Origin of the sequence: Arenibacter catalasegens (genome assembly GCF_002909235.1) — a bacterium.
GTDB classification, from domain to species: Bacteria; Bacteroidota; Bacteroidia; order Flavobacteriales; family Flavobacteriaceae; genus Arenibacter; species Arenibacter catalasegens.
The window spans coordinates 1-57671 of sequence record NZ_PHQQ01000011.1; the positions used below are offsets into that span (position 1 = coordinate 1).

At 36.5% G+C, this 57671-nt stretch carries 58 protein-coding genes (1 of these 58 running past the window's edge); 23 read left to right on the forward strand and 35 right to left on the reverse strand.

The window, feature by feature from the left end; all coding sequences use genetic code 11:
* Positions 1–224 precede the first annotated feature (224 nt).
* The 6 genes from CWD90_RS10245 to CWD90_RS10270 all read right to left on the reverse strand — a co-directional run bounded on the left by CWD90_RS10245 (position 225) and on the right by CWD90_RS10270 (position 4070).
* Positions 225–428, reverse strand: a complete 204-nt coding sequence (locus CWD90_RS10245; protein ID WP_157941191.1) for a hypothetical protein — start codon at positions 426–428, stop codon at positions 225–227.
* Positions 429–430: 2 nt separating this feature from the next.
* Complete coding sequence (locus CWD90_RS10250) at positions 431–823, reverse strand: hypothetical protein (protein ID WP_103475870.1); 393 nt, start codon at positions 821–823, stop codon at positions 431–433.
* Between the two features lie 422 nt (positions 824–1245).
* A complete protein-coding gene (locus CWD90_RS10255) occupies positions 1246–1881 on the reverse strand; it encodes an AbiV family abortive infection protein (protein WP_103475871.1) in 636 nt (211 codons plus the stop codon).
* A complete protein-coding gene (locus tag CWD90_RS10260; protein WP_103475872.1) occupies positions 1878–2135 on the reverse strand; it encodes an LPXTG cell wall anchor domain-containing protein in 258 nt (85 codons plus the stop codon). The genes CWD90_RS10255 and CWD90_RS10260 overlap by 4 nt, the downstream gene beginning before the upstream one ends.
* Positions 2136–2316: 181 nt before the next feature.
* Positions 2317–3252, reverse strand: a complete 936-nt coding sequence (locus CWD90_RS10265) for a DUF5677 domain-containing protein (RefSeq protein WP_157941192.1) — start codon at positions 3250–3252, stop codon at positions 2317–2319.
* A 134-nt stretch (positions 3253–3386) separates the two neighbouring features.
* Positions 3387–4070, reverse strand: a complete 684-nt coding sequence (locus CWD90_RS10270; RefSeq protein WP_103475876.1) for a DUF4145 domain-containing protein — start codon at positions 4068–4070, stop codon at positions 3387–3389.
* 605 nt (positions 4071–4675) lie between these two features.
* On the opposite strand from CWD90_RS10270, the gene CWD90_RS10275 reads away from it, so the two are divergent.
* Both CWD90_RS10275 and CWD90_RS23015 read left to right on the forward strand, forming a co-directional pair.
* Entirely contained in the window at positions 4676–5305 is a 630-nt protein-coding gene (locus CWD90_RS10275; protein ID WP_103475879.1) for a recombinase family protein, read from the forward strand.
* Complete coding sequence (locus tag CWD90_RS23015; RefSeq protein WP_157941193.1) at positions 5299–5442, forward strand: hypothetical protein; 144 nt, start codon at positions 5299–5301, stop codon at positions 5440–5442. The genes CWD90_RS10275 and CWD90_RS23015 overlap by 7 nt, the downstream gene beginning before the upstream one ends.
* 82 nt (positions 5443–5524) lie before the next feature.
* On the opposite strand, the gene CWD90_RS10280 is transcribed toward CWD90_RS23015, so the two are convergent.
* The 21 genes from CWD90_RS10280 to CWD90_RS10380 form a co-directional block, all read right to left on the reverse strand.
* A complete protein-coding gene (locus CWD90_RS10280; RefSeq protein WP_103475881.1) occupies positions 5525–7150 on the reverse strand; it encodes a recombinase family protein in 1626 nt (541 codons plus the stop codon).
* Positions 7151–7405: 255 nt separating this feature from the next.
* Positions 7406–8254 (reverse strand): metallophosphoesterase, encoded by an 849-nt coding sequence (locus CWD90_RS10285; RefSeq protein ID WP_157941194.1) that lies wholly within the window; start codon positions 8252–8254, stop codon positions 7406–7408.
* A gap of 123 nt (positions 8255–8377) precedes the next feature.
* Complete coding sequence (locus tag CWD90_RS10290) at positions 8378–8800, reverse strand: DoxX family protein (protein WP_103475886.1); 423 nt, start codon at positions 8798–8800, stop codon at positions 8378–8380.
* 442 nt (positions 8801–9242) lie between these two features.
* The gene (locus tag CWD90_RS10295) at positions 9243–11420 is read right to left on the reverse strand and encodes an amino acid permease (protein WP_103475889.1); all 2178 of its coding nucleotides are present in this window, start codon (positions 11418–11420) and stop codon (positions 9243–9245) included.
* A 468-nt stretch (positions 11421–11888) separates the two neighbouring features.
* A complete protein-coding gene (locus CWD90_RS10300; RefSeq protein ID WP_103475891.1) occupies positions 11889–12698 on the reverse strand; it encodes an amidohydrolase family protein in 810 nt (269 codons plus the stop codon).
* A gap of 87 nt (positions 12699–12785) precedes the next feature.
* The gene (locus CWD90_RS10305; protein WP_103475894.1) at positions 12786–13451 is read right to left on the reverse strand and encodes a VOC family protein; all 666 of its coding nucleotides are present in this window, start codon (positions 13449–13451) and stop codon (positions 12786–12788) included.
* A 130-nt stretch (positions 13452–13581) separates the two neighbouring features.
* Complete coding sequence (locus CWD90_RS10310) at positions 13582–14109, reverse strand: sigma-70 family RNA polymerase sigma factor (protein WP_317045719.1); 528 nt, start codon at positions 14107–14109, stop codon at positions 13582–13584.
* 342 nt (positions 14110–14451) lie between these two features.
* Entirely contained in the window at positions 14452–15567 is a 1116-nt protein-coding gene (locus CWD90_RS10315; RefSeq protein ID WP_103475895.1) for a DUF2914 domain-containing protein, read from the reverse strand.
* 275 nt (positions 15568–15842) lie between these two features.
* On the reverse strand, positions 15843–16955 hold the full coding sequence (locus tag CWD90_RS10320; RefSeq protein WP_103475897.1) for a glycoside hydrolase family 88/105 protein: 1113 nt from the start codon (positions 16953–16955) through the stop codon (positions 15843–15845).
* Between the two features lie 201 nt (positions 16956–17156).
* A complete protein-coding gene (locus CWD90_RS10325; protein WP_103475899.1) occupies positions 17157–17558 on the reverse strand; it encodes an ACT domain-containing protein in 402 nt (133 codons plus the stop codon).
* 208 nt (positions 17559–17766) lie between these two features.
* Positions 17767–17988, reverse strand: coding sequence for a GDCCVxC domain-containing (seleno)protein (locus CWD90_RS23455; RefSeq protein WP_103475900.1), 222 nt, complete (start codon positions 17986–17988; stop codon positions 17767–17769).
* 12 nt (positions 17989–18000) lie between these two features.
* Entirely contained in the window at positions 18001–19347 is a 1347-nt protein-coding gene (locus CWD90_RS10335) for a dihydrolipoyl dehydrogenase family protein (protein WP_103475903.1), read from the reverse strand.
* Between the two features lie 10 nt (positions 19348–19357).
* Positions 19358–19966 carry a mercuric transport protein MerTP gene (gene merTP, locus CWD90_RS10340; protein ID WP_103475906.1) on the reverse strand — a complete coding sequence of 203 codons (609 nt, stop codon included), beginning with the start codon at positions 19964–19966 and terminating at the stop codon, positions 19358–19360.
* The gene (locus tag CWD90_RS10345) at positions 19963–20337 is read right to left on the reverse strand and encodes an ArsR/SmtB family transcription factor (RefSeq protein ID WP_103475907.1); all 375 of its coding nucleotides are present in this window, start codon (positions 20335–20337) and stop codon (positions 19963–19965) included. The genes merTP and CWD90_RS10345 overlap by 4 nt, the downstream gene beginning before the upstream one ends.
* Before the next feature lie 291 nt (positions 20338–20628).
* Positions 20629–21804 (reverse strand): Gfo/Idh/MocA family protein, encoded by a 1176-nt coding sequence (locus tag CWD90_RS10350; protein ID WP_103475910.1) that lies wholly within the window; start codon positions 21802–21804, stop codon positions 20629–20631.
* A 300-nt stretch (positions 21805–22104) separates the two neighbouring features.
* Positions 22105–22860 (reverse strand): DJ-1/PfpI family protein, encoded by a 756-nt coding sequence (locus CWD90_RS10355; protein ID WP_103475912.1) that lies wholly within the window; start codon positions 22858–22860, stop codon positions 22105–22107.
* A 143-nt stretch (positions 22861–23003) separates the two neighbouring features.
* Entirely contained in the window at positions 23004–23555 is a 552-nt protein-coding gene (locus CWD90_RS10360; protein WP_103475915.1) for a DUF4256 domain-containing protein, read from the reverse strand.
* A gap of 128 nt (positions 23556–23683) precedes the next feature.
* A complete protein-coding gene (locus tag CWD90_RS10365; protein ID WP_157941195.1) occupies positions 23684–25144 on the reverse strand; it encodes an amidohydrolase family protein in 1461 nt (486 codons plus the stop codon).
* A gap of 183 nt (positions 25145–25327) precedes the next feature.
* Complete coding sequence (locus tag CWD90_RS10370) at positions 25328–25720, reverse strand: VOC family protein (protein WP_103475921.1); 393 nt, start codon at positions 25718–25720, stop codon at positions 25328–25330.
* Positions 25721–25972: 252 nt separating this feature from the next.
* On the reverse strand, positions 25973–26827 hold the full coding sequence (locus CWD90_RS10375; RefSeq protein ID WP_205161230.1) for an alpha/beta hydrolase family protein: 855 nt from the start codon (positions 26825–26827) through the stop codon (positions 25973–25975).
* A gap of 189 nt (positions 26828–27016) precedes the next feature.
* Complete coding sequence (locus CWD90_RS10380) at positions 27017–27541, reverse strand: GNAT family N-acetyltransferase (protein ID WP_103475924.1); 525 nt, start codon at positions 27539–27541, stop codon at positions 27017–27019.
* A 447-nt stretch (positions 27542–27988) separates the two neighbouring features.
* Here CWD90_RS10380 and CWD90_RS10385 point away from each other — a divergent pair, with 447 nt between their 5' ends.
* Entirely contained in the window at positions 27989–30580 is a 2592-nt protein-coding gene (locus CWD90_RS10385) for an alkaline phosphatase family protein (RefSeq protein WP_192878012.1), read from the forward strand.
* A 27-nt stretch (positions 30581–30607) separates the two neighbouring features.
* On the opposite strand, the gene CWD90_RS10390 is transcribed toward CWD90_RS10385, so the two are convergent.
* The gene (locus CWD90_RS10390) at positions 30608–31318 is read right to left on the reverse strand and encodes a hypothetical protein (RefSeq protein ID WP_103475930.1); all 711 of its coding nucleotides are present in this window, start codon (positions 31316–31318) and stop codon (positions 30608–30610) included.
* Positions 31319–31610: 292 nt separating this feature from the next.
* On the opposite strand from CWD90_RS10390, the gene CWD90_RS10395 reads away from it, so the two are divergent.
* Positions 31611–31988 carry a cupin domain-containing protein gene (locus CWD90_RS10395; protein ID WP_103475932.1) on the forward strand — a complete coding sequence of 126 codons (378 nt, stop codon included), beginning with the start codon at positions 31611–31613 and terminating at the stop codon, positions 31986–31988.
* 62 nt (positions 31989–32050) lie between these two features.
* On the opposite strand, the gene CWD90_RS10400 is transcribed toward CWD90_RS10395, so the two are convergent.
* Positions 32051–32620 (reverse strand): hypothetical protein, encoded by a 570-nt coding sequence (locus CWD90_RS10400; protein WP_103475934.1) that lies wholly within the window; start codon positions 32618–32620, stop codon positions 32051–32053.
* Between the two features lie 260 nt (positions 32621–32880).
* Between CWD90_RS10400 and CWD90_RS10405 the strand changes: the two genes are divergently transcribed.
* The 4 genes from CWD90_RS10405 (at position 32881) to CWD90_RS10420 (ending at position 37821) form a co-directional block, all read left to right on the forward strand.
* Entirely contained in the window at positions 32881–33720 is an 840-nt protein-coding gene (locus CWD90_RS10405; RefSeq protein WP_103475936.1) for a universal stress protein, read from the forward strand.
* Between the two features lie 280 nt (positions 33721–34000).
* Positions 34001–34825, forward strand: coding sequence for a universal stress protein (locus CWD90_RS10410; RefSeq protein WP_103475937.1), 825 nt, complete (start codon positions 34001–34003; stop codon positions 34823–34825).
* Positions 34826–35186: 361 nt separating this feature from the next.
* Positions 35187–36389 (forward strand): cation:proton antiporter, encoded by a 1203-nt coding sequence (locus CWD90_RS10415; protein ID WP_157941196.1) that lies wholly within the window; start codon positions 35187–35189, stop codon positions 36387–36389.
* Positions 36390–36591: 202 nt separating this feature from the next.
* A complete protein-coding gene (locus CWD90_RS10420) occupies positions 36592–37821 on the forward strand; it encodes an APC family permease (protein ID WP_103475942.1) in 1230 nt (409 codons plus the stop codon).
* A gap of 179 nt (positions 37822–38000) precedes the next feature.
* Here the strand turns inward: CWD90_RS10420 and CWD90_RS10425 are convergent, their stop codons facing one another.
* The 6 genes from CWD90_RS10425 to istA all read right to left on the reverse strand — a co-directional run bounded on the left by CWD90_RS10425 (position 38001) and on the right by istA (position 44114).
* Positions 38001–38441, reverse strand: coding sequence for a GNAT family N-acetyltransferase (locus tag CWD90_RS10425; protein WP_103475945.1), 441 nt, complete (start codon positions 38439–38441; stop codon positions 38001–38003).
* A gap of 101 nt (positions 38442–38542) precedes the next feature.
* Positions 38543–39124 carry a dihydrofolate reductase family protein gene (locus CWD90_RS10430; RefSeq protein WP_103475947.1) on the reverse strand — a complete coding sequence of 194 codons (582 nt, stop codon included), beginning with the start codon at positions 39122–39124 and terminating at the stop codon, positions 38543–38545.
* 381 nt (positions 39125–39505) lie between these two features.
* A complete protein-coding gene (locus CWD90_RS23265) occupies positions 39506–39706 on the reverse strand; it encodes an alpha/beta fold hydrolase (protein ID WP_205161231.1) in 201 nt (66 codons plus the stop codon).
* A gap of 156 nt (positions 39707–39862) precedes the next feature.
* Positions 39863–41515, reverse strand: coding sequence for a hypothetical protein (locus CWD90_RS10440; protein WP_103475950.1), 1653 nt, complete (start codon positions 41513–41515; stop codon positions 39863–39865).
* 283 nt (positions 41516–41798) lie between these two features.
* The gene (istB, locus tag CWD90_RS10445) at positions 41799–42539 is read right to left on the reverse strand and encodes an IS21-like element helper ATPase IstB (protein ID WP_103475952.1); all 741 of its coding nucleotides are present in this window, start codon (positions 42537–42539) and stop codon (positions 41799–41801) included.
* Between the two features lie 21 nt (positions 42540–42560).
* Entirely contained in the window at positions 42561–44114 is a 1554-nt protein-coding gene (gene istA, locus CWD90_RS10450; protein WP_103475953.1) for an IS21 family transposase, read from the reverse strand.
* A 247-nt stretch (positions 44115–44361) separates the two neighbouring features.
* Here istA and CWD90_RS10455 point away from each other — a divergent pair, with 247 nt between their 5' ends.
* The 15 genes from CWD90_RS10455 to CWD90_RS10525 form a co-directional block, all read left to right on the forward strand.
* Positions 44362–45699, forward strand: a complete 1338-nt coding sequence (locus tag CWD90_RS10455) for a TolC family protein (RefSeq protein ID WP_103475955.1) — start codon at positions 44362–44364, stop codon at positions 45697–45699.
* A 10-nt stretch (positions 45700–45709) separates the two neighbouring features.
* Entirely contained in the window at positions 45710–46807 is a 1098-nt protein-coding gene (locus CWD90_RS10460; RefSeq protein ID WP_103475957.1) for an efflux RND transporter periplasmic adaptor subunit, read from the forward strand.
* Positions 46808–46810: 3 nt separating this feature from the next.
* Complete coding sequence (locus CWD90_RS10465) at positions 46811–48049, forward strand: ABC transporter permease (RefSeq protein ID WP_103475958.1); 1239 nt, start codon at positions 46811–46813, stop codon at positions 48047–48049.
* Positions 48050–48072: 23 nt separating this feature from the next.
* Positions 48073–48747, forward strand: a complete 675-nt coding sequence (locus CWD90_RS10470; protein ID WP_103475960.1) for an ABC transporter ATP-binding protein — start codon at positions 48073–48075, stop codon at positions 48745–48747.
* A 10-nt stretch (positions 48748–48757) separates the two neighbouring features.
* Positions 48758–49303 carry a Pycsar system effector family protein gene (locus CWD90_RS10475; RefSeq protein ID WP_103475962.1) on the forward strand — a complete coding sequence of 182 codons (546 nt, stop codon included), beginning with the start codon at positions 48758–48760 and terminating at the stop codon, positions 49301–49303.
* Positions 49304–49471: 168 nt separating this feature from the next.
* Positions 49472–50479 (forward strand): zinc-dependent alcohol dehydrogenase, encoded by a 1008-nt coding sequence (locus CWD90_RS10480; protein ID WP_103475964.1) that lies wholly within the window; start codon positions 49472–49474, stop codon positions 50477–50479.
* A 108-nt stretch (positions 50480–50587) separates the two neighbouring features.
* On the forward strand, positions 50588–50947 hold the full coding sequence (locus tag CWD90_RS10485) for a DUF2147 domain-containing protein (RefSeq protein WP_103475966.1): 360 nt from the start codon (positions 50588–50590) through the stop codon (positions 50945–50947).
* Between the two features lie 2 nt (positions 50948–50949).
* Positions 50950–51861: a DUF6268 family outer membrane beta-barrel protein gene (locus CWD90_RS10490; RefSeq protein ID WP_157941197.1), complete on the forward strand. Its 912-nt coding sequence runs from the start codon at positions 50950–50952 to the stop codon at positions 51859–51861.
* A 60-nt stretch (positions 51862–51921) separates the two neighbouring features.
* A complete protein-coding gene (locus tag CWD90_RS10495) occupies positions 51922–52953 on the forward strand; it encodes a sensor histidine kinase (protein WP_103475969.1) in 1032 nt (343 codons plus the stop codon).
* Position 52954: 1 nt separating this feature from the next.
* Positions 52955–53731 (forward strand): LytR/AlgR family response regulator transcription factor, encoded by a 777-nt coding sequence (locus CWD90_RS10500; RefSeq protein WP_192878013.1) that lies wholly within the window; start codon positions 52955–52957, stop codon positions 53729–53731.
* A gap of 1207 nt (positions 53732–54938) precedes the next feature.
* Positions 54939–55610, forward strand: a complete 672-nt coding sequence (locus tag CWD90_RS10505; protein ID WP_103475973.1) for a hypothetical protein — start codon at positions 54939–54941, stop codon at positions 55608–55610.
* 118 nt (positions 55611–55728) lie between these two features.
* Complete coding sequence (locus CWD90_RS10510; protein WP_103475975.1) at positions 55729–56019, forward strand: helix-turn-helix transcriptional regulator; 291 nt, start codon at positions 55729–55731, stop codon at positions 56017–56019.
* Between the two features lie 269 nt (positions 56020–56288).
* Complete coding sequence (mbpA, locus tag CWD90_RS10515) at positions 56289–56585, forward strand: mobilization protein MbpA (protein ID WP_103475977.1); 297 nt, start codon at positions 56289–56291, stop codon at positions 56583–56585.
* A 5-nt stretch (positions 56586–56590) separates the two neighbouring features.
* The gene (locus CWD90_RS10520; RefSeq protein ID WP_317045721.1) at positions 56591–57451 is read left to right on the forward strand and encodes a relaxase/mobilization nuclease domain-containing protein; all 861 of its coding nucleotides are present in this window, start codon (positions 56591–56593) and stop codon (positions 57449–57451) included.
* Positions 57452–57455: 4 nt separating this feature from the next.
* Positions 57456–57671: the beginning of a DUF6730 family protein gene (locus CWD90_RS10525; RefSeq protein WP_103475981.1), read on the forward strand. Its footprint extends 252 nt past the window's final position; 216 of the gene's 468 nt are visible here — the first part of the coding sequence; it begins with the start codon at positions 57456–57458; its stop codon lies off the right edge, out of view.

A 57671-nucleotide genomic window follows, 5' to 3' on the forward strand; every position in this document is an offset into this window, starting at 1 on the left:
TTGAACTCAAAGGAAATAGTCTTAGAAAAAAACTGTAATATTGTCATGTCTTATCTTTTGTAAACCAAAATAGCAAGAGGGGTCAACATCACTAGAATGGGGGGTCAGTATCTATAGAATATCCAGACAGTGTCTCAATTCTATCTTCATCCAGTTCTTTTGCATTAAAAAGTTGGATAATCTTTGTATCCAACAGATAAATAATCCTACTGATATTTTTAATATTATTCAACTTCATCATCTTCTGTTATTCTATTTTTCATCAATTTTCCTTCCCATGCACATAGATCATTTGCTTTAACATATTTGCTATGTGAGTTAATAATGATCATTGGCAATCCATGGTTCTTTACCCATGATTCGATTGTTGACCTGTCTACTGAATACAGCTTCTGCAATTGTTGTTTGGATATTCGATCTTCTATCATTTTCATATTAGTGTTTTAGTTAATTCTTTTTTGTTCATATACCTTCTATAATGCCATTCACCCCTTACCTCTTCTGTATAAATACAACCATATTTACCATTACATTCATCAAAGGTGTCTAATCCATTTTCTCTTATTTTCCATCCACTACCTCCTATAAATCTGGATAGTTCATCATATAGATTCTTTTTGTTGTTATATTGGATTAGAAGGTGGGAATGGTACTTGGATTTGTCACTGTCCTTTTCAATGGCGTATTCCGTGAATATGGGATCGTTCTTTTTGATGTTCTTGTGGAGTTTCAACATCTGTCTGTGCAGAACCTTCCGTGATGGGTTCTGATAGTTGCCGTGTTTGCAATCGAATTTTCTTATGGTTACCGCTATTTTGTTCATGTTTGTTTTTTTTAGTTGTTCTGGACATGCTTTTTTACATCTGGCGGTTTTAAACGTTTATTTGATTTAATAAAGTTGAGGTTTAATAAGATTGAATGGATTGTTAGGCTTTAATCTGGAATAGAACATTTAGAGTTCTAATTTTTTAGATTCTATTGTTTAAAGGATATAAGATGGTTCTTGATGTGTTGGTATTACACCCCTTGAAATACTCTCCCCCTAAATAATTCAATGCCCCCTTGTCACCTACGTTTGTAGTACTGGACTGGTAAGGGACATACCAATCTTCTAACAATAAATATGAGATTGTAAAAAAAGAAGAAAAATTGTAAATAAATGTGAAGATTTGTATCCAAAACATTCATTTAAGGGACTATTGCCCTTTAATTTTTATAGGTTGTTGTAAATAGTGCTTTCGCACACTACTTTTTCTTAATATCAATTCCGTATTTAAATTTAATCAATTCCAAAATTTCTTCTGGCGGACTGTCAATCATTTTTTGAAAGTCAATATCATTTGCAGATAACTGTAATTTATCAAAATGCTCCATAGCCATTTTTAAAAATGATTTGGCAACGTTAAGTCGTGTTTGAGCAACAGATTGTATTTCAGTTGTTATTTTTTCATCAATTATTTCTTGGGGTAAAATAAACTTGTTATTTCTCAAATCTGTGTAAAAGCTACTATTTTTTAAATCGTTAATTTTCTTAATTTTTTTTTCGTGCTCAGCCACTTGATACATAATTGCTGATTTGGTTTTTTTTTCTGGGACTGCGAATGCTAACATTATATCTAAACCAATGGCATTTTGAGTTTTCGTTTTGTGGTCTCGAAACTCTTTTTTAAATTCTTTTTGTTCGTGTTCGTTATTGTGGTTTTTACTTAAAACAAAATTATAAATTAAAAAAGCTTTGCCCACTTCTTCAATTGTATATTGATAAAGAGCATAAGCTCTCGGGTATCTTTTAAGTTTGAATAGAATTTCTGCATCATCAAATAAATCCGTTGCATTTGATAAAGATTTTAAAATTCCATCAAAATAATTTTCTCTTATCAATCTTCTCTTTTTTTTGAACTAAAATATCCTAAACCACCTATTAGTATAGCGCCAACAAGTGTTCCAAGTAAAATTTTAGGTCCATATTTTTTATCTTCATATCTTACACGAACGCTAACACTTGTGGAGAAAAGATCGCCGCTACGTGAGTGCCCTTCTTCAATTTTTTCTGATACAGGTTCTATAAGAAAATAACCACCAAAAAGAATTCCGATAGCCAACCAAATCACTAAAACCTTTTTATAGTTTAACATATTTAAAAATATTTCAATTATTATAGTATGTAGTTTTGAATCAATTACAACGTTTATGTATTTGGAATGCTGCGTGTATAACGCAACTAATTTGCCAAATATAAACTGAATAGAAAATTTGAGAGGATTTTCGTAAGTAGTCTTGTAATAACATATAATTTTATATGGTGGCCGCTGGCTTTTATATTTTTATATTAAATAAATCTTTTTCTTTTAATTCTTTATAAATTGCTTGAAATTGCAAATACCATTTCGCAACATCGTCTTTCCTTTCGGGTAGTTCTTTTTTGTAAAAATCTAAATAGGTCATAATCAAAAAATTTAAAGTATACATCGTAATATTTTGAGCGTCTTTTGGGAATCTAATCTGGATTATATCAGTTTGTCCATTTTTTCCGGGAACTAACTTGCTTTTCATTAAATCAGTGGCGTGAACGCTGTCAGAAAGCGTTCTGTAAACAATTTCATAAAGCGTATGGTGATTTAATCTTTTAGCAAGTTGTTCAATGTCAGCAGGCCCATCAAATAAGGCAAACCATTTAGGATTTTTCCTAATATCATTACTCCTTTGATATTCCTCCTCAATTTTTTGATAAATTGGCAATTTTAAAAGTTCTTTTGAATCTAGTTTACCTAACTTATTCAAGCTTTCATCGCTATCTACTTTCTGAACGTGTTTATCTTTTTTTATTTCACTAGAAAATTGTTTCCCAATTTGACTTTCAGCATTTAATTTTTCATAGAATTTCAAATCTTTATGAACAATCCAAACAATATATGATAATGCTCTATTCTTTTGGTCTTTTTCCAAAAGATATTCCAGTCCGAAAGAATTTTCAAGTAGTGAACGAACAAGTGGTTTTGCAGGGTCTACCGAAGAATTTTTTATAAGAATTGAAATTGCATCTGCTAATTCCAATATATTTCTAAAAAATAGAATGGGAACCAAATGGTTATCACCACTTTGTATTTTATCCATTTGCCATTTTAATAAATGTGTTCCAAAATCTACTGCATTATCAATAGAAGATGAAAGCTTTTCTAATTCAGCTTTCACCTCATTTTGGTCTCTGGGTAAAATATATTCAATGGATTTATACATCTTTTTTGTTGCCAAGGTTGTCGTATAAGAATAGGTGCGGGTTTACGTGCGAGGATTTTCCTTCGGAAAGTCTGACGTAGCAAACGTGCAGCGCTTATTGTTAAGGCACAACACTAGCAATTTTTTATATATGGTGTTGTAGTCCGTTTTTATTTTTTGCTTTTAATCATTTCAATATAATGAGCTTTTTTATATTGTCTATCAAGTTCAACCATTATTAAGTCGATTAGCTCCTTTAAAACATCAATATCAAATTCCGAAAAAAGCCTATTATAATGTGCTTGGTCATTTCCTAACCAAGTGGCTCTTTCCAAAATTTCTTTTAAATCTCCTTCGTAATAACCTTTTATGGCAACGCCTAACCAAGAATCAATTATTTTTTCCTTCTTATCTGGATTATTCTGAATCGCCCAATCTTTAACTAAATATTCAATTGCTTTTCTAAATCCCATTCCAGCTAATTCATCAAGACCGTAATTTTCAGCTTCTAAACTTTGCAAATAAGTCTTAATAAATTTTGAAGAAATCGGATTTTCAATATCAGTTGATTTTCCGTCTTTTAATTCCAATATAGGTTTAGGCCAATCTGGTCCTTTTGGCAAACCATTTAAAAAACGGTGGAATTTAAATCCTCCATTCCAATTGTGTTGACAAAGAAAAAGTCTTTGACATTCAGTATTAGAACACAGCCAAGCAGTTATTACCATTGGTGTATTGTCTGTGTCCCTCGATACTGAATGCCATTTGTTATGAGGTGTATTTGTAACGTGACAATGAGGACAAATATTAGGGTCTTTAACCGACCTTGCTGTATTTTGGTATGTTACATTCATATTTTGTTTTTGTTTTCGGTTATTAGTTTCTCAAATGCACCACAACAATTGATTATAGTAACAAGTTGTTATATTTCTATTAAGTGGGTAATTTAATAATATTTCTATGTATAAGTTGATAGAAATGTCAAATTCGTTTAATACGTGCGTATAGCATAAGAATGCAAGCGGTGAAATTATGAATACCTCCAACCTGTTATATTGGCCTATTTCTCAGAAGTGAATTTAAATAATTTTAGTGAGTAACCAATAATACAATTCTGTTGAGGTTTAATCAACCTTTAAGTATAGATGTAGGTTCCGCCATGAGGCTATATTTTCACTGTTGGATTTATGATTAACCTATGAAATCGAATTTTACCCACAATAAAAAAATTGGTGTCGATATGAAAACCGCATATACATGGGTAAAACCATTTTGAACTTTTCCTACTTACAAGAAACATCAACGAGATATCAGCTATCATTTTCGAATTTAATAACCTCTTGTTACTGGATTAGGGAATACCCTATGGGGTAATCATTTAAGCTATCTAAATAGTTGTAAATCTCAATAAAAATTACTATATTAGGGTATAATTGTTAGTATCTAAAACAGTAACGGTATGAAAGTTTTTTATTCAAGGGTGAGCACCGAAGAACAATCGGATTCACGACAGTTAAAGAATACTGAAAGGGGGTTTGATTATGTGATTTCGGATAAGTGTTCAGGAGCTATTCCATTGTGGGAGCGTCCAAGGGGAAAACAAATTAAAGAATTGATCGATAAGGGTGAGTTAAATGAGCTTCACGTGCATTCTATCGATCGGTTGGGCAGAAATACCATAGATGTATTATCTCGTTGGAAAGAATTAACCGAATTAGGTATCAGGGTGGTTTGTAGAAACCCCAACTTACAAAATATCAATGATGAAGGTAATGTAGATAGTTTCTCAGAAATGATGGTTTCAATCTTATCGATGATGGGTAAGTTCGAAAAGGATATGATCGATATGCGTAGAACCGAAGGAATCGAAAGAACAAAGCAACTGGAGCCATGGAAATATTCCGGCAGAAAGATTGGCACTAATGATTCTCCAATTAAATTTCTTAATAAACCTAAATCAAAAGATATTCTAAAGGATTTAGAGAGAGGGTATGGCGTTAGAGAAATATCCAATATGAGGGATTGTAGTTTCTCAACCATTTATAAAGTAATAAACCTCAACGAACAAATAAATCAAGCTCCATGTTAAGTAAAAAACGAAAGAAGGAACTCCGAGAAATTTATGAAAAGAAAAGGGGAGAGGAATTCGTGGAAGGACTAAGGAAAGAACCGTTTGTATCAATAACGGATTATATTGATTTAAAAACTGGCTATGGGGTTAAATAAAACTATGCTGGTGTATTAAAACATTAGGGAACATTGATAAAACAACTCTTTATGGGGGGGGGTGATATAATTGATAGATTATTCATTCTGTTATCGTTTTCTTTTCATCCTTTAACAATTTTATTTCTTCTTCTGTTAGTTTCTCAATCTTTGAAAGTTTCCAAACAACCTCTCCCGAAGTATCTATAAATCTTCGGTACTTGGTGTCACATTCATAAGTTTCAACGGGAGAGTCAGGTATATTGAATTCTATGGTGATATAATAATTAGGTCGTTCATAATCTATCTTGATATCCTTTATCCATTTCTTTATGAATTCCTTTTTCATATTGAAGGAGGTGTCAAAGAATATCTTGTGCATATCCTTTCTTACATCTGATAACTTGTGGCTACTATTGGAATAGGTGGATAGTGTTTCCATATGGTTCTGTAATATGATATTCAATTCTTCCAATTTATTATCTATCTTCTTTAACTGCACCTTGATATCATCTTTTGATAATGTACCATCTATTGTCAGTTCTATTGCCCTACTACGTTTGTTCCTATGTGAAGTAATTTCTTTTTCTATGCCGATGATGATTTTTTCCACTTCTTCTATCTTTTCTTTCGGGTCGTTGTTGAACCAATCCGATATGATTTTTTCCAAGTGGTTATCGACAAAGAACCTAGACCATATGAAGGCTTCGATTATCGGTTGCCTAAACCCACGGTTATTACAAGTGGGGTTCTTATATTGTTTGGTTACACATCTATATGAGTCATCATATGTTGAGGTCATCCTGCCAACATATCTCTTATCACATTTACCACAGGACATTACATCGTTCAATAGGTATTTGTGTTTGTTAGTCCTTCCACCTTTGTTCTTACATCTCTGGATTTTGTTCCATTGGGTGGTAGTGATTATTTCGGGGACTGGGTAGGTAATACCATTGAAAATTCGTTCCCCTTTATACGTCGGGTTCTTACATATCTGATATACTGTGGTGGAAATCCATTTGGTATTCTTCTTTTGTTTTACCGTAATCTCATTTGTAAAGTTGTTCTTAACCTCATATAACTTTTTACCGTTTATACCGATCTTATTATATCGGGTTGGAATTTTTTCATCGTTTAGAATATCAGCGATCTTTCTATATGGTGTTCTTTTCTCGGCGAGATCATATATCTTCCTCACGACCTTGGATTCTTCTTCATCGATCACCATCAGCTTATTGATATCCTTGGTATAACCATATGGTGATAGAGCGTGAACCCTTCCTTCCTCTACATTTGTTTTGATTATTGATTTTACTTTCTGTCTTGTAATTCTAACATCATACTCACCCATCACAGAAAATATATTATCAACCATCATTTTCCTTTCATCATATAGGTCAATTTCACCTGATAGTTCAAACAATCTGACTTTATTCTCTTTTAATAGTTTATGTAATAATAATCGGACATATAGGTTTCGTTCCAATCTTGTTTTATCATATCCGAATACATGGGTTATGAGACCTGATTGGATATCATCTAGGAGATTACCGAATTGTGGCCTATCCTTAATATCACCCAAACTACTGATGTGTTCATCTATATAAAGTTTATAAGGAAGTTTTAATATTTTGGATAATTTGATCCCTTGTTTTTTTTGTTCATGGATAGAACGATCTTTACCTTCTTCTTTATCACCTGAAATCCTGCAATAAATTCCTAACATAACTGATTGGATTTCAGTAAAGATAGAAATTTATTGATAATGATGGTATTATATTTACTTCACAGCAGGAAAAGACAGTCTGGATGATGAAAGCTTGGCTGGCCGAAGAAATATAACCAATATTGTTGGCGTATTTTACGTGTTATATGTAATAGGCACGTAGTACATAATGTTTAAAATTATCCCTAGTTAAGATATGCTTAGATAAATTCAAGGCATGGCAATCATAATTAGGGATAATTCTATTTATAGAAATCAATTTAAAAAATTCCTATCGAATAAAAAGGGGTAGTCTAGATTCGGGTCTACGGTAATTTTTACCGCTGTGTCTCGCCCATCTATTTGTAAACGGGTAATATTTTGTTCTTGCCACGGCTTATCCTTTATCCAAAAATGTCCATCGCCCTGAACCATAAGAACGGGTTTTCCAAAAGATAGGGAGGCGGCTCTAAACAAATCAGTAAATGGTTTAAATTTATCAGGACCAGCTTCCACAATATTGGCGTGGGCAAATACAACCATAGCATTTACATTATTCTTTTGTTTCTCCAGTAACGTTTTAATCCAGAGTCCGTTTTGTGTTAATCTTTCCGTCCACTCTATGGAATCATGAACCTGACTTCCAACAAGATTAATGCCCATAAATAAAACCTTGTTCTCTATCCAACTAAAATTTTCCGGACGTTCCGTTTGATATGTGACCTGAGGATCAAAGGACCAATTTTCATTAAAATGCAAGAAATGTTTGTTCCAATACTGTAATCCTTGTTCTGGGTTTTCACAGTCGTTATATTCATTGTCTCCCAAAACTATAAAGGTAGGCACTTTAAATGTTTTTAATATTTCTGCAACATCTATGTAGACTTCTTCATCACAGTTTACCGCACCCGGTTTAATGTCTCCGACATGGATAACAAATTCTGAAGTATTGGTGTTGTTGTGTTTAGAAATAATATTAATTAATCCTTGACGCTGTTCTTCATTGTAGGGAACGTCACCAATTGCTGTGAACGATGTGGCGGAGATTTCTTCCGTTGGTACATCATCTGTATTGGAGTCGGAACTTTTATTTTCTCCACAGGAAAAAAGGAAAATTATCGACAACGATAAAATCCAGTAATTTTTAATATACTTTTTAAAACTAAGGGTTGCAAACGAATAAGGCATGATAACAATAAACCGATTTAAATTAAACTTAAATATAATTTAAATACGGTATTAATGGCCTTATTTCTGCATTTTTAAATAATAATCCGCGGAATGTTTACCAGAACCATAGAATAAAAAGAAAATACAAACCAACAAAGTAATAGTAGCTAAAACTAAGTTCCTGGTGTTCATCTCCCCAAGAAAATTGGCCAGTACCGCACCCATTAAAATTGGTAGCTGTGCAAAAACCGCCCAACGGGTCAGCAGGCCTATTACCAATAAAAATCCCCCTACAAAATGGGCAGGAGCCACATAATGAATGATAAGCATACCTCCTGGAATGCCTTGGAAAGGTTTAATTATTTCCGCCATTTGTTGGTGATTGGACATAAAATCCACGCCTTTCATAAATAGAAAAACACCCAACGCAACTCTTAACAAATCCAAGGGATAATAAGTGTGTGCATTGGCCCATTTGTTTAAAGATTTAATTGTTGCCATAACTCTAAATTTATTTGTTACCTACCCTAAGATACTCATTTTTAATGATATGTAATAAATATTAGGGATACCATTTAACGGTCCTTTTACTCACTAAGGAGATTTGATTACTACTACTCTTGCCCGCCTGAACGGAACGGGTGGACCTGCCCGTTCCGTTCAGGCGGGCGTGGAAATATTATAAGTAGTTTCCTTTCGATTCCTCATGGGCTTGCCCTGAGGTAATCGACTATAAAGGTTCTATTAGGGCCAAGATTTCTATGACCCAAAAATGAAGAAATTAAATCTTGGACCAAGCTGAAATCCTTACAAAACAGGACTTAAATTAGAACTATTAAACATTGAGGATTTTCCAAAATCACTTTGTAATAAGTCAATCCATGGTCTCTTCCATCGCATTTGAGTATGTTGTAATTTGGATGGCGAATAGCCTTTTATTTTTCTAAACCAATACATTCTCAAAATCCGAGTCGGCGCAAAAAACGGCGGATATACGGGATTCATTTACAATTTTGACCATGTCATCAATGGTCATTCCCTGCTCAATATTAAAAATGTTGACGTCGGCGTTCTTCTGTTGAATCACATTCTCCAGCAAGTCGCCCTGTTGTATATTTATTGAAGTGTTCTTGGGAAATCTGACCATAGTGTTCAGGTCTTCGATGTCGGTTTCGGAGAAAACCAATTTAGGATTGTTATTCAGAATATGAACATCAATGTTTCCTTTCCAGTTACGGCAAATTAAAAGCGATATTAGGGCGGACAGGTTATTGTCCTTAACACTAAATGTTGCCTTCCAGTCTACCGGAATATTGGTCATCCACAGGTTGATGCTTTTTTCTATGGCCAGACTGGCGGTGGCGTAAGGAATGTAAATAATCATCCCAAAATTATTCTTTTTACTATCCAATATTAATCGGTTGTAATATCCCAGATTGGAAGTGGCGGAATCCAAACTTGCAAAGATGATGTTGGGCTTAAAGAAGGCCGCATTGAGCGACTGCATGCTAACATTTACGGTAGTGTTAAAGTCGGTGTTATCTATTACGGTATAGGAAACCGATACATCACTTTCCTTAAATTTTTTTACGGCATTTTTTAGAAAGTTCTCCATGTTTCTCTGTTCTACCTCATTCTCATTTCTTAGTGCCAATATCTTTACAGAGCCTTTAGGATATATTATGGAATGTATAAGTTTAAACGAACTTCTGAGCTCCTTGGGCATTGTTACGGGAATTAAAAGGTCTGGACGCCAGGACCGTACTTCCCTTTCTTGGCGCAAACTGTTTGTTTTTTTTGTAGCCCATTCCGCCAAGGCCGTGAATAGACCACTTCGGGAGTCCCCTGCGGCCGATTTAATATTCATTTTTACAAGGTACAGGTAGAATATTACTATAAATATCAATGAAAATAGGGCAATGATCACGTTCAGTACAAACATGATGGCAATGGAGCCAAAGGCCCCAATGGCCGGGACAATAATCGGAATTTTTAGGGTCGGTCTATAACTGGGCAAACCCAAGGTCTGCTCCACGAGGGCCACTACATTTACCATTGCATAGGTAATCATAAAAAACATGGTGAGCAATGGGGCAATGGTATTCAAATTTCTCAACGATATGCCAAAGAGAACAAGTACTGCGGTTATCAACATGGCATTCACAGGCTCTCCTTTTTTAGATTTTTTTGCCAATTTCTGACTTTTTGGGAGAATATTCTTTTCTCCCAAGGCCAATAATATTCTTGGAGCTCCCACAAACGAGCCCAGAGCGGAGGAAAGGGTAGCCCCTAACAGACCTGCCAGCACTATGGGACCATACAGTGATTTGTCAATGAATACATTGTAATTTTTTGCCAGTTCGTCCGGGGTGGCTATAACCGCGGCAACAAAAATTAGACTAACATAAATTATGGTCGTAATTATTACCGATGAAATGGTGCCGACAGGAATACTTTTACGTGGATTTGTGAGGTCTCCAGACATATTGGCTCCGGCCATTACCCCAGTAACGGCCGGGAAAAAGACAGCAAATACAATCCAAAAGGAGGAACCGTTAAAATCGTTTTCGATAGATCCAGGGTAAGTGCCCGTCCATTCAATATTATAATTTAGTTCGTTGACAAATAGTGACCCGTAAATGGACACCAAGGAAAGAACAATAATTCCCAAAATCACAAATTGGATTTTAAAGGCGAAACTGGTACTTATAAAAGCAATTCCCATGACAACTGCGAAAATCAATAGGTCAAGGATTAACGGATTAACATCTGGAGTTAGGGTTTGTAGACCCTCACGGAAACCGAAAATATACATAGCAACAGCAATGGACTGGGCAAAATAAAATGGAATGCCTATGGCACCCCCAATTTCCAGTCCAAGGGATTGCGAAATTAAACTAAAGGCACCTCCACTTCCAATCCTTATGTTGGTGGTTATAGACGATAAGCTAAGAGCCGTTGTAAGCGTAATGGCAACCGATAAAAGAACTATGCCTACAGCCCCTAAGACCCCGGCATTACCTACTACCCATGGCTGGCGGATGTACATGATCACGCCCAGTATGGTTAAAGTGGTAGGTGTAAACACCCCAGCAAATGTACCGAAGGTCTTCTTGATCATATTCTAGTTTTTTTAAAAGCCCTTGGAGGGAGTAAATCGGACTTTGTATAGTTTTTTGGAGCGTTCCAATTGTACCTATTGGCCATGAATATACAGATTATCAAGTACTAAATGCGCTACCTTAGTCAGCAATTGCTCACCTTTAAGATATTCATTTATTTTTGATTAAGCACCAAGTGTACCCATACATTTTAACATTTTCCTCGACTACGAATTTTGATGGCCCGTGGTACAAATTATTATCTACCCCTAATCTATTGCGCTGGCTTGTAAATTACTTCCCTTCTATTCCCGGTAGGGATTTGCTTAAGACTGAAGTTGTGAAAAGAGGGGAATATTTTAGATTTAAGTGAAATTTGTCTCAACGAAATGAGATGCATATACCAACATAAACGGATTTAAGCACTATGTTGAACCAACAAAGTAAAAGGTTCAGGTATAAAGACTACGATAAATTAATAGTGCGTTTTAGAACTTGGAAACATCAATCTTAAAAAGTTCCGCTGCGTTTTTCCAAAGAATAAGTTCTTTTTTCTCTTCGGGCAGATCCAATTGTTTCATAAAATTGAGATAAGAATGCATATTGGAGATAGGCCAATCTGTACCGTATAAAAGGTATTCTGGGTCCCCGGCGTAGGTAATCATTTCTTCCAGCTCCTTTTTCATGTATCTTTCAAACTTATCAGAAAAATTGCCCAATACCAAACCAGAGAAATCGCTATGTACATTTTTATTCTTATAAACCACTTCCATGCAGTCTTTGATCCAGGGATTGCCGACATGGCAGATGACTATTTTTAGGTCCGGGTTATCCACCGCTACATCGTCAATATGTATGGGATGGGAATATTTGATCCTTCCTGTTGGCGAATAGGTATCACCGGAATGAAACATAACAGGTACATCATATTCTAAGGCCATATCATAAACCACCTTAAGTCTATTGTCATTGGGGTAGAAGGGTTCGTAACCAGGATAAAGTTTTAATCCTTTTATAAGCCCTTGCTCTAAAAATTCGCTTATTTCCCTTAGGTCCCTATGGTTGTAATTTAAATAACTGATACCGGCAACCACCCCTAGGTTATCCCTTCCACTTATGGCTTCGACTACTTTTTTGGTGCTCGGCCTGTGTTCGTTGACCTTGTAAGAGGTAAGCACCAAAGAATAATCTACCTTATTCTCTTTCATTGTATCGGTCAGTAGATTCAGGCATTCTTCCAAAGAAACTACCCTATCTTCATGGTAGTTATTAATATGAGTATGTACGTCGATAATCATGGACAAGGAGTTAAGTTTACATGTAAAAGTAAGGAAGCTATATTACAATTGGTATTAAAGTACACTAGTTGCTTAAAATAATTAAGGTTATTCCACTTTAATTTTTCCGTTTTTAAATTCAATTCCGTAGATTTTTCCTTTCTGGGACAATTTTATCTCAAACTCTGAAGGGTAGGCTTTGTCTTGCGTAGGGTACCAATTTTTTCTATTCCTATTTATGCAGATGAACAATCCGTTTTCATCACCAATAGCACAAAAGTTTCCAAATCCGCCATCATAAATGGTTATATCCAAAACCTTGGTTAAGGAGTTATATTCCCTTTCAATATCTGTTGTAGGCACTCCTATTTCCGATATCTCCAAGAATTGTTCTTGCCCAAAATTGTGGTCAGAGGCGTTTTTAAGATTTTTACGGGCTATGAGTTCAACAATGTTTTGGGCTTCATCATAAAAATAGATGGCTTTCGCGTTCCAGGCTGTAAAGTTAATAAGTTCATCTTGACCGTCCTTTAGGATTGGACATCTTGACTTTAACCATTTTAAGGCCTCTTCTTCCTTGTTGGATGGGATGTTTATCGCAAAATGATAGGGGGTCGCAGTCTGGCGGTATTCAAAATGTAGAATTGAATTCCCAATTTGAATAGAAACATGCGAATTGGACCTATCAATAATAGGTAATCCCAAAACTTGGGAATAGAACCGTTCCTGGACCCTTATTTTAGGGGAATACAATCTTAGTTCCTGGATTTTCATGGTGGCAGACTAAGCTAAATCACAATAGGAAAAGGTTATTAATATATAATCTATTGCTTCCCTAAGATAAGAAATCTTGGGCATTTCCAGGGACGGTTGGGCGTAAACATGGAGTAGGGGAGGATAGGGTCTAAGTACAGCGGCTACAGTTCGAATCCCCAACAAGTTTTCCTTCTGCGTTTAATCTGAACTTACAGCAGGTATTAAAATTATTGATAAGGATTAATTTCGCCCGCCTAATTCTAGCTTTTACATTGGACAAACTGATACCGATTAACGCAGCTGTTTCAACTTGGGACTTACCTTTAAGGTAAACCAATTCAACTACTTCTTTGTACTGCCCTGGTAAGTTATTTATAAAACGATCTAAACAACATAGGTCGCTATAACTATTGGAAGTGGTGAATAATTCCACTTTAGGAGTGAAAGTGGTTTTAGAGCGTTGATTGAAGTGATTTGTAATTTCATTTCTCACAATTTGAAACACCCAAGCCTTTAATTTTTCAGGCTCTTTTAGAGTGCCTATACTCTGATGAATTTTTAAGAATGAATTTTGAATCACTTCATTGGTGATATCTGTATCCTTTACTTTTTTTAGAGTGAAAAAATAAATTTCACTGTTGAAACTTTCCCATATAGCTGCCGTTTCCATCTTCATAGTTCACTAATATACAAGGTTGGTCCAGAGGGACCAACCTTTTTTAGCAACATTCACATTTTGTACAATCGCATTTGGTGCAGGAGCAGTTGTTCTCCAGACAGTTTACACAATTACATTTGGTGCATTCACAATTAGTGCATTTACAATTATTCATATTTATAAAATTTAAAATTCACTAAGGAGACTGACTTTGATCACAAAGGATACACAAAATATTAGTTTTTTATTCGTATTTACAATTGGCAGGTGTAATGTATTGATTGCCAATGGTTTTTGTAATTGGTATATCTTTAAGGTTTTTAATTAATTATACTGGCCGATTTCCGCATGCAGTATGGGTCAGAATACTTTATTGATTACTCTTTTGGGCTGTAGGTCTTCACTGGTTATAATTTCAAAGTCTATTATACCCAGTACCAACTCTTCTTGGGTAAGTACTTCAACCTTCCATAGGCCTTGTCTTAAATTGTGTTTATAGGTATAGCCGCGAAACCCCCCATCCCGGCCCCCAGTGATGTCATAACCAATGTCTTCAATAATTTCCCATTTACGATTGTCCTCATTGTACCATTTCCAGCGGTGCAAAACAGTTTTTTCTAAATCGGTTGGAGCAAATATTGATGAAAAAACGTAAACATCGTCTTCTGGTTTTTGAATAAACTTAAGTCTGTGTTTCCTCCAGAATACATACCATTCATCAGTTTCATATGTTACCACATATTTGTTGTTTTCCACCTTAATGTTATGTGCTACAATACCATTGCTTAAGGCCATTGGAACAGGTGGGATAAGCCTAAAAAAGTAGAATACATTAATCATTACATAGATGGAAAGAACAAGGCCAATGAGTTTGGCCAAATGTACTTCGGTTCTAGTACTTGGACTTAGGTTATAGATAATAGTTATGAGCGCCAACGTACAGCATAAACTTATTAGACCCGATAGAATAAAAATTTGTGTGCTCATTTCTTTGATGAAGACAGGAACCATAAAAGTGAAGAAGGTGAAGCTTATAAAGAAATACACACTAAACTGTAAGTATTTGTTGGAGATCCTTTTTTTGAGCAATTCATTGGCAAAAAGTAGGACCAGCAGTATAATCAGAAAGAATACCGTTTTTGACATGGACACACTTCGTGAAAAATAAATGACATATGCACTGGAAAGGCCCCCAAAGAAAAATTGGATAGCCAAAGGAAAATATTCTACGAACCGTTCCAGAAAAGTGTTGTTCCATTTACCATCATCTGCCAAATTATAAAGATAAAGGGTAATGGTCAAGGAGCTCATATGTAAACTAAGTACAATAAGGTCATATAACCGATCTACACGTCCTAGGGTGAGGGTATCAAAAACAAATCCACCTATAAAAAATAGGATTGGAGCATATTTTTCATGTTTTCTGATAAAACTCCGAAATTGGCTATTTCTAAACTTAACTAAGGCTCTTTTCATTCCATATTTGGCAACGCATAAATTTAAAGGAATAATAGGTGCGGGGCTGACCCAATTGCATAAGTTTTTACTTCAACAACATTATAGATGGGTATTCATAAAACTCATTCTAAATAATCTTTAAAATTCTGATTCCTATAGGTGTTGTCCACCCGAAAGATGAATAAATCTAAAATTTTTTTAGCTGGACCAATAAGTGAAGTAGCTATATATTATACCTCCTAAAACATTAGTTTTCGTTAAAATACTTATGTTTTAGGAGATAATAAATAGTTCTATTTTCCGCCGTACAATTTATAAACTTCGGAACCAGCGCTTAAAAAGGCACCAGTACCATAAACTTCGCTTTTGTCGGCCCAAGCCTTTCCTGGTGCCGCACCAATGGGTTGAACATAACCCAACATACCTTCTGGCGTAACATGGCCAACCAAGGCATTCCATCCCCTTTGTACTGCTGGGGCAAATGTTGCCTTATCCAATATTCCCTGATTTATTCCCCAAGCCAAGCCATACACATTAAAGGAAGTACCACTTGTTTCTGGTGTAGGGTAAAAGCTTTGTCCCAAAAGACTCATAGCCCAATGTCCTTCCGGGGTTTGGATTTTGAGTAGTTTGTTTGCCATTTTTTTATAAATTTTAAGGAAGTATTTATACTCCTTACTTTGCGGACTTAGCTCGTTCATTATATTAACGAGCCCAGCAAATACCCAACCGTTACCTCTAGACCAAAATATTTTGGTGCCATTGTCTAGTTTTCCCATATAACTTTCGTCCCTGTAATAGAGATGTTCTTTTTTATCGAACAGGAAATCTGTAGTTGCCTTAAATTCTGTCATCATAAAGTCTAGATATTTTTTTTCCCCTGTTAAATTGTAAAGTTTAGCCCAAACGGGAGGCGACATAAAAAGGGCATCGCACCAATTCCAACGGCTCTGGTGATAGGGAGACCTCCAATGTAAGGAGGTTTGTGCCGGATGGTACATAATAAAATTGAATTGCTCCTTGGTTGGTTCTATCATGTCCTTATCCAAATATTTACGATACAGTTCAATATATAATTGACCTACGGTATGGTCATCGGCATGATATTTCCTACGGTGTAATTGCCATTCGTTTTTTTCTCCAATATCTTTCAGCCATTCGTAATATTTGTCATTTTCTGCCATGGCAGCCCATTTCACCATACCCACATATAAGGCGCCATTGGTCCAGTCCAATGGGTGGTGTGGCTTGTCATGACCACTGAACAAATCTTGATAATGTTCTACTTGCCAGTCGGCTACTTTTTCCATAACTTGAATAACTTCGGTCGACTTTATTTCCTGTGCTTGCGAGATGGTAGTTATAACAATTGCTAAAAACGTTTTTAAAAATTTTGATTTGTTCATTGGTGAAGTTATTTTTTTTATGGTTGATTATTCTTACGTTATAAGAAAGACAAGATAGTAAAAATTATGGAGCATTAAAGTTTGAAATTAAAGTCAATACTTACAACTAAATTCCATGGAAGTTTAATATCGTTATAGGGAAATGCATTGTGAAACCAAGAATTGGAATGAATTATGCTTTTAGTATGTTGAAGGCAATAATTAAAGGTTACTTTTTGACAGGGCGGTAAGAACCAGCATTGCTTTTTCCGAATCTTTTTTATCCACAAAAATGTGGTCGTGGTAATACCCGGCAATGACATTGCAGCTTATATTGTTTTTTGTCAAAGTGGTTGAAAATAGTGCAGTTAAACCAACTGCTTCCAGAGAGGAATGAACCATTAAGGTAATCCAAGATGCTACATACGCATAGGGTAGGTTTAATTCGTCTGCTTTATTTCTGGAAATTACAATGGTTGTCCCTTCCTTTTCCTTGAACTCACAAATCGTGTCCTTTCGGTCTATGGTGGTTATATCTTTAACAGAACAAAATACGTATTCGCCCTTGTTTAATTTAGGGGACATTCCATGTATTAATTTGGCTATATTGGTTTCTCCACTCATTAGATTCAGTTTTTAAGGTCCAATTAGATTTCCCAAAGGAGGGAACAGAGTTTGGCATCCCCTAGAACACATCAATTTACACAAACTGGAACAATAAGCCTTCTATAAAATCTGAGAATTTATCAAAATAATCTTCCTAGTATTGAATAAGCTGTAAAATGTAATTTTTGAATAATAGTTAACAGCCCAAAGGTTAAATATTTACGGGTTAGCAACAACCTGAATCATTACAACTTTTGTTTTCTTGAATAGATGGGCAAGAAACCGTTCCATAAGAGCAGTAAACACAACAATCTCCTTCCTTTGGTTTTAGCACCGTTTTACAATTGTCACATTCGTAAAAGAATTGACAAGCGTCCGTTGGCATATCCTCTACTTTTTTATGTCCACAATTTGGACATGTAATTTCTGATTTTAATATAGTTTCCATTCAATTTTATTATTAAAGCATATGTGGTATATCTGATGCCAATGTTGGGTAGGAGAATATCATCGTTCTAATGTCATTGACTTTCATCTTTGATTTTATGGCCATGGCAAAAAGATTTATAGTTTCTTCTGAATGCGGTCCAATTAGATGTGCTCCCAAGATTGTTTGAGTATCTTCGTCAATTATGATTTTATATGCGTATTTCTCTACATTTAAACGCCTCGCATTGAACCAACTTCCTACTTCTTTATAATTTACCCGAATATTGTAGTTCAGCTCTTTCGCTTGCGATTCGGTATATCCAACAGAAGCCATAGTAGGCAAAGTAAAAACTACTGTTGGCATTGGTGGATAGCTTATTTCTTTATGATTGCCTTTGATTATATTTGAGGCAACCGTATGGCCTTCCAAAACTGCAACTGGTGTTAAAGGCAGACCTTCTGAATCTGCCGCATCGCCCGCTGCATAAATATGTGGGTTTGAGGTACTTTGAAGGTATTTGTTCACTGTAATACCTTTTTTGGTAAAAGCGATTTTAGCTCTGTCCAAATTCAAATCAAATATTGCAGGGGGTCGTCCGGCAGAATTAAAAACAGCTTCAGTTTCAAAATATTCTGTTTTCTCTGCAGTTTTACCTTTAACTCGATATTGATCATTAACTTTCTCAATAGCCGTCACCTCTGTATTAAGAATGAGTTTTATACCTAATTCCTTTGTGGCAGAAATAAGGCGCTTTACTATATCTTGTTCAAAATTTTCCAAGGGGTTTTTTCCACGATGTACAATCGTCACTTCTGCTCCACATCGAGCCGCTATATGTGCAAACTCAAAAGCGATATATCCACCCCCGATAAATAATAAAGATTTCGGCAATTTTGCTAAATTCAAGAAATCGGTACTGGATTTGGCATAATGGCCTCCTTCAAATTCTAAAACCAGTGGCTTGGAACCCGAAGCGATTACCATTTTTTTAGCCTTTATCTTGTCTTTTCCAACTTCCAACATGTTTTCTGACACAAATTTTGCAGAACTATGAAAGGTATCAATTCCATTTTTTTTATATCCTTTTTCAATTTTTGGTGGCATTTCATCCACAAAAGATTGTTTAAAGGCCATTATATCTTTCCAATTGACTTTCGGTATGGTATCTATACCGATTCCTTTAAGTCTTTTAGCAAAATCTTGAACTTCAGTAGCACCTATAATAACTTTTTTTGGGTCGCAACCCCTCAATGCACAAGTTCCTCCGTATGGTAATTCATCCGTAATACCAACTGATAGACCTTTTGAGGCACATTTATTGGCTATAGTCATACCGGCCATTCCAGAACCAATAATGAAAACATCATATTCTTTCATACGAATCCATTTATTTTTTGGCGATTACTTTGTAACCCGTTGCATTAATTGCGCTTTCAATTTCTGTCTCACTGGTCTTAGTTCTGTCATATTCAATGACAGCATTTCCATTTTCGTAAGATGCTTTTGCGTTTACTATTCCATCCAGTTTATTTACTTCGTGGTCTACGTGGGATTCACAACTTGCACAGGTCATTCCGCTGATTTTAAATTCCGTTGTTTTAATATCCGATTTATCAACTACTATTATTTGCTTTGCGGTATTTGGGTAAAAAATGCCTGAATAATAAGGAAAAGCCAACATGACAATTGTAAAAACAGTTATAATTGCCAAAAAAGTTTTTGACTGAGTGAATTTTGGTTTCAGTTCCGTTTCACATTCGCAATCAACTTCCTTTTGGGTCTCGGAAGCTATTGGGACTAGTTTCTGATACCATGCAAAGGCAAGCACTAAAATGGTGATTCCAATCAAATACGGTCTAATTGGTTCTAACCAGGAGAATGCTGAGGCGATTCCGCTTGTTCCTGCCACTAGGGCCAAAACGGGGGTTATGCAGCATAAGGAAGCTGTAATCGCTGTTATTAGACCTGCACCGAATAATTTGCTAACTTTTTTCATACCATGTTTAAAATTTTGTTTTTATCGAGGATTTTAAAAAATGGATTTAGTAATTTTTCATATTCTGGCGTTAATGAATAAAAAATTATCGGTGCCTGGCGTTCGGTCTCAATCAGATTCCTGTCTTTCATTTTTCTTAAATGTTGGGATATAGCCGAAACATTCATACCAAGGATATCACTCAAATCACAGACACAGAGTCTTTTTTCTTCAGAGAGTAAATAAAGTATTTTGAGCCTTACGCTGTTTCCAACCATGGCAAGTCCGTTGGCCAAATAGTCGAACGAATCATTCAATTCCAAGACCAAGTCCTTACATCGAGTTATTTGTTCAACATCGGCCTGTTGTCTAATACATGAATTTTTTTCCATAAAACAAAAGTACACTATTTTCTTATTTAAGCAAATACTAAAATAATAAACATTTGATTTTGGAAAAATTTTAACTTTTTGCTAATTTTCGGTGTTACGTTAAACTGTCTACAGATCTAGATACTTAAAATGTACATTTACCGGTCGTATTTTTAATGTACCTAGGAACCCTAGACCTGAAAATATTGTTACCTAAATTTAACTTCACCCTGTAATATTGAAAGCTGCAGTGCTGATATCTCTCCATGAGAGGGAAATTAAAATCTACTTAGCAGAGCATTAAATAAAGTATTAGGATCCCACATTAATTTTATGTGCCCGTTGTTGTGCTGTTAAAGCCAACTCTGTGGCAAGGAAGCAGTGGTCTTGTAACATGGCGGTTTCTGTGCGGTGCACCACATCGTTTACAAGTTGTTCACCATAAGGCATATAAATATTGGAGCAGTTGTAATATTTTGTTTCCTGTTGGTTTACCAAGAACAAGTGATTACCACCTTCCCGACCAGCAATATCAATGTATTTTCTCATTTCTATATAGCCTTCAGTGCCTAAAATAAATGTCCGACCATCCCCCCATGTATCCAATCCATTTGGCGTAAACCAGTCGATTCGAATATAACCTGTTGCGTGTGGACTTCTAACACTCATATCCCCAAAATCCTGGTAGGTAGGATTATGTAAATTTTTAAAATTTCCAATTTGTGAATAATTGACTTCTGCTTGTTGGGAGTTGGTGTAAAAAAGAAATTGGTCGCATTGGTGTGAGCCTATATCACATAAGATTCCCCCTGCTTTTTGTGGGTCAAAAAACCATTCGGCACGCGTTTCTGGTCGCATTCTGTGCGGCCCTAGTCCAATGGTCTGCACCACCTTTCCTATAGCTCCTGCGCTGACCAGTTCTGCAGCTTTTACAGAGGCTGGATTGCCTAAACGTTCACTATACACTATCGAATATATTCGCTTCGTTTCTTGCTGTACTTTTTTTACTTCTTTAAACTGTTCCAATGTAAGAATACCTGGTTTATCCGTCATGAAGTCTTTTCCGGACTGCATAACACGAATTCCAAGGGGAGCCCTTTCTACGGGAATGGATGCGCTTGCAACCAACTGAATTGAACTGTCCTCAACAATCTCATTTTCATTTTTTACGACTTTAACATTTGGGTAGCGTTGGGTAAAGTCCTTTAAAAGTTCCGGCTCTTTGGCATATACCGCCACCATAATTCCCCCTCCATTGATTAGGGAATCAACCATACTATAAATATGTCCATGATTCAACCCTATCACAGAAAACTTAATAGTTTCCTTATTGCCAAAAGATTTGTTGGATGGTAATATAATTTCTTCTGGTCTAGTAGTGCTGTGTAAGTTGTTGCCAAACATATGGTCTGGTATCATAGCAGTGGCTGCCACACCTGCGGCAGAGGCAAATGATTGACTAATAAATTTTCGTCTATTGACTGGCATAGGAATGTCTTAAAGGTTTAAAGAATTGAAATATAGCAATAAATTTCAGGAAATCGGAGTGAACTCAGGAGGGATATCCATTGAGTTTTAAAATTGGCAGCCCTTATTTTATCAGATTTTTTATTATTTGCTGGTCCCCAAATTAAGAAATCTAAACAACATTAAATTCAGAGAAATTAGGGCTGAATTTAAGTGGCTATACTCATCCTATTTTTATGGATAAAGAAACATAGGTATTAAAACACAAGGTTGACTACCTTTATTTAAAAGGCTGGTCTTATATTAATTTGGGTACCGTAATTATTCCTTCCAATTTTGAAGTCGGTCTAAGTATAAATAGGATGCCACAAATTCCCTATGCTCAGCACTGGTCATTTTTTCTACTAAATTAAGTGCAGAAATATAACTTGCGAGATTGCCATTTGAAGAACTGAATTTTCCATCTTCTACAAAAGTCACCAAATTATCGTCTTGCACTTTTAAATTGGGATAATCCTTTTGAAGTTGCTCGCCTCCGCCGATCCAAGTAACAATTTTATGCCCATCGGCAATTCCCGATTCTCCAATTAATTGTGCTCCGGCACAATTACTTACGGTATATTTAGTTTCCTTATTTTTTTCCCTTATGAAATCCACAATTTTAGGGTTATGGACCTGGGCATACATATCATAGGCACTTGGAACGAATAATGCTTCCAATTTTGGACAATTCCCAAACGTATAATCCGGAATAAATTTCATTCCTTCTTCCGTTGTAATCGGGTTATCGGTTTCGGCAATGGTAATTACGTTAAAAAGCTGTTTCCCATCCTCGCTAGGTTTGGCAAAGACATCTGATGTGGCTATAACTTCACTTTGTAGCACCCCATTATACATTATAAGCCCTATAGTTGGCAATTCTGAATTGAAGGGTTTTAGGTGTTTGGATAAAGTATCGGATTTAATTTCGTTAAGACCAACCTTTTGTATTTCGGTATTGACTTTTGATTTTTCGGAATTGCAAGTGCTTACTATTGCGGAGAAAAGTAGTATTGATAAAATCCCAATTTTATTCATTTTTCATTTTTTTATAAATGCCAAGTCGTGTGGTGTTTTCAAAAAGAGAAAACCGGCAGCACCAAAGCTGATGTAAAGGTAATTGATCGAGTTCAATTCACCTCGTTTGGCGCTAGGCTTTCTACTTATAAATACCGAAGAAATCAGACGCGTAGCGAACACCTAAATCCTCTTGCGGCATAATAGGAATCGGCGCCATTGTGATAAACAAAAACATGGTCGTATCTAAAATCGGCAAAAAGAGCCCCGCCTAGTTTTCTAATAGGGGATGGGGTCTCAATCCAACTAGAGGTCTTTGTATCAAATTTTCCGAGATCTTGTAATTTTCTATATTCCTCCTCCGTTAATAAATTGGCACCCATGGCAGTGGCCACCTCACAAGCATTGTGTTTGGGTTTGAATTTTTTTCTGGATTCCTGTGCTTCCAGGTCATAACAGGCACTTCTTCGAGCTGTTGGACTTTCCGCCGAACAATCAAAAAAGAGGTATTCTCCTTTTTCAGGATCAAAAGAAACTACATCCGGTTCACCTCCTGATTTCTCCATCTCATTAAGGGACCAAAGTTTGGCAGGATTGTCTTTTAGTCTATATTCTATAGTGTTCCATTCAAAGTCTTTATGACGATTCATATTTTGGTTAAATCTGGCTTTTATAATCTCTAGAATAGTGGCATTGTCTTTTTCTGATAATTTCATTGTGCTAATAATTTGGTAAATATTTTAAAACCTTCCGTAATTGGGGAGTGTACACAGAAAACTCATTTTGGATAAAATAGAAGGATATGTATTCAAATTAGGAAATTTAATACATGGTTCTCGGTGTCTCAATTACGTTGCATATCCAATTCCTTCTTCTTTTGTTTTGCTAGATGCAACATTAAATCTAAATATTCTCTATTATAATATTGTCCGTTATTAATTACGGCATAAATATCTTGTGTGGATTTAATATCTAATAAAGGATTGCTGTTTAGGATTAGCATATCTGCCTGTTTATTTATGTCTATTGTGGCCATTGTACTTAGGGTTCCCATTAATTCAGCGCCGTTAATAGTTGCGCTCTGTAAAATTTGTATAGGTGTTAGTCCAGCCTTCTCAAATAATTCCATTTCTTGGTGTAGCGCTAAAGCTGGGTAAACAAAAGTATTTAAGGCGGCTGCGTCGCTGCCGGCAAGAATTTTAATTCCAGCTTCTTGCAGGTATGGTAGTTGTTGGGCTATCAAATTATAATGGTCTTTACGACTTTGTTTCTGCTCTGGAGTGTCAGTTTTCATTCTATCTATTCTCCATTGATAATTTGAAGTAAAACGATTTGTTAAATAGTCTAAAAAATCATCTTTGGAATGGTTGTCCTCATCCAAATAGGCTAGTTGTTTTCCACCGATTAAGGTTGGTGTTATGGCAATATTGCTCCTGCCCAAGTTTTTATAGGCAAGGATGGCGGTATCCTGATTAAAATGGGAATTATAATATGCATTGGCCTCGCCCTTGGTTATTTCCTTAGATCTAAGTTGTTCCACTGTTTTTGTTTCATCACTCCCCAAACGCAATATATAGCTGGCATGTTCAATACTTGAAAATCCGGCCTCAACCAATTCCCCTATAGTTAAGTCCAAGGGCACATGACCGGAAACCTTATATCCCCTTTTTTTAGACTCCTGAACACTTTTGAGAAATAAGGGACCTGCCAAAGTGTTTTCAGTAATCTTCACCAAATCCACATTATAGGCGTCAAGTTTATCCAACATTTGCTCTAATTCTACTTCGTTTGCTATTTCCAGATCCCCCTTCCATATAGAGTTTATGCCTTCTAGTTTTCTCCCAGCTGTAAATATTTGGGGCCCTAATAATTTATTTTGTGCTATATCTTCTCTCCAACTTAGGACCTGTTCTCCCAGGTCACTTGCCATATCCCTGACTGTGGTAATACCATAGGCAATAAAAACAGGAAACAATGCTAAATTATCCTCCACAAGATCTTGTCCCTCAATATGGATATGCATATCCCATAATCCGGGAATGATAAACTTATCCTGAACATCGATTGCGTTTTTGGGATTTACCAATGTTTTTAAGGTAGCGTAATCTCCCAATAATTTAATCATTCCACTATCAATAAGAATGGCCTTATTTTCTAAAATATTACCATTATTCACATTTATAATGTTCGCATTATGAATCAGAATGGCATGGTCAGAGATATTATGTTTGGTTTTCTGGGAGTTAATACATGAAGTAAATAACAATAACATGTATACAAGATTCAAAGAAGCAATTCTAATCATAAGAAGAGTCTTTAGTTTAACATATATAAACATTAGTTAAAAAGCTTAAATGCCCAAACTATATTTTGGATAAAATTAAATGATTATTCACATTGTAATTTCAGGAATGTTATTATTTAGAAATCAATAGGCATTTTTGTTTTAAGAATTAGTTGCCAATTGGCACCCAATGTAACTTTCCCATTATTTCATAGAGTGCACACCGATCATATTACCTTCAGTATCTGTTGCGAGAACCATAAAGCCATAATCCCCCAAAGATGTTTTAGCTTTAAAAATGCTTCCACCTGCACTTGCTATCATCGATTCTTCAAGACTGCAATCTTCACTCATAAAATAAACAACAGTACTATTGTTACCGGCTTTAAAACCCTCTATTTTCACCAATGCCCCTGAAGCACTGTTTATGGCTTCCATGTTACTCGGGAAAAACAACATTTTCATACTGGCATCAGCGGTATCTGGCATTGGCATTTCACTCAATTCAAGTTGAAATACTGTTTCGTAAAATTTTTTAGCTCTTTTTAGGTCGTCAACATAAATTTCGAACCAAACTACGGGATTTCCATTTTTCATGATATGATATTTAATAGTTAATTGATAATCAATAAAATAGCCTCCAAAATTCAGTATGTTTGTCAGGGGAATGTATTGCCCTTTTCTGACTGAGTACTAGGATTCTTAGCACTTCAAAATGCTTACCCCTAGGAAACATCGGGAGTACATTTGAATTTTTAAAAAAATATGGATAAAAAATTACGAATAATTATCCGAATATACCAATGCTTTTAATCATGGTTTTGTAAAATGATTAGGTGTTGCTGTTCTTTAATCATGCTTACTCAACCAATCTAAGGTATAGTTCCACAATTCCTTGTTCTTGGAACTGAAAAAACCCATATGTCCCAATCGTTTTGAGCTTAATTCCTTGGGGTCGATAGAAATAATTTCTGCTTTCGATTTGGAATAGACTAGGGACATGTCCCTTACATTTACCCAATTCGCTATTCCGTCGTCTTTTGCATACAGCCATAGTGAAGGGAGATCTAAATCGTCATAAAGGTGTTCTTGGATAGCCTTTCCAAAATCGGTGGCGGCATACCCTTTTCCGTTGCACCATCTGGACCATTGTTGTGCTACCAATTTTGGTAGCGGTTCTCCCATACCTACCCATTGTGAGTTTGTTAACCCGAAAAAAAGATTGCTAAAGGGGATGAATGTATTGAGGTAAAAGAAGGCGAATAGTTTAAAAGGATAGTTCATATTTTTTAGACTGCCCGACGATGCTGCAAAATTGAACATCGATTTAATTTCCGAGGCATTGTCCATTAAGCCCACCAATTGCCCTCCAGCACTATGCCCAATTAGATGGTAAGATTGGTTGGGAAAAGATTCTTTTAATTTTTCCAATACAGCAGTCATATCCAGCCTGCCCCAATTGATCAAGGAAGCATTTATTTGGTTTATGGACCCCTTTTTTGAGTCGCCAACACCTCTATTGTCGAAGCATATTACTCCATAACCATTCTCTGCCAAATAGGTGGCCAAGGAGTTATAAAATCTCCTTTTTATGCCAGTGGCGGGGGCAATCATAATGGCCCCTTTAATAGATTTTGGTTCATAAATTGTCCCTGCTAGTTCAAAGCCATCCTTACATTCGATTGCAATATCCTTTTTGTTCACTGTTCTGTTAATTTTTTAAACTTATAAAGTATAGATTGTGAATTACAATGGTTATAAGCGTATTTCAAATTTTGTAATGGTATAGTTCCCAATGTGGATTCAAGATTACAGCAGGGATTAGTTATAATAAATAGGGTTCAATAAAACCAGAACACCTACATATAATTGATTTCCCTAATAATTTGGGATTTATAACTTCCAATTCTCCTTGTCTATCCGAAATATATTAAAGGATTTTATTTTCTTTTCAAAAGACATTCCATTTCTCAAAGCCACTTTTTCAGAGCTTAGGTTATCTATGTGAATCATGGAGATCAATGAATCTGAAAAATGGTTCTCAAAAGCATAATTTTTACACTTTGTTGCCGCTTCAATTGCAAATCCATTCTTCCAAAACTCAGGAAGGATAGAGTAACCTACTTCCAATCTCTCCATATTTTCTATGGTTTGAACTAGGAGCCCACATTGCCCCACAAGGCGGTTTGTTTTTTTATCGATCAGAACATTCATTCCTCCCAGATCATTTTCATATCTATGAAATGCTTTGTCGAACCAAATCTGGCATAATTCCGATTGCGATAGTTTTGGGTCTAGGTCTAAATATTCAGCAATTTTATATGCTTTGAACAAATCCACCCAAGAATCGAAGTCTTCAGCTTTCAACAGTCTAAATTTTAGCCTTTTGGTTTCCTGTCCTGTGAGTAGGTATTTCATTTGTTAGCTAGTGAACCACAAAGATATAAGATCATTGGATATATGCCTTTTATTGGCTTAGTACAGTGAATCCGAATTATTTTGCCGTTATCCTACTATTGCGCAAGGCCTTGTAAAAGTTTCATAATGGAAGGCTAGGGCAGAGCTATATTATAAAAAAAAGGGTTCAAAGATGGAGGAATGTAGATTATTAAAGGAGTCATTGCTACTGTGGATAAGGTCACCAAAACACAGTTTTATATATTGTTTTTTCATGCAATTAAAATTCAGATAATTGTTATTTACAAACCAAAAGAGAAATGAAATTGAAATCGCTAATTGTTGACGAAAATTTCTCAAAAGATATTTCCTTATATTTAATGACAGATCTGGTGAATAATAATATTCAGTGAATATCAAAACACTTTAATACTTTAGTTAATGATTATGAACTACTTTAAAAAGTCAATGAAATCAATAGCCGTTATTTCCCTTCTTGGCTTAAGTTTTCTATTTAGTTGCAACTCCGTAAAAATCAAAGAAAATTCTCAAAAGCAGTTTACTGCCGCTCCTGATTTATTTAATCGTAGGGCAATGGTAGGACCTCAGGAGAATGGTAGCCATGTGGTTGCTACTTCACAAATTATAAATCCAGCTGGTAATACGGTAGTTTTTCCTGGAAGGCCAACAGATCTTGCTTTAAATAATGTAGAAACTATTGTCGCTGTAAAGAATAAGAGTGATGTGACATTCTTGGATGTAAAAAGTCAAACAATTATACAAACCTTAGAATTGCCCAAGGGTGGTAATACATTTGCAGGCATTCAATGGGCGTCAAATGATTCTATTGTTTGGACTACCGATACCGAAGGTATTTTAAGGTCGGCCGTATTGGGTGAAAATGGATTTAAATGGCATAATGAAATAGTATTAAAAGGCCCTGAAAAGGAAGACAACAATAGGTCTTATCCAGGTGGTTTTGTTATTGATGAAACCCAAGATTTGATCTACGTAACCCTTAGCCGTAATAATAGTCTTGGAGTTGTTAACACAAAAACGATGGAGTTGGAAACGCAGATTCCCGTTGGAATTGCTCCTTTTACTGTAATTATAAAAGATACCAAGGCTTATGTAACCAATTGGGGAGGGCGCATTCCAAACTCGGATGACATTACGGGCTTAACCTCTGGTTCAGAAGCTGTTATTGATCCTAAAACGGGGATTGGTTCTTCAGGAACCATTTCAGTCGTTGATTTAAAAAGTAGAGTAGTATTGAAGGAAATCGAAGTTGGATTGTTGCCATGTAATATGGTATTGTCAAAAGACGCTTCTAAGTTATATGTTGCCAATGCTAACAGTGATATCATATCTGTAATTGACACCAAACAGGATGTAGTATTAAAATCCATAGAAACAAAGCCCACTGCAGAACTACCTTTTGGGAGTGCACCCAATGCTCTTGTTCTAGATCCAACAGGAAAATTATTATATGTAGCAAATGGAGCTAATAATTTATTAGCCGTAATAGACCTTGAAACTGATAAAGTAACTGGATTAATTCCAACCGGATGGTATCCTGGGGCTGTTGTAATGAATAAAGCCGGATCAGAGTTGATAGTGGCCAATGTAAAAGGCACTGGTGGTAGATGGGAAGAGCGATCTAAGATTCCTAAGGGCGGTTTCAACTCACATGATCATATGGGATCTGTAACCTTTATACCAGTTCCAGGAGCGGTGGAGTTAAATAGGTATTCATTACAGGCAGCTTCAAATATGAGACTTCCAAAAATAATTAATGAATTGAATGTTGAAGGTGTTGAAGAAAAAGTGGTGCCTTTGCCCACCCGTCCGGGTGAGAAGTCTGTATTTAAACATGTACTTTATATTATTAAAGAAAACCGAACATATGACCAGGTATATGGCGATCTTCCACAAGGCAATGGTGATGCCAATTTATGTCAATTTGGAAGGGAAGTTACTCCCAACCACCATGCCCTTGCAGAGAAATATGTTTTGCTAGATAACACTTATTGCAATGGAGTGCTTAGTGCCGATGGACATATGTGGGCTATGGAAGGTTTTGTTACCGATTATCTTGAAAAAAGTTTCGGAGGTTTTGTAAGAAGCTACCCCTATGATGGGGATGATGTCTTGGCATATTCTTCGGGCGGTTTTATATGGGATAAAGTTTTGGATGCAGGACTTTCTTTTCGCAACTATGGCGAATTTGTTGCCGCGGAAATTGAACCAAATGATGCAACTTGGACAGAGCTTTACAACCAATTTAAAGCAGGCACCAATGAAATAAAGATTAGAGCAACTACAGAGGTCAAGTCTCTGGAACCCTATCTTTGTCCTACCTATGTTGGATTTCCAGGAAAAGTACAGGACGTTTATCGTGCAGCTGAGTTTATAAAAGAATTAAAGGAATTTGAAAAGAATGATAACTTTCCGAATTTTACAGTGATGCTATTACCAAATGATCATACAGTAGGTACCAGGGCTGGATATCCTACACCCAGAGCAGCTGTTGCAGATAATGATTTGGCATTAGGGCAAATAGTAGAAGCGGTAAGTAATAGTAAATTCTGGGCAGAAACGGCCATTTTTGTAATTCAGGACGATACTCAGGCGGGTTTAGATCATGTAGATGGACGCAGAACGGGCGCCTTGTGCATAAGTCCTTATACCAAAAGGGGAGAGGTAATAAGCACACACTACAATCAGAATAGTTTTCTCCGTACCATGGAATTGATTTTAGGCTTATCGCCAATGACACAGTTCGATTTATTAGCGGAACCATTGGTTGATTGTTTTACTAATGAGCCAGATTTTTCGCCTTATAAAGTGATACCAAATAATATTAAATTAGATGAGATGAACCCATCCTTGTCTTCGATTTCTAATGAGAAACAATTGTATTATGCACAAAAATCTATGGAAATGCCCCTTGATGATATCGATAGGGCAGATGAAAACATTTTTAATCGTATAATTTGGCATTCCATAAAGGGCTATGATGTAGCGTATCCAATTTTGGCCAATAATAAGGATAAATAGAAAAATTAGAGAGGTTGTTTCGTTCCCTTAGCAAGTTTTGTAGTACGTTACATTAGGAGTTAAATCATCAGATAATAGTTGAATCCAACCCGTGAAGGTTTTGAGTTTTATTTCCTCAAAATTACCCTTACTTGAACAAGGGTGATCAGTATATTTCGTTACAACAACCTTACACCATAAACCTTTAACTTCATGGGTTAGTTTTATTTCCAATAAATCGCCTTTCAAAACTAAAATTAGTTCTGAATTTTCTGTAGGAGATTTTCTTAAATCGAGCCCGGGTTCTTTTGCATAGTACCCAATTACCTCTGGACTTTTCATAATGAGATATTGCATCCAATTAACAATTTGCAATCCTTTATCTTCCAACTCTGCTACTTTAATCCAGTAGCCATTATGTAATTGGACAAAATTTGAAAGCTGATCTATATACAGCAGTGCTGTATTATCATCGCCTGTAGTTTTTATATTTGGATCTGCTATAGGGTTTAATTGGCCTTGCACTTTGATAAATATTTCATGTGGTTTATTTTGATGATCCTTGCTGGCGACTTGCACAATTTCACCTTGTACTTTACCATTGGGTTTGTTATAAATCTGGATACCAGATTCAGGAACATAGGCACTACAAAAATTTGACGAATTAACTTCTTTGGGCACAATTAGTCCCTTGGTAATTTGGGCATAGAAAGTTTGACATAAAGTAAAAACAGCAAAACAAAAAAACTTTAATTTCATAGGTTTACTAGTTGAATCTGAATAAAGGAATAGTCCATTAGCTCAGTACTTAAATAAAAATGTTGTGCAGCTTGTATTAAAAAAGACTGATTCAAAAGTATTATTTTTTAAGTGAAATATTGCACATCTCTGAGAAAGACATTTCACTAAAAATATAATAGAAGCATACAGCTTACGCTTTTATAGAGCCGATGTTCTGGATATAACTCCTAGTTTCTCTGGGTAGGTATTAATCACCTCTTTTTTAAAAATATTTTTTTTGTAACTTTCTGTACACTAAATACATACAGCTATGAAAATTAAAAAAGAAAGCATTCCAATTACTATGCAAGCACCAGATACTACAATGCGAGCTCAACCCGATTTTGGAGGAATGACCGTTTGTTTTAATGAATTGCCAAAAGGCACCGATTTTACGCCACTCTTACAAGGTTTAAATAATGACAGTTGTCATTGTCCTCATTGGGGATATATAGTAGAAGGTGCTATGGTGGTCATTTATGATGATGGAAAAGAAGAATTACTTGAAAAGGGGGATGTCTTTTATTTGCCATCCGGTCATACAGCAATAGTTAAAGAAGATGTTAAAATGATTGATTTTAATCCAACAAAAGAATTCAATGAGGTAATTACCCATGTTGGGAAAAAAATGGCGGAATTAGGAGGGTAAATTTTATTCAATGTACATTCAAAAGTGGTGTTATAAGTTTAGTAAGCTGATCTAAGAAACGATTATATTCGCTTAATAGCATTTATTGGAAAAGAAATTCCAAATGCAGCTGCTCCTGAGAACTGTCTCACCTCTGGGTGAAAATAATATGTAAAAGCAATGTCAAAATTGTGATTTGGTCCCAATTCCAAACCTAGGGAGAAAGGAATGTGAAAAAGCAATCCTCTTTTATCAATATCAGTATATGGAGTTAAGGTTCTAAAAGAGCCTATTGATGCACCAATTCCGCCTTCCAAATAAGGTGCAACCCAAGGGATAGGTGCAGTAATTCTTGCTTTCCCTCCAATCAAAAAAGCTTTGGAAGTAGCTTTAGAGGGAGTTGGATTGTTATTTAAGTCTTTACCGTTGGATTTTGTCAAAATTAGTCCGGCATACGGTCTCATGTCAAACCACTTGGAAAGAGCAAGTACATATTCGCCCTGTAGATAAAATCCAGTACTAACGACATCTATATCATCGTATGCTGCACTCAACCCGTAACCTATGGACAAGGCAATGGACTCCTCTTTAATTAATTGGGCATTGACCCGGGCAGAAGCCAATATTGCTAAAATGATTATCGTTTTTTTCATAATGGGTTTTAACAATCGTATCTGATTGTTGATTGTATATTTTAATCTAAGATAGCAAATGGGAAGTAAATTTAGATACAATATTTTAGGAGTAAATAGTCAATAGGAAAGAATCTTTATTGTGGGGATTTTTATCTAAATGGACAGGTGGTTTTATGGTTGCCCTTGAGGTAGTCCGTAATATTTTACGCTGACCAGACTGACATTTATCATTGTTGTCTGTTTTTTAAAGAGATATATTGAATTCACAAATTTTAATTATGAAACGGAGAATACTTTGTCCAACAGATTTTTCAAAAAATGCTCAAAACGCAATTAACTACGCTATTGAACTATTTAAGAACGAAACCTGTGTCTTCTACATTCTTAATACATATAAGGTTGAAGCTTATACAATGGAGTTTGCCATTACTAAGGATTTAGAGGATTCTGAGAAAAAATCGATTGGTGGCTTGAATATTATTCTTGAGTGGCTATCAGTTGATAAAAATTCTGTAAATCATAAATTCCGCGTAGTATCAGAATGCGGTAACTTATTAGACTCTATTAAGACCATAGTTGATAAGCAGGACATAGACATGGTGGTTATGGGTACTAAGGGAGCTACCGATTCTAGAATGGAAATCTATGGGAGCCAAACCGTGCTTGCAATGGAAGAAATTAGAAACTGTCCCGTACTTGCTATACCGGCAAAAACGATTTATAAGGAAATAAAGGAAATTGTTTTTCCAACAAATTTTAGAACAACCTATAAAAGACGTGAATTTCAGTACTTGGTCGACATAGCAAAAATCTCCAATTCGTCAATTACAGTTTTAAATGTCCACAATAAAGAAGAAAGTCTTGATGCGGACCAAATAACTAATAAAAATTTATTGAAAGATTATTTTGAAGAATTGGACCATTCATTTCACACTCTAAATAATAAGGATGTACAAACAGCGATCAATTCCTTCATTGAAATTCGTGGGAGCGATATGGTTGCCTTCATTAATAGAAAACACAGCTTTTTTGGAATGATTTTATCTCGGCCAATGGTAAAGAATCTTAATTATCATACTAGCATCCCTGTACTGGCTTTGCATGACTTTAGAAGATGACTATGACAGTTTGATTAAGGTTTTTTGGGTATCGAGTAAAAAATATGTCCGATTGCTGCATCTGAAGACAATGTTGTGATACCTGAAGGCTATGCCATACTTACTGGGAGAAATAGTAGGAAAAGGAGTTTTATTTCGTGCCTATTCCGTAGAAGTAGCTCTAAAAGGGTGCTGAATCAAGCCAATACTCCTGTGTTTGTTTTTTCCGGGACTGACCAATATCATAGGATAAAAATCAACAGAGGGATAACTTTAAGGCTCAATCCTAAAATAGAACTCCATGAGAATTTTAATACCAACAGATTTTTCCGAATTATCAAAAGTAGCAATTAAGTATTCTGTAGATTTAAGTAAGGACGTGGATATACAACTTATTTTACTTCACGTAATAGATACCAATGCACCTTCAAGGGCTAGAATTGGTTCCCATAAACTTCAGGAGGCCATAAAAACTAGTTCCGAAAATTCAATGAAAGAACTTATAGGGTCTATCAAAAAAGATAATAGCCATAATATTGATATTAGCTACGAAATTACCTCTGGCTCCTCAATTGAAAAATATGTTGAAATATTTGCTTTAAAAAATAATATCGATATGATTTGTATTGGTACCAAAGGTGCCAGTGGCTTAAAAAAGATTCTCTTCGGAAGTAATGCTGCCGGTATCATACAAAACAGTAGCATACCTGTTCTGACCATTCCTGAATTTGCTCGCTATAAAGGTATTGGCAATATTGTATATTCAAGTGACTTGTACAATCTTGATAAAGAGATTGATCTAATTATCCCATTTGCAAAATTAATGGATTCGTGGATTCATATTCTTCATATAGATAAGGACAATGAACGTTTCGAAGGTGACTTGCAACAAAAGGAAGAGAGCTTAAGAAAAGATTTTTCTTATCAAAAAATAAAGGCTATTGAACTAAAGAGCAACTCTGTTATAGATGGAATCAACAAGTTTGTTGCTGATGTGGACGCAGATATGGTGATTATGTTTACCCATCATACAAACTTTTTAGAAAAGGTATTTCAAAAGAGTGTAACCCAAAATACGGCATTTCAAACAAGAATACCGCTTTTTACGTTTCAAAAGGAGTCATAAAACTTCAAGAATACTAAGTGCTCCAGTACTAAATAATATTACCTTTTTTTGGTGAGTTTTTGGTATAAGTAGGTATAGGTAAAGGGCGGTACAAAACGGAAACCACCCAACAATTGGTTATACAAAGACGGAAGTCCTCTCAATATTATGGAAAGGTATAAAAAACACTTTTTACTCTAGAATTTAACTACTAAAAACATGGAGTAGGGGACCCTCGAATTTCAATGGTCGATGACGCTTACTTTATCGTAATTAAAGTCCAATAGGATAATATATTGACATGCATTACCTAAACGAAAGCCACATTCTGCTTTTTATTGTGCAGATCCTTGTTCTCCTGGGGTTTGCACGAACCCTTGGGGTGTTATGTGAGTCCTTGAAGATTCCCGCCCTAGCAGGTGAAATTTTAGCTGGTGTAATGTTGGGGCCAACCCTACTTGGGCGGGTATCGCCGGAATTACAAAATATGCTCTTTCCTCCAAGCGAGCCCCAATATATTATGCTTGAAACCGTTTCTTGGCTTGGTGTCTTCTTTCTTTTACTCGCTTCGGGTTTTCATGTTAATGTGGGGCATGCATTGCGTAGTGGACGTGCAGCCATCCTAATCGGTATAGTTGGGGTGCTGTTTCCCATTGCTATTGGCTTTCCGGTATTCAGTACATATGACCCTATTTATTGGGGAGAAGCAGCAACTGCGGTCTCATTTCCACTATTTTTATCGGTAGCAGGTTCTATCACTGCAATATCTGTTGTAGCACGCACCTTAGGTGATCTAGGGATTAGCAAAACACCGCAAGCTTCCCTTGCCCTTTCCGCCTGTGCCATCAATGATATTTTTGGATGGTTATTGTTCACCGTGGTCTTGTCATTGGTAACGGCGCATGCAATGAGTGTTATTGATCTGGGCGGTAAAGCATTGCTCGTAATAGGCTTTATCGTAATAAGTATTGCCGTTGGGGCTAAAGTATTGAATTTTGCGATAAAGCGTGTCCAAGCCACTTCATTACCACAGCCAGCAGCGGCACAGACCTTAATCGTCAGTGTTGGTTTGCTTTGTGGAGCTATCACGCAGTGGATGGGAATTCATGCTATTCTGGGTTTCTTCTTGGCCGGTACCATGGCAGGAAGTGCCAAAAGAGTAACGGAGGAACTTCGCAACAGTGTCTCTGACACCTTACACGCCATCTTTGTACCCCTCTTTTTTGCTACCCTTGGTCTTAAAATTGATTTCTTGGTCGGATTGGAACTATGGCCTACCCTAATCTTTTGCACAGTTGCCATTTTGGGTAAATTTGTGGGCGCCTGGATAGGAGCAAAATTAGGCAAACAGTCCCAACAAGCATCTCTTTTAATGGGGCTAATCTTCATTCCGGGAGGAGCCATGGAGATTGTGGTTGCTACACTGGCAATGGAGCTACAACTCATCGGACAGACAATATTCGTGGCTATTGTATTTTCAGCGCTTCTTTCTTCAATTCTCGCTGGCCCCCTAATTGGAATTCAAGCACGTCGTATAGGGATTGGGAAAATTGAAAACGATCCAGGTACGCAGGATACTTCTTAAATCTTATGATATTCAACGCTCCCTTCAGATTGGGAAGTTTGTAGCTTGGAAAGGTAAATTTTCAACTTAATGGGTGTTGCTTATGGATAAGGACAAGTGGATTTACAAATTACACAAATTAAGAACAAGGGATACGGACAAAAAACCAGCTCCCTTATAATTCTAACCACCTATCCTCTAATTTTAAAGAAATCTTGAAGGTATGAACGATGAAAAGGAAACTGTAGGTCTAAAGAAACAACTCGGTACGGTTCAAATATTATTGTACGGAGTTGGAACCATGCTCGGAGCTGGTATTTATGTGCTGGTGGGTAAAGTAGCACAATATTCTGGAACACTTGCTCCTCTTTCCTTCCTTCTTGCTGGAGTTTTGGCAGGAATGACCGCTTACTCTTATTCCCTTCTGGCTCCACGGTTTCCGAAAAGTGGTGGGGAAATAGTTTATGTAAATAAGGCTTTTAACTCAAAACGTTTGGCCTCCTTGGTTGGGTGGGGAGTAATTTTCACGGGATTCATCTCCGCGGCGGCCATTCTTAAAGGATTTGTAGGTTACCTGGACGTGTTCATAGAAATCCCAGATGCATATGTTATTATTTTTAGTATGATAGTACTGACTATTCTCGCTATATGGGGTATTGGAGAATCCCTGAACGTGATCGGATTAATTACCCTGATTGAAGTTGTGGGGCTGCTATTTGTTATTTATATAGCAGGTCTGGATCTGGAGAAATTAACTTCGCAGTTTTCCCAAATGTTCATCGAGGCACCCGGCTCTGATGTGTTTGCTGTATTTCAGGGCGCATTCTTGGCTTTTTATGCCTTTGTTGGGTTTGAAGATTTGGCAAATGTTGCCGAGGAAGCCAAAAACCCGAAAAAGAGTATGCCTATTGCTATTATGGGCAGTTTCATCATTGCTTTGTTGCTGTATATAGCTGTGGCTGTAGTAGCCGTGATTTCCTTGCCCCTAGATGTACTTTCAGCTACCAATGCCCCTATGGCAGAAATAGTTGCGATTAAGGGGCAGCATTATGCCTATGCTATTAGTGTCATAAGTTTGGTTGCTGTTTTAAATGGAGTACTGGCACAGGTCATAATGGGCTCTAGGGTTCTTTATGGAATGGCCGGTCAGAACAGTGCGCCAAAATTGTTTCATCAGCTACATAAAAAGTATCGTACTCCTTTGCCGGCTACCATAGTGATAGCTATTGGAATTGTGGTCTTGGCCATTTTCGTGCCCATTGTTCAACTCGCCAATACTACCAGCTACGTAATCATTAGCGTTTTTGCACTGGTCAATTTCTCACAGACCAAGCTGGCTTTTGACGAATTCGGCAAGTGGAAATGTTGGTGGAACCCGAAGTTTCTGGTCCCATTGGTTGGTGCTCTGCTATGTCTAATATTTCTTGGATATAAGATTCTTGCCGTTGTGTAATGGCCATTAATGGCCCTATTGATTCAGTGCTAACCATAGTTCCAACGCTTAAATGATTTAGAATATGTGATGGTTCCTTCCTTTATTAATTGTTGATTTAAGATAGCACTTTTGATTGATTTATAATATTAAAAGGTGGGATGCAGCTATGAAGTATGGGCATTGTTAACTGTTGGTTTTTATTTATTGGACTTTTCCATTTCATATAAATCAAGACCTTCTCCCCAATAATTTTTTTCGATCCGATTAAGGCTGAATTCAAATTTTTCAAAAAACTTATACGCCAGTTGAGATGTTGTTACAATGAACTTTTCTATTCTTTTATCTTCACCTAATATTTTCAAACAATGCTCTACCGCCAGTCTACCTAGCCCTTGTCCAGTATAATCAGGATCAAAAAAGACCCACGTAATTCGTCCTGATTTATCATTTTCCTTTATATAATATCCGGTTCCACCAACAATATTGTTATTCACTTCAATTGTAAAATAGGTTTCTCCGTTTTCCTCTAGATATTCTTCAAAATCAATTATTTCGATGTTGTCAAAATATTTGGGAGTGTTAAGGCTAAAAATTTTTAATAAACTCTCTTTGTCAGAAGGTTCGTATGGTCTAATCATTTTTTTAAGTTGTTGCTAACGTGTTATGTGTATAATTAGTACAATTTTGGTTGAGCAATTAATATCGTATTATTTTATACAACTTTGTTAACGGTTCGTTTTTACTGTCTGTCCACTTTATAGTTCAGTTCTGTTACTCCGCAAGAAAATTGCCGAGTAGTCAATAGTTTCAATTTTATTTTGCCTTTAATGTCTACAAATAATGGTATGCCTTGTCCAAGAATAATAGGGTTAACAAATAGCCAGTAGCCATCAATTAAGTTATGTTTCATAAGTGAATGTGTGGCTGTCGGGCTGCCAAAAAGCAAAATGTCTTTACTCCTACCATTGCGGGATTGTTTCAGCTCATTTATGTTGTCCGGAAGGTTGTCGCTAATAATTTTTGTGTTGGTCAAATCTGCTCCTTTCATTGTTTTTGACATTACTATTTTTTGAACTTTGCTATACCACTTCGAATGTTCTATGTCATGCTTGGTCGCAGTCGGCTTGTCTGCTGCGGTAGGCCAATAATTCTCCATCATCTGATACGTTACTCGTCCATACAATGAAGTGTCGCCTTTGTTTATCCGCTTACCGACATAATCAAAAATTTCTTCATCAGTATTAATCCAGTCCATTTCGCCGTTCGCCCCTGCTACGAAACCGTCAAGCGATATATGCATAAATGAAATTATTTTTCTCATATTTAGTTTTTCTTTTTGTTCTAAAACTTTTCAATCATCGGAACAACAAGTTAGCTTTCTTTGAAGTTGGGTATTATCGCTGTTATTTCGTCAATGTATTCTCCGTGTCCGCCCGGAATTATTGCTAGTTCAGACTTTGCAATTTGTCTGTGCAATTCAATTGCGTGTTCGGGTGTAATTACGTCTTTGTCGTCAATGATGATTAAAGTCGGTGCTTAAATTGATTTTATTTGTCCGTCTGCAATGTCTTTGAAATTCACCATTCGCTTAGCATCTCTATCGTGCATTATTTCCAAACCATTTGTTTCGCTTGAAACTTGTTTGTAAGCCGTTCTCAGTTGCTCGGGCATATTTGCTAATGTCGCTTGTTCGCCCTTGCGCCTACAATTCAACCGCTATTACTTGTCTATTTTTCGCCAATGACGGAATAACTTTTTCAAAGTTGGATTGAATTGTTGAACCACCACAGTGGATTAAAATAAGGGGGTTGCCTTGTCCGTATATTTCGTAATACATTTTCAGGCCATTCACTTCCGAATATCTACTACTAAAAGCCGATTTTTTCGCTGTAGCTATTTTCATTTTTTTCAGCCCTTTGTTCCTTGTGGTGTAATCCGTTACATTGACCGCTAACAATCGAGTATGATTATTGTTTATATCCCTTTTGTATTCCTAAGGTATTAAATATCAGTTAATTATAAATTTCATTATTTTAGAAAAAGATATTATGCAGTCCCATTAATCGGTGTATACCTTCACATCCTTAAACATAAACGGATTACTACTGACCATTAAATCTTTACCACTGGCAGTGGTCACATTCTTAAGAACCACCTCGTTAGTTTTGACATAGGGAAACTGCTCTTGATAAGAATCGTCGGTCATTTCTTCATTAAAATCTTTAAAAATGGCAGGACCTTGGTAATCTTCCGGGTGGTTGGAATCATCGATATGAAGGTTTTCTATGGTAATCTGTTCAGGCATATAACAGGTGTAACCAAAATCATGTTGTCCGGAATAGGAACCACCAATTAAACTGGCACTGGTAGTCTTGCCCCCTTCTGGTACAAATACACAATTACGGATTACGATTTTCCCCTGCCAAGTACTGCCGTAGTCAGAGCGCAGATTGACCAGGTTCCTTCCTCGGATGGTGGTGTTCTCAATAGTTAAAACCCCACTACCAATAGCGTTGATTCCCATGTGTCCCAAGGTAGAGTTCCGGATGGAGGCATTTGCAACCCCTTTGTGAGCATCAAATCGGGAAAAGGTGCAATTGTCATAGACAAGATTTTTGGAGTAGTTGGAACTCTGTATTCCCCAATATGTTTTATCGTTAATATCATTGGTCTGACTGCAGTTCACAAATGATACGTTAAGGGCTCGGTTGACCAAAATGTCGTAAGAGCCCATGGAGACGGACAATCCGGCCGAACCAATGGTGCTGTAGGTTTTGTGTCCGGTCAGGACACTATTCTTAATAGTTACATAGGCGCAGTCACGAGCAGTTATGAAACCGCCATAAGGGGCACCATGATCTTCTTCGCCAATGATGTAGTGTTCCAGCCCATCCAAAAGCACATTGGATCTTCTGATCATGATGTTACGGCTGTAATAAGTGTACTTTGATTCAGCTTTATTGGCAATAGTGGTAAATCGCCCTCCGGAGATGCTTAATGTGGTCTCGTCCAAGGGAAGGGCAGTTACATCGGTAATCTGATCGAAGTCCCAGATTATGGGAGCGTCCAGATCTACATTGCCGTTTTCATCAACAACAAAAATATCTGTTTGCGTAGATCCATTATCTTGGTTCAGTCCAAAACGGATATAGTGCTTTTGTTGGGTGTTGGTGACCGTGATCAGACAGGATGCAGGCAAGGAGACGTCTATTTTTGCCTGATTCTTCTTTAGTGAAGATATCCCTTCTAATTTAAACGGTTGAAGGTTGGAACTGACTATGAATACGGAAGCACTTCGGTTTTCGACTTCAGTATCATCAATGATGAAGGCCGCTGTACCAAAATCGGTATTAGTTCGGATAATAGCTGTGCGTTCCTTTCCTCCAATGTAGTATGTGAACCCCTCATCTGCTTTTACTAAAAGGTCGTGTTGATTGGCGAAGGCATGGGTTGCAGCTATGGCATCTATATCATCCGTTTTGCCGTCACCACTGGCACCGAAGTCACTATAGCGCACCAAACCAAGGGCTTTAAATTTGAGAACATTTTTTGGTGATACATTTACCTGCAATTCTCCATTTTTATTTATAAATACTTGGGTTTTTTTCTTGTTGGCAGTGATTACCACATTTTCTTGTGAGCTTTCAGTCTGCCCTTGGGCTACTAATACACAGGAAAAAAAAAGGATCAAGAGTAAGGAATATTTTATCATGAGCGCTTGTGGTTAGTCATCAATTTTGGTTAAAATCAATCGGATTATAAGTAATAAGGTTTATTCGTAAATTTCATCAAAAACTGTTAAATTTCACGTATAAATGCAAAATATATTCAATTATATTGAAAATTCTCCAAAGATTCTAGCTTTGTAAGCTTGCACTAGCAATCATTTTACATTTTGTTAACTGCAGGCTGGCTATTTCGGAGTGACCATGCCAGTGATATCGGAGCAAACCGTGCCACTTTGAAAGATATTGCAATGATATAAAAAATTAATGTTAATCTATTTTTAAACTCCCTTTTCTCATCGACTCGCCTTTTAGATCGATCCTGTGTGAAGAGTGTACCACCCTATCCAGTACTGCATCAGCTAGAGTCCCCTCGCCCCCTATAATCTCGTACCATGCGGAGACCGGTATCTGGGAGGATATAATTGTCGATGTCTTGTTATATCGGTCATCAATGATATCCATTAAGGTTTCCCTGGCGTGGTTATCGAAGGCCTGCAGCCCAAAGTCATCTAGAATAAGCAGGTCGGCCTTGAGAAGTTTGCCGAGCTCTTTTAGATAAGTCCCGTCCACTTTACAGAGTTTGAATTTTTTGAAGAGTCGTGCGGTATTGCAATACATTGTTTTATATCCCATGATACAGGCTTGGTGTCCCAGTGCCTGTGCTAGATGGCTTTTCCCTACTCCGGATGCCCCGGTAACGATGATGTTTTCTTTTCTTTTTAAAAAGCCAAGCGTCCCCAAGCGAGTGAACATATTCTTGTCCAGGTTTCGTCCCTGGGCATAGCTTATATCTTCAAGACTGGCCCATTGTTTGAAGTTGGCCTGCTTTGTAAGGCGATCGATCTTTCGGTTTTGGCGGTCCTCCCATTCGTGATCCGTGAGCAGTGCCAGGTATTCATCGGCAGTCATGTCTTCTAAACGGTTGTCCTTGACGTGTTGCAAGTGCAGCTCGGCCATCGCCCCTAGGCGCATTTGTTTTAATTTCTCAATAGTTTGATTGTTGTTCATAATATAGATTTAAATAATAAATTACTGATAAGCGGAAGCCCCTCGGATATTCTTGTGCGAAGGGATATGGGTTTGGTCCCGGTCCAGATCCTGATAGAACAAAGAGGATTTATCCAAGTTGTTTTTAAGGATATTTTTAATGCGCATATAAGAAACGGCATCTGCCTGTAGGGCTCTTTCACAGGCCTTGTCAAGTCTTTGGGAACCATAGGATCTATGGAGTTGGATGAGCCCCATGACCCGTTTATACCCAATTTCAGGGTAATCGGTCGCGGCCAGTATTTTAGACACACAGGAGACTACGTTCGCTCCGTGGGCGGCCGCTTTGCCACTAAAGTATTCCGGGCTCCACTGGGTATACTGCCTATGGGTACTGCTCAGGTGTTCCTTGTTGGTGATATAGATGCCTTTTCTAGGGTTCCGTTGGTGCAGAGCGATCCTTTGATGGTTGTAATATACTTCTATGACACTTTTTGTGTAATGGATCAAGGTTCTTTTTCCTATGTACCGGTAGGGTACGCTGTAATAGCTCTTGTCCGGGGAGAAGTACACATAGCCCATTTTCTGGACTTTTGCCCGCTTGTAATCCTTAAGTTCGTAAGTGGCAGATGGCAATGGTTTTAAATATTCCCGTTCCACCGATTGAAAAAGTTCTTTGCGGCTAGCCTCCTTGCGTTGGAACATTAGGTTATTATAGGTGACCAGAAGTCGCTTTATTTCCCGGTTCAGCTCTTGTAACGAGAAGAAGGTCATCTCGCGAAGCGGATAAAAGATACGCTGGTACACCAGGTGTACGGCACCCTCTACCAAAGCCTTGTCCTGGGGCGCATAACTTCTTGTGGGGTTAATGACACAATTGTAATGACGGGCAAAATCCTTAAAGGACCTGTTGATCTCCGGTTCATATTTACTGGCCCTGGTGACCGCTGACTTTAAGTTATCCGATACTATGGCTTTTGGAACACCTCCGTAAAATTGTAGCGCACCGGCACAGCAAGCGATAAGATCTTCCCGTTTTTGGCTCAAGCAGGCTTCTACATAGGTATATTGGCTGTGGGGAAGAATAGCAACAAATACTTCTACCGGAATAATCTCCCCGGTTTCCTTATTGATAATTTGAAGTTTCTTACCGGTAAAATCAATGAACATTTCTTTGCCCGCTTCGTGCTCGAGTTTCATCGAGCCTTTGAGCTTCGGGTATTTACGCCGGTAATGCTCCATAAACTGGGTATAACTGTAAGGATCGGCCGCCTGTTGCACATAATCCTGATAATGGTACATAAACGTAAAGCCGGGATGGTCTTGGGCCCTTTTGACCCCCTCAAAATAAAGCATCAGTCCATTATGGCGCTCACTATCAATGGTGGTATAGGAAGGAAAGAGCGCTTCCAGACGCGGATTATCAAAGAAAAGCAATTCTTTAAAGGAGTATTCACTCCCCTTAAAGAACTTCATATAGGTGTTTACCGTATTACGGGAAATATCCAGAGTGGATCCGATCTTACGATTGCTAAACCCATCCAAATGGAGGGTGATAATTTGTTTTAAGTCCATAGGATCAAGTGTATTGGCCATATCTTATCACGATTTTGCAATAAGATATTACTTGATCTTTCAAAGTGGCACAAAACGAACCGTTACAGCCTCATCAATTTAAAGCCAGTGGCACAAATCGAACCGTTATAAATTCAGCGCTCAGCTAAAATTGGCACAATTTGAACCGATATGCCTGGCACAAACCCGACCGATAACACTGGCACAAAACGAACCGAAATACTCAAGCACTACATCTTTGCAAAGAATTTATAAAACGTTTTTTGTAATGAACAGAATCTTAATCCTCTTTTTAGTAGTTCTAAATATAACATCCCTTTTTGCTCAAAGCAATGAAGTTGATGCTCAAATTCAGTTCAAATCGTTTCAGGAAGTACTTGAGTATGCCGATAAACATGCCATAAATATCCAAAGTGCTGTCATCGGTGAGCAACTTGCAAAGGCCGGAAAAAAGGAAGCTAAATCTTATTTATACCCTTCTATAAATGCTTCTGCAGGTTATAACAACAATTTAACCATACAGCCAACTTTGATTCCAGCGGAAATCTTTAATCCTACAGCTCCGGCAGGAACTTTTGAGGAATTGACATTTGGCAAACAACACTTGTCGTCAGCGGGAATTCAGGTACAATGGGATATTCTAAACTTTCAAAAAATATTTGCATCGGAAACAGCGGGCATAGTAGCCGAGCAAAGTGCGGTCAACACACAAAAAAGTAAGTTATATACGTATAATGTGCTGGCTTCAACCTATTACTCCATTTTACTGGCACAGGAATCTATACGGATTTATGAAAAGAATGTTAGGGTTTCTGAAACTATTTATGATAACACTCTGGAAAAATTTCAAAAAGGAATCCTTAGTGAAGCAGAACTGAATGCCGCAGAAATCAAACAACTGGAAAATCGTCGAAGGTTACATCTAGCGATTACCAACGGTAGCCGTTTTTATACCCAACTCCAAAGTCAGTTAAATACGAGCGGACAGATTACGGTTTCAGATACGCCTCAAAATTTCATCTTGGCAGATACCACGTTGCATAATTCACATCCAGAAATCAATTGGCAGGAAATGGAAGTCGATAAATACGAATCGCTTCTGAAGCAAAAGAAAGCGTTACTGCTACCAAACCTAAGCTTTACGTATCAAAATAATTACAATTGGGCATCAGATAGTTTTATGAATTTCTCCGATGCCAACGAGTTACCACAAGAATTTATCGGTGCAAAACTGAATATTCCGGTCTTTAACGGGTTTTCTTCCCGTCAAAAAATCAAGCAATCCAAATTGCAACTACAACAACAAGAATTGCAACTGGAAAGCACAAAGTTGGTAACCCAGAAAGAGGATGAACTGTTGCTTTTAGATATCAGTCAATATTCAACAGAGTTATCTGATAATCTGCAGATTATGGAATTGATGCAGAAAAATGATGTGCACGCTAAAAACCAATATCAGAGCGGCATTACAAGTTTAGACAACCGACTGGATACTTATGAAGATTTACTAAAAGCACAGGATAATTATCTACAAAGTCTTGCGGCATTTACCCTAGCAGAATACAAGATTTACATCAGACAAATTGATTTTACAACCAATAATTAAATACTAAAAAATGAAAAAAAATAGAACAATTTTATTAGGCTATATGGCATTGTTTGTTTGCCTATTTGCCTCGTGCAAGAAAGCGGAAACAACAAAACCTACAAGAAAGAATATCGAGAATGCCGTATTTGCCAGCGGTCATATAGAACAGGCTAACCAGTACACAGTTTCCTCTAGCGTGGAAGGGATTATAAACACTATTCCTGTGAGCGAAGGTGACACAATAACAGCCAGTGCAATAGTTGCTGTCATTAAAAGTGACGTGCAAAACAATCAGGTAGCCGACGCTATTGCAGTGTACAATGATGCTGCAAACAATGTTTCCGAAAACGCTGCTCAATTGCAACAAATCCAGACTAAAATAAATCAGGCTCGCGAACAATTGGATTTGGACAAAGCTAATTACAAACGGTACCGAGATTTACAAGCAAAAAATTCGGTATCCCAACTTGATTTTGAAAAAGCAGAACTACAGTACAATGCCTCGTACAACAATCTTTCGGCATTACGGAATAATTACAAAGAAACAGAGTCTAATTTAAAACTCAATGAAACGCGAAGTTTGGTGCAGGTAAATACACAGAAGGCAATCCTTGAAGATTACCAGCTTTCCACATCCATATCAGGAAGGGTAATAAACCTTTACAAAAAGCAGGGAGAACTGATTAAAAAAGGCGAAGCCGTTGCAGAAATTGGTAGTGGTTCATTCATCATTAAATTATTTGTTGCTGAAGACGATATCGAAAAAGTAAATAAGGGCCAAACGGTAGCGGTAAATATGAATACCTATCCCAACCGAACATTTAATGCAACCATTTCAAAAATCTATCCTTCTTTCAATGAAGTAGAACAGTCTTATGTTGTGGAAGCGGCGTTTCAGCAATTACCCGCTAAAATATTTTCAGGCTCACAACTACAGGCAAATATTGAAACAGGCAGTAATAAAAATGTATTGGTAATTCCTTCGTCTTATCTGTTAAGGGAAGGCTATGTATTGCTTGAAAACGGCCATGAACAAAAAGTGCTTACTGGAAGAAAAAATAGCGATTGGACCGAAGTGATTTCTGGAATTTCTGAAGAAGACTTAATCGTAAAACCAAAAATATAAGCGATGAATACGAATCAAAAAATTGCAAAAGTACACCTTACCTCAAGGTTCAGGCAACTGCTGGTAGCGATATTGAGTGTAAGCTTTGGTATCTCTATGTACATAGCAATGAACAGTTTTATGGCAGGTGTAAATAATATTCAAACGGAGATTACTTTCACATCCATGTCACACATAAAAATTTACAATGATTTATCGGAAGAGATAACACCAATAATACCAAATCCGAAAGATAGTAATACGATTTTAATGGTCAATAATGCCAGAAATATCCAATATACACAAGGCATTAAAAACGCAGATGCTATAAGAAACGAAATTCTAAATGTGCCAGATGTAAAAAGTGTTGCGTTACAACTCAATGAGAAAGTTTTTATTAGAAATGGTGTTTCAAATACAAGTGCATCGCTTTCAGGTATTGAAACAGTAAATGAAAACGAACTTTTTGAAACTGGAAAATATATTATTGAAGGTGATTTGAGCGAATTAGATAAACGGTCTGACGGTATTATTTTAGGGGTTGGATTGGCACAAACCATTGGCGTAAAAACAGGTAATACCATTTCAGTTTCAACATCTGAAGGAATATCTAAAACCTTTAAAATTATAGGGCTTTTAGAGTCAGGTTCTAAAGTTACAGATAAAACGAGTGCATTAATTTCCATTCAAACGGCAAGGCAATTATTTTCTAAAAACAAAAGCTATGCAACTGATGTTTTGGTAAATACCTATGATTATAATAATGCCACAGCAGTTGCAGAAAAAGTACGCCAACTCACGGACTACAAAGTCGAATCTTGGCAAGAAGGCAACGACCAATTAGTTTCATCAAGTCTATTGCGAGATGTATTGGCTATTGCTGTTTCCCTTACCATATTGATTGTGGCAGGATTCGGAATTTACAACATTATGAATATGACCGTAAACGAAAAAATCAAAGAAATTGCCATCCTAAAAGCAATGGGATTCAATGGAAAAGATGTGATTGAAATTTTCCTAACACAGTCGGTAGCCATAGGTTTAATTGGTGGTTTGGTTGGCTTGTTTTTAGGAAATATGATTGTGCAAATTCTGGACATTGTACCGTTTAAAATAGCTTCGCAGAACACATTGCCTGTTGTATATCGTTTAAAAGATTACATATTGGCATTTTCCTTCGGCGCAATTATCACGTTAATAGCAGGATATCTTCCATCTCGTAAGGCATCAAAAGTTGACCCAGTAGAAATATTAAGAGGGTAAAAACAACAATAAAAAATATAAAGATGAATGCAATTTCTATAAAAAATATTAACAAACATTTTTACGATCCAGTAGAATTTCAAGTATTAAAGAATATTTCTTTTAATGTGAAAAAAGGCGAATTTGTTTCCATTGTAGGGAAATCAGGTTCAGGTAAATCTACCTTACTCTATCTGTTGTCCACTATGGATACCCAATATGATGGAAAAATTGAAATTAACGGTACACAGGTTACTGGTTTAAAACAAAACCAACTAGCAAAGTTTCGTAACGAGCAAATTGGATTCGTTTTTCAGTTTCACTTTTTGTTACCAGAATTTACAGTTTTAGATAATGTGATGTTACCTGCTTTAAAACTGAATAAAAAGAGTAAAGATGAAATTGAAGCAGAAGCGATAGACTCACTTCACTTGTTAGGTCTTAAAGGCAATGAACATAAGAAAGCCTCTAAAATATCAGGTGGTCAGCAACAACGGGTCGCCATTGCAAGAGCACTTATCAATTCACCATCCATTATTATGGGAGATGAACCCACGGGAAACCTCGATTCTAAAAACACAAACATTGTTTTTGATGTGTTTAAAGAACTGGCAAAAGAACGTGGACAGACTATTATAGCTGTTACTCACGATGATGAATTTGCCGCCAACTGCGACCGTATTATAGAACTCTCTGATGGGAAATTAATCAGTCAATAACAAACTAGAAATGATGGATAATTTCGACAAAATAGAAAATCATAAAAAATTTAGGAAGATCGATGGTCGTGGCATTCAAACGCTATTTAGAACATTATCGCGTAACCACTACAATTTACTCAAGATGGTGGATAACAAAGCTGGAATCCTAATCACCATTAATTCCGTTATCATCTCTTTATTGATGGGAGTCTTATTTATAGGAGCAACTACAGATAAAGGGACTATTGAAGTTAATCAAATCAAATTTTTTATTGTTTCCTGTGTGCTGTCTATGACGATAGCCGTCATAAGTATGCTTCCGTATCGTTATATGGGAAAGCAATTTAAAAATAGTGGCTATAAAGGTACTTTGTACGCCCAAAATTTTTCCAAAATGAAGCTTGTTGATTTTCGTTCAAGCCTATATGTCATTATGGATTCTGGATATAACTTGTATGACGAAATGATTAATGACCTTTATTTTTTAGGTCGATATATCACTTACAAACAACATCTGGTCATGGTGTCATTCCTTGTGTTCATAGTTGGTATGATTGGTACGCTTATACTGTAATTATTCATATTGTGAAAGCGTACTGCATACTGAATTATAATAATGGTCAACGCTTTTTTCGACTTCAACACTCAATATTCGACTTCAACAACTTATTTCTAAATAGGAACCTAGCGTACTATATCATTGTAAAGAATTTATAAAAAATATTAATTAAAAAATAAAGAAATGAAAGCAGCAGTACTTAGAAAAATTGGCTCTCCACTTGAAATAAGTGAGGTAGACAAACCTAAAATGGAAAAAGGAAAAATTATTGTGAAAATAGTTGCTTGTGGAGTATGTCACACCGATCTCCATGCGGTGAGCGGAGACTGGCCGGTTAAGCCCCAACTGCCTTTTATTCCAGGACATGAGGGCGTTGGTTACGTAGATGAAATTGGAGAGGGTGTTACGAATGTAAAAATCGGTGATAGGGTTGGAGTCCCATGGTTGTATACCGCATGCGGAAGCTGCAAGTATTGTAAAAGTGGTTGGGAAACACTTTGCGATAATCAGAAAAACACTGGGTATAGCGTTAATGGAAGTTTTGCCGAATATGTTTTGGCAGATCCAAAATTCGTTGGAAAAATTCCTAAAAATTTAGATTTTGCTGAAGCCGTACCTATTCTTTGTGCAGGAGTTACAGTTTACAAGGGATTAAAAGAAACCGAAGTTCGACCTGGCGAATCCGTTGTAGTTTCAGGTATTGGCGGATTGGGTCCTTTAGCTGTTCAATACGCAGTAGCAATGGGTATGAACGTAATAGCTGTCGATATAGATGACAAGAAATTGACTCTCGCAAAATCCTTAGGAGCAACAATTACCATCAATGCAAAAACCGATGATCCAATTGAGAAACTTTCCCATCTTGGTGGGGCTGAAGGAGTATTAGTTACTGCGGTAAGCACATCTTCATTCTCACAAGGTTTCGGAATGTTGGCAAAAAAAGGAATTATGAGTTTGGTAGGATGGCCTCCCGGGGATTTTCCTCTACCAATTTTTGATACTGTATTAACAAGAAAAACAATTCGAGGTTTAATTGTTGGTACTAGATTGGATTTAGAAGAATCATTAAAATTTGCGTCCGAAGGAAAAGTTTCTACCCATTACAGTCTGGATAAACTTGAAAATATCAATAAAATCTTCGATAGAATGAAAAATGGTCAAATCGAAGAGAAAGTTGTCATCGAAATTTGAAACGTTCAAATAAGCAATCCCGTAAGTTCAGAACAAATAAACCAAAACGTTATAAGTTTTATTACCCTAGGGGATGTTGTTCCTTATAAACAAGTAAAAAACAATAAAATGAAAAATTCAAAAAATGTAATAGTACTACTGGCTATCAGTTTATTTAGCCTAAACAGTTTTGCACAGTCAGATGTAGCAGGCGAATGGATTGTAGGAGAACAAAACACAGTTGTAAAAATTGAGCAACACGATGATGGTTATAGTGGAAAAATTATTTCTTCGGATAATTCTAATGCTGCAATTGGAAAACTGATGGTCAAAGAACTTAAACAAACCAATGGCAAATGGAAAGGAAAAGTATATGCGCCAAAGCGCGATGAATGGTATGATGCCGAGTTTATCCCACAAGAAAAGACATTAGATGTGAAAATAAAAGCTGGGTTTTTTAGTAAAACGATAGAATGGACAAAAAAATAACGATGACATATTCTTATAAAAAAATTGCGGTACAAAAAGCAAGTGTAATCGTTTTTCTCTTTTTTACTTTTCTCCATAATGGGTATTCACAGGATTTTAAATTGGCAGGAATCCGATATAATAATTATCAGCAGTCGGAAATAAAAAATGATGCAGGAAACCAAGAAATTTCGTTTCAAGAGTTTGGTGCTTTTGTGAATTTTCCAAAGAAATTAAAAAATGACAAAACGTTTTTGATTAATGGGTTTGGATATGGCTTTGTGGAAGCATCATTTGATAATCCCTTGTTTCAGCCTATTCAAAACGAAGAAAAATTACAGACGTTTTATTACCAGTTATCCCTGCTACATCAATGGAACGAAAAATGGAATCTTGCGGTTAATTTAACACCCACATTGGCATCAGATTTTGAGGGAGACTTGAATTCTGACGATTTTATTTTTCAGGGAGCAGCGTTTGCAACAAGAAAAATCAATACCAACTTTAAAATTGGTGGCGGTGTAGCATATAGTGCACGTTTGGGGACTCCTAGATTAATTCCCTTAGTCAATCTGCATTATAAAAACAATAGGCATCAGATAAACGCACTATTGCCTGTAAATCTCAAATACACCTATTCGTTATTGCCAAATGAGAAATTAGAACTTGGAATGAAATTTAACCTTAATGGAGCAAATTTTAATGTGTCTTCTGAAGATAATAGTATTGATAAAATAAACTATTCTAGGGCAAATGTTGGCGTATTGATCGATTATCAAGCAACTAAAATGATTCGTTTAGAAGCTTTTGGAGGCCTTAGTGGTGTAAGAAACTACAGTTTAATCGATATGGATGGCACGGAGTTTGATTTTGATTCTGAAGCAGCGCCATTTTTTAGTGTGGGTATTGTATTGGTGCCGCCTAAAAGGAAATAATAGTATAAATCATACTGATATAATTCAATATATTGCTATCGATAATAACTTTAATTAAAAATGTCTAAAAATAATAAAAAAACTGTAATTAGAATCGTTTTAGTGTCGTTGTACGCTATTCTTGTTATGAAATTAGTTAGCTTGGGTATGCCTGAAAACACTGAATTTCAATTACAAATTCCAAAGGGATTGTTTTTGTTCTTTTACCTGCTGTTTTTTAATTTGAATGTTGAAGGCAGCTTATTTTTTGACCGTTATTTAAATAAAAAACATCCTTGGTATTCCAACCCACAAAAAAGGCTTTTTATTCAAATAGGAGTTATCATCTTATGGACATTTATATCCATAGGGATACCTTTTACTGCTTGGTATTTTATCAACGAGCAGTCCTTAATTTATCCGAAAGCACCTGTTATTATATTTATCGGTTCTATTGTTTTTTTAATTGGTTTTATTAGTATTTCCATAGCTATAAACTTCTTTACCCAATGGAAAGCTTCTTTATTGGATGCGGAATATTACAAACAAGAAAAATTAAAATCAGATTATCGGGTGTTGCAAAATCAGGTAAATCCGCATTTTTTGTTCAACAGTTTAAATGTATTGATTTCAGAAATAAAACACAACCCAATAAATGCGGAAGATTTTACACGCAAACTTTCAAAAGTATATCGCTATGTTTTACAAAGTAAAAATCACGATTTAATTTCCTTGAAAAAGGAACTTGAAATTATTGATTCCTTTATTTTTTTGCATAAAGTTAGAATTGCCGATGCTCTGGACTATTCAGCACATATTTCAGGTGAATTATTACATAAGCAATTACCACCTTTGACCCTTCAAATAGTTATTGAGAATGCCATTAAACACAATGTGGCTAATGAAGAAAATGTGTTGAAAATTTCGATTAAAAGCGATGGTGATAATAGCATAATAATAAGCAATAACCTGCAGCCTAGAGAGAATACAGACTCTACATACACGGGCTTGTCCAACCTAAGTAAGCGATATGAATTGCTTAAAAAAGATGGGTTTACCTGCGGAGAAAAAGAAAATAATTTTGTAGTTACAATCCCCTTAATCGATGAATAAGATGGCTTTAAAAGTACTAATAATAGAGGATGAAATTCCAGCACAACGCTTGCTAAAAGAAACCTTGCAGGAGATAAATTTTGAAACCGAAGTGATTGGTTGTTTAAACAGCATAAAATCTGCCGTTGCTTGGTTTGAAAACAATCCACATCCCGAAATTGTTTTATTGGATATTCAATTGTCAGACGGACTAAGTTTTGAAATATTTAAGCAGGTAAAAATTGAAAGCACAATTATATTTACCACCGCTTTTGACGAATATGCCATACAAGCATTTAAAGTAAATAGTATTGATTATCTGTTAAAACCTGTTGAAAAAGACGAGTTGCAAACTGCTTTTGAGAAGTATCAGCATTACAATAAACAATTCATTAAAGAGCAGCATTCCAATATAGATTTTTCAGAGCTTGCTTCCTTAATTAAAAGCGAAAAGACTGAATATCGCAAGCGTTTCTTGATTCAATCTAACGAGTCGTTCTTTCATCTATCAATTGAAGACATTGCTTTCTTTTACAGTATGCAAGGCATTACTTTTGCGGTAACTTTAGAAAAAAGAGAGTATCCTGTTAATTTTTCACTTGAAAGTTTAAAGGAGCAATTACATCCTGATAATTTTTTTAAAATAAATCGGCAATTCATAATGAGTATGGATGCAATTAAAAGGGTTCATTCCTACTTTAATGGAAAACTAAAACTCGAAATAATACCGTCACACACAGAAGATATCATAATTGGTAAGGACAAGGCAGCAGCCTTTAAACGGTGGTTGGACAAGTGAATAAAAATGAAAGCACATTAAACTTTATGAAATCAGAGCTAAAAAGTTCAAATAGAACTAACGCAAAAGTAAAGTAGTAAGTTATTACCCTGATGTAGCGTTGGCAAAACGGCCTAAGAGAATTTTGGCAAAACAATAGGCGAGGGGAGCGGCCATATTCTAGAGGGCTCGCAATACAGTATGTTGATATGAAGAATATTTCAAAAAGTTCAAAGCGTCTTAAAAGTTAGAATGCTTTCTAGAATATAGCGACTGAGCCGTACATTGTTTCTAAAATTATCTGTAAGCCTTGATTTTTTTGTTTCTTTTTTTATCAAGAAAAAAAGATAAATAGAAACCTTACTGGTTACCATGTTTAAATCTATTTTACATAATGTTAGAAGTACCTAAAGAAAAGTTTCAATCAAGACGAGAGGTTAGCAAGTGCTAAGAATTTTGCTCGCAGAGAAAATTTTAGCTCTTGCGGCAAGCTGACGAGAATGCTGTAGAAAAAAATCTTGCACACATTTCCTCGAATACGAGAATTTTGAAAACATCTAAAAGGACAGCTTTTAAATGGCGTTGGCTATGCGGCTGGAGATTGTGTTTAAAATAAATTGCCAGAGCAATTTGATTTTAAAAAGCAATGAGCGCATAGGCAGCGGCTATTTTACATAACGACTAATTATAGATACAGCCGAAATGTTTCTCGCTAGGCTTACTAAGAATTTGAAATTTTCTAAAAGGATTTTTCTGTGTAAAAATGTCGAAGCTACGTGAATTAAAAAAGTTGATGTCTCTGTTCGTAATTCCCTTAAAAACTATAAACGTGAGGGATATTTTACATAATAGAATTATAGCTTACAGCTACTAGGCTTGTTTCAATTCTAGATATACCATTCTGTACTATAATTTTTCTTATGTTGAATAGAGAAAAGAATGTTTCTATATCTTTTTATATTCCAAGCCCATGCGGAAGTCGAAAAACCTTTCCACTCCAATCCTCCCATAGCAGACACGCTTCGCCGGTCCACTAGGGAAGTCCTTCCGTTCCAGTTTTTCCGACCTCCTCGGCCGCACGAAAGCACAAGTGGCGAAGGGCCGCTTGACCTTTCTTCTCCCTACACACAGAACCTGGCAAATCCCTGTCCATTTTTTGTACCATAACATCGAAAATTAAAATGGGTATTGATTCTTTTAACTATCTTGAAATCAGCTTTTGGGAGAAATGAAAAAGATATTCGAAAATATCGCCAATTGGTTGGTCGCCTTGAACGCAAGAAAAGACAAAATCAACCGGAACATTAAGGCCTTTATGAGAAGAGGAAATAATGGACTGATTGTAGGGGCTGTCGTTTTTGGAACTATTGCCGTTCTTTCATCGATTAATCTTTACAAAGATCATGGCAAACTTTGGCTTGCCCTGCTTCCCATTTGTTTATTGGTGATTTTATTTTTTGTGGTAATGGTATCTGATGCTTATAAAGAGAAAGTGAAATATCAAAGCCGAAGTTCACGAATGAAACTGGTCGGTTTCAATATGGATTTCAATGAGCGTGTTCTTAGAAGGATCTATGGTTCCTTAACCCAATATGAATATCTGGACGAGAACTTGACAAGCTTCTCCAATTTTTATGAAGTTATGGTCCTGGATTTTAACGAACACGATTCGGTGCTGCATTTTAACTGTACCCAACCGCAATTAAAATATATTCTGAACAAGTTCAAGCAACTTAAGAAGGGGATTAGTTTAAAATCATTTGAGAGATCCCAAAAAATTTACCATAAGGGAAACTTGATATCCGCAGAGATACTTTCAAAAAAGTACAATGAGTTTCCTCCCAATTATGAATTTGAACAACAGATAGATTCATTCTTCGATTTCTTGGGGGATATTTAAATATTTTATGGGGTAGATTTCCCCTTTTTCTTCTTTTCACCAGCTTGCATCTCCTTTCTTTGCCTCGAACATTTGTAACACAGGTAGACCGCACGGCGGCTATTTTAAAGCGAGAATTATGGAAATAGAAAATGACATGGTAGATCTCTTGAGGGATATTAAGGGGCTTCTTTCTCATCAAAAGAAAGTGATGAACGTAGATGATCTTGTGGCCTATACGGGACTCTCCAAAAGCAAGATTTACAAACTGACCCAGTTACGATTAATCCCCATGGGAGGTAACAAACACATCCGCCAGAAATTCTTTGACAAGGATATTATAGATGCTTGGTTATTGGGCGAACCTAATTTATCAGATGACTATTTGGATCGGGAATTCAATAAGCAATTACCACGAAAAAAGAAGTAGTATTTCTATAAATACATGCTAATTAGTAGTAGTACTAATAAGTAAAAAGTATGTGGATAGGTAGAAAATGATGAAACGGAATGTAGATCTAAAATATCCGATTGAGTGAGAATTCAAGATGTGTCATTGTCATGACAAATCTTGCTTTTGCTCCCGATGGGTCGCAAAAGAATAGGAACCAGTAACTGGATTTTCTATATAGGATTATAGTTAGGGTTTCAATGTATATTTTTAAAAAGGTTAGGGAATAAAGGTTCAGAAACACCAAAATGAAGAAGGAGTTTGTACAGTTTAGATGTTCTATTTATGAGAAGAAACTGCTAAGGGTCAAGGCCGATAGGAGTGGACTTTCCATAAGTGAGTATTGTCGCCGTGCGGCTTTTGATGATCGCATAATAGAACGGTTGACCCAAGAACAAATAGAGATGTACAGAATGTTGGCCAGGTATGAAACAAATTTTAAGCTTATCGGGAATATGTTCCGAAAACGCAATCCAAAATTGGCAGATGAAGTGGTGCAATTGGCCAGTGAGATACGTCGACATCTTTTATCATTTAAGAAATGATAGGTATGGGGAAATCCATATCGCATACCGGAGCATCCATGGGTTATGGTTGGAACGGGGAGAAGGAGGCAGAAGTCGTCTACCGCGAACATTTATCGGGAGACAATCCTAAAGAGATCACTCAGGAGTTCAAGATTATCCAGCAGCAGAACCACCTTTGCCAAAAGAACACCTTGAGTTTTGTGCTGAGTCCAACCATTAAAGATGGGCAGGGTATGACGAACAAAAATCTCAATGAAATTGTTGAAAGGTTTCTTAAGGAAATGAGGCTACAGGAACGGCAAGCCATTGGCTTCGTGCATAGGAATAAGGAACACACCCATGTTCATGTATACGTAAACCGTATCGATTTCAATGGGAATGCCTACAAGGATAGTTTTATAGGAAAACGGAGCCAACAGGCGGCGGAAAATGTGGCAAAACAAATGGGTCTGACCACGGTAAAAGAAGTGCAGCAGGAAAAACTGAACCAGATTCAAAATGTAAGAGGGGAAATAAAACAGATACACGATAAGGTCATGGAAAAGGACAAGCCAAAAAACTTTGATAGGTACATCAGCGATATGGCCAAGAAAGGTGTAGAGGTAATTCCAAGTATAAATAGGCAAAACCAACTCCAAGGTTTCCGGTTTGAATACAAGGGGCATAATCTAAAGGGGAGCGAAGTACATCGCTCCATGTCCATGGGGAACATAGCGGGAAATATGGGGTGGGATAAAAATGTAGCTCAAAAGATGGCTAAGGAAAATACAGTAAAACTTCTGGGTAAGCCCGTTGGGCTTTCACCCAACTTGGCGGCAACTATTGCCAGGAAGGTGGTAACTGTTGCTATTAAGAAATCAATTGGACTGGGAATGGAAATATAATATCATGGCAAAACTAGATGAAATTATGGAAGTGCTTACCCAAGAAATATCCGGGTTCAACAATTCCATTGGTAAACTGGAGGAACTATCCACAAAATTTGATGACCTAAAAATAAAAGCGGACACTTCGCATTTGGAGTTTCAACTAAAGGAATTTTTAAGGCTGCAAAAGAGCAACTTGGAATTTTATAATAAGCGGATGGATGAAGTCTTGAAAAAT

Bases quoted from the DNA above. Each gene is read 5' to 3' on its own strand.
- CWD90_RS10245 (WP_157941191.1), bottom strand. From the start codon at position 428: ATGATAGAAGATCGAATATCCAAACAACAATTGCAGAAGCTGTATTCA.
- CWD90_RS10250 (WP_103475870.1), bottom strand. From the start codon at position 823: ATGAACAAAATAGCGGTAACCATAAGAAAATTCGATTGCAAACACGGC.
- CWD90_RS10260 (WP_103475872.1), bottom strand. From the start codon at position 2,135: ATGTTAAACTATAAAAAGGTTTTAGTGATTTGGTTGGCTATCGGAATT.
- CWD90_RS10270 (WP_103475876.1), bottom strand. From the start codon at position 4,070: ATGAATGTAACATACCAAAATACAGCAAGGTCGGTTAAAGACCCTAAT.
- CWD90_RS10275 (WP_103475879.1), top strand. From the start codon at position 4,676: ATGAAAGTTTTTTATTCAAGGGTGAGCACCGAAGAACAATCGGATTCA.
- CWD90_RS23015 (WP_157941193.1), top strand. From the start codon at position 5,299: ATGTTAAGTAAAAAACGAAAGAAGGAACTCCGAGAAATTTATGAAAAG.
- CWD90_RS10280 (WP_103475881.1), bottom strand. From the start codon at position 7,150: ATGTTAGGAATTTATTGCAGGATTTCAGGTGATAAAGAAGAAGGTAAA.
- CWD90_RS10290 (WP_103475886.1), bottom strand. From the start codon at position 8,800: ATGGCAACAATTAAATCTTTAAACAAATGGGCCAATGCACACACTTAT.
- CWD90_RS10295 (WP_103475889.1), bottom strand. From the start codon at position 11,420: ATGATCAAGAAGACCTTCGGTACATTTGCTGGGGTGTTTACACCTACC.
- CWD90_RS10300 (WP_103475891.1), bottom strand. From the start codon at position 12,698: ATGATTATCGACGTACATACTCATATTAATAACTACCATGAAGATAGG.
- CWD90_RS10305 (WP_103475894.1), bottom strand. From the start codon at position 13,451: ATGAAAATCCAGGAACTAAGATTGTATTCCCCTAAAATAAGGGTCCAG.
- CWD90_RS10310 (WP_317045719.1), bottom strand. From the start codon at position 14,109: ATGAAGATGGAAACGGCAGCTATATGGGAAAGTTTCAACAGTGAAATT.
- CWD90_RS10315 (WP_103475895.1), bottom strand. From the start codon at position 15,567: ATGAAAAGAGCCTTAGTTAAGTTTAGAAATAGCCAATTTCGGAGTTTT.
- CWD90_RS10320 (WP_103475897.1), bottom strand. From the start codon at position 16,955: ATGAACAAATCAAAATTTTTAAAAACGTTTTTAGCAATTGTTATAACT.
- CWD90_RS10325 (WP_103475899.1), bottom strand. From the start codon at position 17,558: ATGAGTGGAGAAACCAATATAGCCAAATTAATACATGGAATGTCCCCT.
- CWD90_RS23455 (WP_103475900.1), bottom strand. From the start codon at position 17,988: ATGGAAACTATATTAAAATCAGAAATTACATGTCCAAATTGTGGACAT.
- CWD90_RS10335 (WP_103475903.1), bottom strand. From the start codon at position 19,347: ATGAAAGAATATGATGTTTTCATTATTGGTTCTGGAATGGCCGGTATG.
- merTP (WP_103475906.1), bottom strand. From the start codon at position 19,966: ATGAAAAAAGTTAGCAAATTATTCGGTGCAGGTCTAATAACAGCGATT.
- CWD90_RS10345 (WP_103475907.1), bottom strand. From the start codon at position 20,337: ATGGAAAAAAATTCATGTATTAGACAACAGGCCGATGTTGAACAAATA.
- CWD90_RS10350 (WP_103475910.1), bottom strand. From the start codon at position 21,804: ATGCCAGTCAATAGACGAAAATTTATTAGTCAATCATTTGCCTCTGCC.
- CWD90_RS10355 (WP_103475912.1), bottom strand. From the start codon at position 22,860: ATGAATAAAATTGGGATTTTATCAATACTACTTTTCTCCGCAATAGTA.
- CWD90_RS10360 (WP_103475915.1), bottom strand. From the start codon at position 23,555: ATGAAATTATCAGAAAAAGACAATGCCACTATTCTAGAGATTATAAAA.
- CWD90_RS10365 (WP_157941195.1), bottom strand. From the start codon at position 25,144: ATGATTAGAATTGCTTCTTTGAATCTTGTATACATGTTATTGTTATTT.
- CWD90_RS10370 (WP_103475921.1), bottom strand. From the start codon at position 25,720: ATGAAAAATGGAAATCCCGTAGTTTGGTTCGAAATTTATGTTGACGAC.
- CWD90_RS10380 (WP_103475924.1), bottom strand. From the start codon at position 27,541: ATGAAATACCTACTCACAGGACAGGAAACCAAAAGGCTAAAATTTAGA.
- CWD90_RS10385 (WP_192878012.1), top strand. From the start codon at position 27,989: ATGAAATCAATAGCCGTTATTTCCCTTCTTGGCTTAAGTTTTCTATTT.
- CWD90_RS10390 (WP_103475930.1), bottom strand. From the start codon at position 31,318: ATGAAATTAAAGTTTTTTTGTTTTGCTGTTTTTACTTTATGTCAAACT.
- CWD90_RS10395 (WP_103475932.1), top strand. From the start codon at position 31,611: ATGAAAATTAAAAAAGAAAGCATTCCAATTACTATGCAAGCACCAGAT.
- CWD90_RS10400 (WP_103475934.1), bottom strand. From the start codon at position 32,620: ATGAAAAAAACGATAATCATTTTAGCAATATTGGCTTCTGCCCGGGTC.
- CWD90_RS10405 (WP_103475936.1), top strand. From the start codon at position 32,881: ATGAAACGGAGAATACTTTGTCCAACAGATTTTTCAAAAAATGCTCAA.
- CWD90_RS10410 (WP_103475937.1), top strand. From the start codon at position 34,001: ATGAGAATTTTAATACCAACAGATTTTTCCGAATTATCAAAAGTAGCA.
- CWD90_RS10420 (WP_103475942.1), top strand. From the start codon at position 36,592: ATGAACGATGAAAAGGAAACTGTAGGTCTAAAGAAACAACTCGGTACG.
- CWD90_RS10425 (WP_103475945.1), bottom strand. From the start codon at position 38,441: ATGATTAGACCATACGAACCTTCTGACAAAGAGAGTTTATTAAAAATT.
- CWD90_RS10430 (WP_103475947.1), bottom strand. From the start codon at position 39,124: ATGAGAAAAATAATTTCATTTATGCATATATCGCTTGACGGTTTCGTA.
- CWD90_RS23265 (WP_205161231.1), bottom strand. From the start codon at position 39,706: ATGAAAATAGCTACAGCGAAAAAATCGGCTTTTAGTAGTAGATATTCG.
- CWD90_RS10440 (WP_103475950.1), bottom strand. From the start codon at position 41,515: ATGATAAAATATTCCTTACTCTTGATCCTTTTTTTTTCCTGTGTATTA.
- istB (WP_103475952.1), bottom strand. From the start codon at position 42,539: ATGAACAACAATCAAACTATTGAGAAATTAAAACAAATGCGCCTAGGG.
- istA (WP_103475953.1), bottom strand. From the start codon at position 44,114: ATGGCCAATACACTTGATCCTATGGACTTAAAACAAATTATCACCCTC.
- CWD90_RS10455 (WP_103475955.1), top strand. From the start codon at position 44,362: ATGAACAGAATCTTAATCCTCTTTTTAGTAGTTCTAAATATAACATCC.
- CWD90_RS10460 (WP_103475957.1), top strand. From the start codon at position 45,710: ATGAAAAAAAATAGAACAATTTTATTAGGCTATATGGCATTGTTTGTT.
- CWD90_RS10465 (WP_103475958.1), top strand. From the start codon at position 46,811: ATGAATACGAATCAAAAAATTGCAAAAGTACACCTTACCTCAAGGTTC.
- CWD90_RS10470 (WP_103475960.1), top strand. From the start codon at position 48,073: ATGAATGCAATTTCTATAAAAAATATTAACAAACATTTTTACGATCCA.
- CWD90_RS10475 (WP_103475962.1), top strand. From the start codon at position 48,758: ATGATGGATAATTTCGACAAAATAGAAAATCATAAAAAATTTAGGAAG.
- CWD90_RS10480 (WP_103475964.1), top strand. From the start codon at position 49,472: ATGAAAGCAGCAGTACTTAGAAAAATTGGCTCTCCACTTGAAATAAGT.
- CWD90_RS10485 (WP_103475966.1), top strand. From the start codon at position 50,588: ATGAAAAATTCAAAAAATGTAATAGTACTACTGGCTATCAGTTTATTT.
- CWD90_RS10490 (WP_157941197.1), top strand. From the start codon at position 50,950: ATGACATATTCTTATAAAAAAATTGCGGTACAAAAAGCAAGTGTAATC.
- CWD90_RS10495 (WP_103475969.1), top strand. From the start codon at position 51,922: ATGTCTAAAAATAATAAAAAAACTGTAATTAGAATCGTTTTAGTGTCG.
- CWD90_RS10500 (WP_192878013.1), top strand. From the start codon at position 52,955: ATGGCTTTAAAAGTACTAATAATAGAGGATGAAATTCCAGCACAACGC.
- CWD90_RS10505 (WP_103475973.1), top strand. From the start codon at position 54,939: ATGAAAAAGATATTCGAAAATATCGCCAATTGGTTGGTCGCCTTGAAC.
- CWD90_RS10510 (WP_103475975.1), top strand. From the start codon at position 55,729: ATGGAAATAGAAAATGACATGGTAGATCTCTTGAGGGATATTAAGGGG.
- mbpA (WP_103475977.1), top strand. From the start codon at position 56,289: ATGAAGAAGGAGTTTGTACAGTTTAGATGTTCTATTTATGAGAAGAAA.
- CWD90_RS10520 (WP_317045721.1), top strand. From the start codon at position 56,591: ATGGGGAAATCCATATCGCATACCGGAGCATCCATGGGTTATGGTTGG.